Source organism: Methylorubrum podarium (genome assembly GCF_022179745.1).
Lineage (GTDB): Bacteria > Pseudomonadota > Alphaproteobacteria > Rhizobiales > Beijerinckiaceae > Methylobacterium > Methylobacterium podarium.
This window is the reverse complement of the sequence record NZ_BPRD01000039.1, coordinates 1-40,662: the sequence shown is the minus strand read 5'-3', so window position 1 is coordinate 40,662 and position 40,662 is coordinate 1. Positions and strand designations below refer to the sequence as shown.

39 protein-coding genes are annotated in these 40,662 nt (G+C 70.4%); 21 read left to right on the top strand and 18 right to left on the bottom strand.

All coding sequences use genetic code 11. The features are described from left to right. The 9 genes from MFF42_RS02035 to MFF42_RS01995 form a co-directional block, all read right to left on the bottom strand. A partial coding sequence (locus MFF42_RS02035) for an RrF2 family transcriptional regulator (RefSeq protein ID WP_306423466.1) occupies positions 1-208 on the bottom strand: 208 nt, incomplete at its 3' end. A 205-nt stretch (positions 209-413) separates the two neighbouring features. After that, on the bottom strand, positions 414-1,718 hold the full coding sequence (gene glyA, locus MFF42_RS02030) for a serine hydroxymethyltransferase (protein WP_238254258.1): 1,305 nt from the start codon (positions 1,716-1,718) through the stop codon (positions 414-416). Between the two features lie 364 nt (positions 1,719-2,082). Next, positions 2,083-2,568, bottom strand: coding sequence for a F0F1 ATP synthase subunit B family protein (locus tag MFF42_RS02025; RefSeq protein ID WP_238254270.1), 486 nt, complete (start codon positions 2,566-2,568; stop codon positions 2,083-2,085). Between the two features lie 96 nt (positions 2,569-2,664). After that, positions 2,665-3,270, bottom strand: coding sequence for a F0F1 ATP synthase subunit B family protein (locus MFF42_RS02020; RefSeq protein ID WP_238254257.1), 606 nt, complete (start codon positions 3,268-3,270; stop codon positions 2,665-2,667). Between the two features lie 112 nt (positions 3,271-3,382). Next, a complete protein-coding gene (locus MFF42_RS02015; protein WP_012455237.1) occupies positions 3,383-3,610 on the bottom strand; it encodes a F0F1 ATP synthase subunit C in 228 nt (75 codons plus the stop codon). A 60-nt stretch (positions 3,611-3,670) separates the two neighbouring features. Next, entirely contained in the window at positions 3,671-4,426 is a 756-nt protein-coding gene (locus MFF42_RS02010; protein ID WP_238254256.1) for a F0F1 ATP synthase subunit A, read from the bottom strand. A gap of 136 nt (positions 4,427-4,562) precedes the next feature. Continuing rightward, a complete protein-coding gene (locus MFF42_RS02005) occupies positions 4,563-4,916 on the bottom strand; it encodes an AtpZ/AtpI family protein (RefSeq protein WP_238254255.1) in 354 nt (117 codons plus the stop codon). A gap of 163 nt (positions 4,917-5,079) precedes the next feature. Further along, complete coding sequence (locus MFF42_RS02000) at positions 5,080-5,733, bottom strand: DsbA family protein (protein WP_238254254.1); 654 nt, start codon at positions 5,731-5,733, stop codon at positions 5,080-5,082. Between the two features lie 182 nt (positions 5,734-5,915). Continuing rightward, on the bottom strand, positions 5,916-6,392 hold the full coding sequence (locus MFF42_RS01995; protein ID WP_238254253.1) for a DUF721 domain-containing protein: 477 nt from the start codon (positions 6,390-6,392) through the stop codon (positions 5,916-5,918). A 179-nt stretch (positions 6,393-6,571) separates the two neighbouring features. On the opposite strand from MFF42_RS01995, the gene mutY reads away from it, so the two are divergent. Further along, entirely contained in the window at positions 6,572-7,786 is a 1,215-nt protein-coding gene (gene mutY, locus MFF42_RS01990) for an A/G-specific adenine glycosylase (protein ID WP_238254252.1), read from the top strand. A gap of 61 nt (positions 7,787-7,847) precedes the next feature. Here the strand turns inward: mutY and MFF42_RS01985 are convergent, their stop codons facing one another. After that, positions 7,848-9,044, bottom strand: coding sequence for a site-specific DNA-methyltransferase (locus MFF42_RS01985; RefSeq protein ID WP_283206845.1), 1,197 nt, complete (start codon positions 9,042-9,044; stop codon positions 7,848-7,850). Positions 9,045-9,474: 430 nt separating this feature from the next. Between MFF42_RS01985 and MFF42_RS01980 the strand changes: the two genes are divergently transcribed. From MFF42_RS01980 to MFF42_RS01955, 6 genes are all read left to right on the top strand, one after another. After that, entirely contained in the window at positions 9,475-9,822 is a 348-nt protein-coding gene (locus MFF42_RS01980; protein ID WP_238254251.1) for a septal ring lytic transglycosylase RlpA family protein, read from the top strand. 158 nt (positions 9,823-9,980) lie between these two features. Next, entirely contained in the window at positions 9,981-10,298 is a 318-nt protein-coding gene (locus tag MFF42_RS01975) for a polyhydroxyalkanoic acid system family protein (RefSeq protein WP_238254250.1), read from the top strand. 75 nt (positions 10,299-10,373) lie between these two features. Further along, complete coding sequence (locus tag MFF42_RS01970; protein WP_238254249.1) at positions 10,374-10,616, top strand: hypothetical protein; 243 nt, start codon at positions 10,374-10,376, stop codon at positions 10,614-10,616. A 244-nt stretch (positions 10,617-10,860) separates the two neighbouring features. Next, positions 10,861-12,684, top strand: a complete 1,824-nt coding sequence (locus MFF42_RS01965; protein WP_238254248.1) for an ABC-F family ATP-binding cassette domain-containing protein — start codon at positions 10,861-10,863, stop codon at positions 12,682-12,684. A gap of 357 nt (positions 12,685-13,041) precedes the next feature. Further along, positions 13,042-14,697 carry a porin gene (locus tag MFF42_RS01960; RefSeq protein WP_238254247.1) on the top strand — a complete coding sequence of 552 codons (1,656 nt, stop codon included), beginning with the start codon at positions 13,042-13,044 and terminating at the stop codon, positions 14,695-14,697. Between the two features lie 203 nt (positions 14,698-14,900). Beyond that, the gene (locus MFF42_RS01955) at positions 14,901-16,895 is read left to right on the top strand and encodes an OmpA family protein (RefSeq protein WP_238254246.1); all 1,995 of its coding nucleotides are present in this window, start codon (positions 14,901-14,903) and stop codon (positions 16,893-16,895) included. Positions 16,896-16,995: 100 nt separating this feature from the next. On the opposite strand, the gene MFF42_RS01950 is transcribed toward MFF42_RS01955, so the two are convergent. After that, complete coding sequence (locus MFF42_RS01950) at positions 16,996-18,231, bottom strand: adenylate/guanylate cyclase domain-containing protein (protein ID WP_238254245.1); 1,236 nt, start codon at positions 18,229-18,231, stop codon at positions 16,996-16,998. Between the two features lie 140 nt (positions 18,232-18,371). On the opposite strand from MFF42_RS01950, the gene MFF42_RS01945 reads away from it, so the two are divergent. Continuing rightward, positions 18,372-18,977, top strand: a complete 606-nt coding sequence (locus MFF42_RS01945) for an HD domain-containing protein (RefSeq protein WP_238254244.1) — start codon at positions 18,372-18,374, stop codon at positions 18,975-18,977. Here the strand turns inward: MFF42_RS01945 and MFF42_RS01940 are convergent. After that, positions 18,967-21,279 carry a lytic transglycosylase domain-containing protein gene (locus tag MFF42_RS01940; protein WP_238254265.1) on the bottom strand — a complete coding sequence of 771 codons (2,313 nt, stop codon included), beginning with the start codon at positions 21,277-21,279 and terminating at the stop codon, positions 18,967-18,969. The two genes, MFF42_RS01945 and MFF42_RS01940, sit on opposite strands and share 11 nt — an antisense overlap. 201 nt (positions 21,280-21,480) lie before the next feature. Between MFF42_RS01940 and dapA the strand changes: the two genes are divergently transcribed. After that, positions 21,481-22,371: a 4-hydroxy-tetrahydrodipicolinate synthase gene (gene dapA, locus MFF42_RS01935; protein WP_238254243.1), complete on the top strand. Its 891-nt coding sequence runs from the start codon at positions 21,481-21,483 to the stop codon at positions 22,369-22,371. A gap of 127 nt (positions 22,372-22,498) precedes the next feature. Further along, positions 22,499-22,972, top strand: a complete 474-nt coding sequence (smpB, locus tag MFF42_RS01930; RefSeq protein ID WP_238254242.1) for an SsrA-binding protein SmpB — start codon at positions 22,499-22,501, stop codon at positions 22,970-22,972. A gap of 200 nt (positions 22,973-23,172) precedes the next feature. On the opposite strand, the gene MFF42_RS01925 is transcribed toward smpB, so the two are convergent. The 4 genes from MFF42_RS01925 to rpoZ all read right to left on the bottom strand — a co-directional run bounded on the left by MFF42_RS01925 (position 23,173) and on the right by rpoZ (position 28,013). After that, a complete protein-coding gene (locus tag MFF42_RS01925) occupies positions 23,173-23,832 on the bottom strand; it encodes a LabA-like NYN domain-containing protein (RefSeq protein WP_238254263.1) in 660 nt (219 codons plus the stop codon). A gap of 524 nt (positions 23,833-24,356) precedes the next feature. Then, positions 24,357-24,947: an orotate phosphoribosyltransferase gene (gene pyrE, locus MFF42_RS01920; protein ID WP_238254240.1), complete on the bottom strand. Its 591-nt coding sequence runs from the start codon at positions 24,945-24,947 to the stop codon at positions 24,357-24,359. A 182-nt stretch (positions 24,948-25,129) separates the two neighbouring features. Continuing rightward, positions 25,130-27,361 (bottom strand): RelA/SpoT family protein, encoded by a 2,232-nt coding sequence (locus MFF42_RS01915; protein ID WP_238254237.1) that lies wholly within the window; start codon positions 27,359-27,361, stop codon positions 25,130-25,132. Positions 27,362-27,602: 241 nt separating this feature from the next. Continuing rightward, positions 27,603-28,013 carry a DNA-directed RNA polymerase subunit omega gene (gene rpoZ / locus MFF42_RS01910; protein WP_012455261.1) on the bottom strand — a complete coding sequence of 137 codons (411 nt, stop codon included), beginning with the start codon at positions 28,011-28,013 and terminating at the stop codon, positions 27,603-27,605. 203 nt (positions 28,014-28,216) lie between these two features. Here rpoZ and MFF42_RS01905 point away from each other — a divergent pair, with 203 nt between their 5' ends. The 4 genes from MFF42_RS01905 to MFF42_RS01890 all read left to right on the top strand — a co-directional run bounded on the left by MFF42_RS01905 (position 28,217) and on the right by MFF42_RS01890 (position 31,036). After that, on the top strand, positions 28,217-28,783 hold the full coding sequence (locus MFF42_RS01905; protein ID WP_238254235.1) for a NifU family protein: 567 nt from the start codon (positions 28,217-28,219) through the stop codon (positions 28,781-28,783). Positions 28,784-28,933: 150 nt separating this feature from the next. Continuing rightward, positions 28,934-29,614, top strand: a complete 681-nt coding sequence (tsaB, locus tag MFF42_RS01900) for a tRNA (adenosine(37)-N6)-threonylcarbamoyltransferase complex dimerization subunit type 1 TsaB (protein ID WP_238254233.1) — start codon at positions 28,934-28,936, stop codon at positions 29,612-29,614. Then, complete coding sequence (locus MFF42_RS01895; protein WP_238254221.1) at positions 29,611-30,132, top strand: GNAT family N-acetyltransferase; 522 nt, start codon at positions 29,611-29,613, stop codon at positions 30,130-30,132. Before tsaB ends, MFF42_RS01895 begins: the two co-directional genes overlap by 4 nt. A gap of 25 nt (positions 30,133-30,157) precedes the next feature. After that, the gene (locus MFF42_RS01890) at positions 30,158-31,036 is read left to right on the top strand and encodes a lysophospholipid acyltransferase family protein (protein WP_238254214.1); all 879 of its coding nucleotides are present in this window, start codon (positions 30,158-30,160) and stop codon (positions 31,034-31,036) included. A 4-nt stretch (positions 31,037-31,040) separates the two neighbouring features. Here the strand turns inward: MFF42_RS01890 and MFF42_RS01885 are convergent, their stop codons facing one another. After that, positions 31,041-31,481 carry an MEKHLA domain-containing protein gene (locus MFF42_RS01885; RefSeq protein WP_238254212.1) on the bottom strand — a complete coding sequence of 147 codons (441 nt, stop codon included), beginning with the start codon at positions 31,479-31,481 and terminating at the stop codon, positions 31,041-31,043. A 129-nt stretch (positions 31,482-31,610) separates the two neighbouring features. Between MFF42_RS01885 and miaB the strand changes: the two genes are divergently transcribed. The 6 genes from miaB to MFF42_RS01855 all read left to right on the top strand — a co-directional run bounded on the left by miaB (position 31,611) and on the right by MFF42_RS01855 (position 38,371). Then, a complete protein-coding gene (gene miaB / locus MFF42_RS01880) occupies positions 31,611-32,951 on the top strand; it encodes a tRNA (N6-isopentenyl adenosine(37)-C2)-methylthiotransferase MiaB (RefSeq protein WP_238254210.1) in 1,341 nt (446 codons plus the stop codon). 36 nt (positions 32,952-32,987) lie between these two features. Then, the gene (locus MFF42_RS01875; RefSeq protein WP_238254193.1) at positions 32,988-34,094 is read left to right on the top strand and encodes a PhoH family protein; all 1,107 of its coding nucleotides are present in this window, start codon (positions 32,988-32,990) and stop codon (positions 34,092-34,094) included. Between the two features lie 17 nt (positions 34,095-34,111). Then, positions 34,112-34,597 (top strand): rRNA maturation RNase YbeY, encoded by a 486-nt coding sequence (ybeY, locus tag MFF42_RS01870; protein ID WP_238254191.1) that lies wholly within the window; start codon positions 34,112-34,114, stop codon positions 34,595-34,597. Positions 34,598-34,633: 36 nt separating this feature from the next. Beyond that, a complete protein-coding gene (locus tag MFF42_RS01865) occupies positions 34,634-35,806 on the top strand; it encodes a hemolysin family protein (RefSeq protein ID WP_238254183.1) in 1,173 nt (390 codons plus the stop codon). A gap of 18 nt (positions 35,807-35,824) precedes the next feature. Next, a complete protein-coding gene (gene lnt, locus MFF42_RS01860; protein ID WP_238254180.1) occupies positions 35,825-37,528 on the top strand; it encodes an apolipoprotein N-acyltransferase in 1,704 nt (567 codons plus the stop codon). A 186-nt stretch (positions 37,529-37,714) separates the two neighbouring features. Then, the gene (locus tag MFF42_RS01855; protein ID WP_238254174.1) at positions 37,715-38,371 is read left to right on the top strand and encodes a BA14K family protein; all 657 of its coding nucleotides are present in this window, start codon (positions 37,715-37,717) and stop codon (positions 38,369-38,371) included. Positions 38,372-38,470: 99 nt separating this feature from the next. On the opposite strand, the gene MFF42_RS01850 is transcribed toward MFF42_RS01855, so the two are convergent. Beyond that, a complete protein-coding gene (locus MFF42_RS01850; protein WP_238254164.1) occupies positions 38,471-40,060 on the bottom strand; it encodes a catalase in 1,590 nt (529 codons plus the stop codon). 146 nt (positions 40,061-40,206) lie between these two features. Between MFF42_RS01850 and MFF42_RS01845 the strand changes: the two genes are divergently transcribed. Continuing rightward, positions 40,207-40,662 (top strand): LysR family transcriptional regulator (locus tag MFF42_RS01845; protein WP_238254162.1); only part of this gene is annotated, 456 nt, incomplete at its 3' end.

Here is a 40,662-nt window from a genome sequence, read left to right as displayed (position 1 = left end):
CGAGACGCACGCCGCCGGAGCGGCCCTGCCGCGCCTCGACCACGCCGGCCCGGACCAGCGCCTGGGCGATCTTCTGGAGGTGGTGCACCGAGATGCCGAAGCGCTGGGCGACGGCCGGAGTCGCGACCCAGGCTCCCGGCTCGACCAACGTCAGGTGCATCAGCAGACGAAGACCGTAATCCGTATGAAGCGAGAGATGCAGGAGCACCCTCCCGAGCCGCACCGCGCAACCTTCAGGCGAAGGCTGTTTCTGTACACATCATTTCAAGGTTGGACTGACGTGTACACACCTGGGAGCGACAAAACTTGCATGGATTAACTTCGCGCCCGTCCCGAAACGAAGGCGACCGCGGATCGGGGGATCCGCGGTCGCCTGGGGCCCGCAGCGCGGGCCGGATGAGTCGCGCTCGATCTTAGTTGTAGATCGGGAAGCGATCGGTCAGGGCGTGGACCTTCTCCTTCACCGCCGCCTCGACCGCCGCATCGCCGCCCTCGCCCTTCTCGGCGAGGCCGTCGAGCACCTCGACGATCATCGAGCCGACCTGCTTGAACTCGGCGACGCCGAAGCCGCGGGTCGTGCTGGCCGGGGTGCCGAGACGGATGCCCGAGGTGATCGTCGGCTTCTGCGGGTCGAACGGCACGCCGTTCTTGTTGCAGGTGATGTCGGCCCGCGACAGCGCCGCCTCGGCGGCCTTGCCGGTCAGGCCCTTCTTCTGCAGGTCGACCAGCATCAGGTGGTTGTCGGTGCCGCCCGAGGTGATGTCGTAGCCGCCCGAGATGATGGTGTCGGCGAGCGCCCGGGCGTTGTCGATGACCTGCTTGGCGTAGATCTTGAACTCGGGCTTCAGCGCCTCGCCGAAGGCCACCGCCTTGGCGGCGATGACGTGCATCAGCGGACCGCCCTGGAGGCCGGGGAAGATCGCCGAGTTGAACTTCTTGGCGAGCGCCTCGTCGTTCGTCAGGATCATGCCGCCGCGCGGACCGCGCAGGGTCTTGTGGGTCGTCGTGGTGGCCACGTGGGCGTGCGGGAACGGAGACGGGTGCAGGCCCGCGGCGACGAGGCCGGCGAAGTGGGCCATGTCGACGAAGAAGAAGGCGCCGACCGAATCGGCGATCTCACGGAACTTGGCGAAGTCCCAGTGACGCGGGTAGCCCGAGCCGCCGGCGATGATCACCTTCGGCTTGTGCTCCTGCGCGAGACGCTCGACCTGCTCCATGTCGATGCGCTGGTCCTCGCGGCGCACGGTGTAGGAGACCGGCTTGAACCACTTGCCCGAGACGTTCGGGGGCGCGCCGTGGGTGAGGTGGCCGCCCGCGGCGAGGTCGAGGCCGAGGAAGGTGTCGCCGGGCTGCATCAGGGCCATGAACACGCCCTGGTTCGCCTGGGAGCCGGAATTCGGCTGTACGTTGGCGAAGCCGCAGCCGAACAGCCGCTTGGCGCGGTCGATGGCGAGCTCCTCGGCGATGTCCACGAACTGGCAGCCGCCGTAGTAGCGCCGGCCCGGATAGCCCTCGGCGTACTTGTTCGTCAGCACCGAGCCCTGCGCTTCGAGCACGGCGCGCGAGACGATGTTCTCGGAGGCGATCAGCTCGATCTCGTGCTGCTGCCGGCCGAGCTCCTGCGCGATGGCGCGGGCGATCTCGGGATCCGTCTCGGCAAGATGAGACGAGAAGAAGGTGTCGAGGGTGTTGGTGTCGGACGCAGTTCCGGCGCTCATGAGCGTAGCCTCTTTACGTTGTTTACGGGCAAACCCACCCGTTTCCCGTCGGCGTTCACGGGGGTGTTTTTCAGGCACTATTCGTACACGTCGCGGCACGACAGGCCAAGCACAGGTGATTTTTCGCCTGTCTTCAAAATTTTTGAAGGGAGTAGATCCCCGCTGTGGCACTGCAACGCAGCCGAACGGTCCCGCACACGAAAACACCCGGCAAAGCCGGGTGTCTCGGGGCCGACCAGTCGGGTGCTTCGCCGGCCCTGCCACCCGTCCGGTGACCGTAGCCTTAGCCCTCGTCGCGGCTTGTCGATTTGCGTCGCGTCCTTGCCGAAAGGCGGCAGGCGCCCCGCGGCGATGGGATCAGACGTCAGGCCTGGAGACGGCTCTTCACATCGCCGAGGCTGGCGCGGACGAGATCCTGTGCCGCCGCGCCCTGCAGACGCTCGCGCAGCAGGGTCTCCGACACCTTGACGGCGGCGTCGGCGGCGGCGGCGCGAACCTGAGCGGAGGCCTGGGCCTCGGCCTGGGCGATCTTCGCCTCGGCCGCCTTGGTCCGGCGCGCGACGAAATCGTTGAGGCGGGCATGGCCCTCGGCGGCGATGCGCTCGGCATCCTCGCGGGCGCCGGCGACGATCGCCTCGGCCTCGCGCTCGGCCTCGGCGCGGCGGCGCTTGTAGTCGTCGAGCACGGCTGCGGCCTCTTCGCGCAGGCGACGGGCCTCGTCGAGCTCGTGGCGCACGCGCTTGGCGCGGCTGTCGAGCCCCTTGGTCATCATCGAGAAGCCGCCGACCCGCCAGACGATGACCAGGAACGCCACGAAGGCGACGGCGACCCAGAATTCCGCGGTCAACAACATGTCGGTCTCAAACCCTTGGTCGGCCTTACGCCCGGCGGACCGGAGCGGGGTCGGTTCGGATGGGGAGGGGCCGGCACGGGGCCGGCCCTCGGGTCAGTGGACGGCGGGCGTCGCGTCGAGGGCGCGGTTCAGGCTTGCCTGATCGGGCGCCTGGCCGGTCAGCCGCTCGACGATGGCCGAGGCGGTCTCGCCGGCGATCGTGCGGACGTTGCCCATGGCTTCCGTCGTGCGGGCGCGGAGGGTCGCCTCGGAGGCGGCGAGCCGCTGGTTCAGCTCGGCCTCGAGCGTCTTGCGCTTGGCGTCGGCCTCGGCGGAGAGGCTGTTGCGGGTGTCCTGGGCGATGGCCTGCGCCTTCGCCTGGGCCTCGCGCAGGGACTTTTCGTAGGCGGCGCCGGCGGCGTCGGCCTCGGTCTTCATGCGCTGGGCCTCGTTCAGATCGGACGAGAGCCGGCCGGCGCGTTCGCCGAGGATCGCCTCGATGCGCGGCAGCGCGACCTTGGACATGAGGTAGTAGAGCAGGCCGAAGGCCAGCGCGAGCCAGATCAGCTGCGCGAGGAAGGTGTGGCTCTCGAAGGGCGGGAAGGCACCGCCGTGGCCGCCGGACGGCTGCTCCGTATGGGTATGGGGGCTCCCGGGCGGAACGATCTGCGTGTCCGCGGTCGGAGAGGGGGTCGTGAGGGGATTCTTCTGCTCGGCCATGGCCCTGTCCGGTGACGTCGGAAGGCCGGCTCCGCGGGCGGAGCGGCCGGATCAACGAGCGAGGGCGTGCGAGGCGGGCTTCGCGCCGGCTCGCACGCCCTCGAAAGGCACGTCAGACGGCGAAGAGGAGCAGCAGCGCGACGAGCAGCGAGAAGATGCCGAGCGCCTCGGTGAGCGCGAAGCCCAGGAGGAGGTTGGTGCGCTGGCTGTCGGCGGCCGACGGGTTGCGCAGCGCGCCCGAGTAGAACTGGCCGAACAGGTTGCCGAGGCCGATGCTGGCGCCCGCCATGCCGAGGCAGGCGAGGCCGGCGCCGATGTACTTCGCAGCGACGGGATCCATGAAACACTCCTGAAGTTCGAACGGGGTTCGGTGTGGGCGGAAGGGTCCGGCCGGAAAGGATCAGTGGCCGGGGTGGAGGGCGTCGGCGAGGTAGACCGCCGTCAGCGTCGCGAACACGTAGGCTTGGAGGGCCGCGACGAGGAACTCGAGGGCCGTCAGCGCGATGGTCAGCGCGAGCGGCAGGGGCGAGAGCACGCCCCAGGCGCCGGCGACCAGCAGCTGGACCACGAAGAAGGCGAAGATCTTCAGGGCGATGTGGCCGGCCAGGATGTTGGCGAAGAGACGGACCGAGAGGCTGATCGGCCGCGACAGGAACGACACGATCTCGATCGGCACCATGATGAGAAGCAGCGGCTTCGGCACGCCCGACGGCACGAACACGCCGAGGAAGTGGGTGCCGTGCTTGGCGACGCCGTAGATCACCACGGTCAGGATCACGACCAGCGCGAGGCCGAAGGTGACGATGAGGTGGCTCGTCACCGCGAAGGCGTAGGGGATCATCCCGAGCAGGTTCAGAATGAGCACGAACATGAAGAGGGAGAAAACGAGCGGCAGGAGGCGCTTGCCGTCGGCGCCGGTCGCCTGGTGCACCGTGTCGGCGATGAACTCGTAGAGCGTCTCGGCCAGCGCCTGGAGGCGGCCCGGGACGACGGAGCGCCCGGAGGTCGCCACGATGGTCAGCAACGCGATGATGCCCACCGCGGCGAACATGTAGAGAGCCGATTGCGTGAACGCGAGCTGCTGGTTGCCGATGTGACCCAGCGAGACGAGCGGCTGCAGCTCGAACTGGTGGATCGGGTCGATACTGACCGCCATGTGCCCGCTTCCGCCCCTTTTGTGTGTCGCGCGCGGGAACCCGGCGGCTCCCGTCTGTCGCGCGTCGCCCTTACACGATGCCGGGCGAGTCTCAAGACCCCTGAGGCGGCTTGGAGACCCTTACCGACGATCTTTCTCAGTTTTTCTTCCCGCTGAAGCCGCTGACCCGCATGACGTTGTAGATCCCCGTCACGAAGCCCAGCATCAGCAGCACGATCATGCCCCACGGCTTGGTGCCGAGGAGATGATCGAAGATGTATCCGAGGATTCCTCCGGCGATCACGCCCGCGATGAACTCGGTCGAGAGCCGCATGGCCTGACCGATCGGGGCTCCCCCGCCGGATGTGCCGGTGCGCGCAAGCTTGTCGGGAGCGGCTTTGGGCCGCTTGCCCTCGAGCTGCGTCTCGAGACGCTTGAGCCTCGCGGAGAGATCGCCGTCAGCGGGAGCCTTTTCCGGCCCGCCCCCATTGCCTGCCGGGTCGCCGCTCACAGGCGACCCCACACGTCGTCGGGAGCGGAGGGAAACGAACTGCCCCCTCGGCGCGGCGCACCATAGTTTCGCCAACCTTGAGTGTCAAGGCGACCGGCGCACCAATCAAGTTGTTGATAAAACAACATATTTCTTCGTTTTTCCACGGCTGTCCGGCGCCGGATCAGGCCCCCAGCATCGGCTTGATGATCTTCTCCATCTCCTCGATCGAGAGGGCGCCGGCGTGCTTCTCGCCGTTGATGAAGAAGGTCGGGGTCGATTCGACCTTGAGGGTTTCGAGGCCGCGGGTCTTCACCGCGTTGATGGCGCCATAGGTCTTCTGGTCCTTGAGGCAGGCCTCGAACTTCTCCTTGGAGAAACCGGCCTGGCGCAGGAGCTGCTCCATGGCGTCGACGGGCGATTGCGGCTTGCGCACGAAGGCCCAGCTCTGCTGCTGGTCGAACAGCAGGTCGGTGATCGGATAGTACTTCGCGTCGCCGTCGCAGCGCGCCAGCATGAAGGCGGCGGTGGCGAGCGGGTCGAGGGGGAATTCGCGCAGGGTGAAGCGCACCTTGCCGGTGTCGATGTAGCGCTCCTTCAGCACCGGCCAGGTCGTGGCGTGGAAGTGGGCGCAGTGCGAGCAGGTCATCGAGGCGTACTCGATGATCGTCACCTTTGCGTCCGGCGGTCCGAGCCAGACGTCGCCGAGCGGGCCGGGCTGCATCAGGGCGGCCGTGTCGGCCGATTGCGCCAGCGCCTCGAGGGTCAGGCGGGGCAGCAGGGCGGCGGTGCCGAGGGCAAGGCCGGTCAGTTTCAGGGCGTCGCGCCGGGTGATCATGGCAGGGGCGGGCTCCGTTCGCGGGCCGCGCTCGGCCCGATACCGCGCTATAGGACGGAACGGCTCCGTCCGGCCGAGGGACGCGTCGCCGCACGGCCTGTCCGCAGCCGCTTATCACGCTGCGCCGCCGCCCGCACGTCCCTCCGTTCGGGAGTTGTTCGGGAGTTGCGAAGCGCGCCGCGCTAGCGCCGCGCCACCACGGCGATGCCGAGCCGGTCGAGGGCATCGCGCAGGCGATCCTCCTCGATGCGCGCCACCGCCAGCGCCACCTCGCCGCGCCGGGCGGGATCCAGGACCTTCTGCGGCGCGCGGCGCGAGGCCCGGTGCAGGCGATCCTGGCGCAGGACGATCTTGCCGACACAGGCCCAGCCGTAATGGGCGTTGACGCGCTGGATCACGATCGGCGCGAGGTGCTGGAGTTCGAGGGCGAAGGCGCCCTCCACCCGCACCACGAGGGTGCCGGGCTCCGGCCGCCCCTCCGCGTCGCGGCGGGCGCGGCGCGGCCATTCGAGCTTGACCGGCTGGCAGGCCCCGGCGAGGCGCGCGCCGACGATGTCCGGCCACACGGCGAGGATGTCGGAGGAGGCGAAGCCCTGCGCGGCGAAGGCCGGGCCGATGCAGCCCTCGATCAGTTCGCTGAGCGGTTTGACGCGCGCCATCGGCACTCCGGAACACGAGGGCGGCACGGTGAGCGCGTCCCTCTCGGCAAACTACCCGAATTGCGGCCTGCGGGGGAGTCGGGACCGGGCGTGATCGCGCGACGACACGGCCGCGCGACTTTTTCGCGAAGAGCCCGCAGACGCTTTTTCCGCCCTCGCGCTCCCGCTATGGACGGGCCATGCCCGCCGCCTCGGCCGCCGATCTCCTTGCCTGGTACGACCGCCACCGCCGAGCGCTGCCCTGGCGGGCGCTGCCGGGCGAGACCCCCGACCCCTATCGGGTCTGGCTCTCGGAGGTGATGCTGCAGCAGACCACCGTCGCGGCGGTGAAGCCCTATTTCGAAAAATTCCTGACGCTGTTTCCCAGCGTCGCGGCACTCGCCGCCGCGCCGGAGGAGGCGGTGATGTCGGCCTGGGCCGGGCTCGGCTACTATTCCCGCGCGCGCAACCTGCATGCCTGCGCCCGGGCGGTCGCTGCCGCGGGCGGCTTCCCCGACACCGAGGAGGGCCTGCGCAAGCTGCCCGGCATCGGCGCCTACACGGCCGGTGCCATCGCCGCCATCGCCTTCGACCGGCCGGCCGCGGCCGTCGACGGCAATGTCGAGCGGGTGATGAGCCGCCTCCACGCGATCGAGACGCCGCTGCCTGCGGCCCGCGCGCAGATCCGCCTGTTCACGCAAGCGCTCGTGCCGGAGCGGCGGCCGGGCGATTTCGCGCAGGCGCTGATGGATCTCGGCGCGACCCTGTGTACCCCGAAGCGCCCCGCCTGCGCCCTCTGCCCGTGGATGCGGCCCTGCCGCGCCCGCGCCGAGGGTCTGCAGGAGACCTTTCCGAGGAAGGTGAAGAAGGAGAAGGGCATTTTGCGCAAGGGCGCGGCCTTCGTCGCCCTGCGGGCCGGCGACGAGGCGGTCCTGCTCCGCACGCGGCCGGCGGAGGGCCTGCTCGGCGCCATGGCCGAACCGCCGACGAGCGCGTGGCTGCCCGATTACGATCCGGCCAAGGGCCTGCTCGACGCGCCGCTCGATGCCCGCTGGAAGCGCCTGCCGGGCGTGGTGAAGCACGGCTTCACCCACTTCCCGCTGGAACTCACGGTGTTCCTCGCCCGCGTCGCCGCGGAGACCGAGCCGCCCGAGGGGATGCGCTTCACGCCCCGCGCCGCGCTCGACACCGAGCCGCTGCCCGGCGCCATGAAGAAGGTGCTCGCCCACGCGCTCAGCGGTCCGGTGCCGCTCGCGGCCCCCGTTCCGAGGCTACCCCCCGAACCCGATCTCGCCACGCCGCCCGAGCCCGAGCCGCCACCGCGGCGCGGGCCGATCCCGAAGCCCGCCTCGTCGCGGCCCTCGGATCTGGCGCGGATCGTCAAGAAGGCGCCGAAGCCGGTCCGGACACGGTGAGATGCAGAGATCTGCCCTGCACCCGTGAAAGGACTCGTCCTTTCGAAACCTCGGACGGGCGTTACGCCCCGGCCTGGCCCCGCATCGTGCTGCGGAAATCGTCGATGCAGACGAGGCGTCCCTGGCGTTCCACGTGCCAGAAGGTCCAGCCGTTGCAGGCGGGCAGGCCCTGCACCAGGGCGCCGACCTTGTGGATCGAGCCCATCGCCGGGCCGACGCTGAGCTGGCCGTCCGGCCGCACCGTCGCGCGGAAGCGTCGGCGCTCGTCGGTCAGGGTCTCGCCGGCGCGGACATGCCCGGCCTCGACCACGCTGAGGAAGGGAATCCGCGGCTCGGCCCGCTTCGGGGTGGCCAGCGCCAGCGAGGCCGCGGACAGGGTCTCGATCCCCGCGATCCGGGCCCGTGCGGCCGCGGCGTAGGTCGGGTCGCGCTCGCAGCCGATGAAGCGGCGTCCGAGCCGCTTCGCGACGGCTCCGGTCGTGCCGGTGCCGAAGAACGGGTCGAGCACCACGTCGCCGGGATTGGTCGCCGCCAGCAGCGTGCGGGCGAGCAGGGCCTCCGGCTTCTGGGTCGGGTGGACCTTGCGGCCCGCCTCGTCCTTCAGCCGCTCCTCGCCGGTGCAGAGCGGGATGAACCAGTCGGAGCGCATCTGAAGGTCTTCGTTGCCGGCCTTCAGGGCGTCGTAGTGGAAGGTGTACTTGGCCTGGGCCGAGCGCGAGGCCCAGATCAGGGTCTCGTGCGCGTTGGTGAAGCGCTTGCCGCGGAAGTTCGGCATCGGGTTGGCCTTGCGCCAGACGATGTCGTTCAGGATCCAGTAACCGAGATCCTGCAACGCGCTGCCGACCCGGAAGATGTTGTGGTAGGAACCGATCACCCACAGGGTGGCGTTCGGCTTCATCACGCGGCGCGCGGCCTTCAGCCAGGCGCGGGTGAAGTCGTCGTAGGCTTCGAAGCTGGAGAACTTGTCCCAGTCGTCGTCGACGGCGTCGACCACGCTCTGGTCGGGACGGGTCAGGCCCGCCTCGCCGAGCTGGAGATTGTAGGGCGGGTCGGCGAAGACGCAGTCGACGCTTTCGGCCGGCAGACGGTCCATGGCGGCGATGCAGTCGCCGATCAGGATCTCGTCGAGGGGAAAAGTGTTGGGGAGACGCTGAACGGAGGGTGCAAGACCCATCCGCGGCGCCGACGCGATCCGCCCGGTACGCGAGACCTGATTCCGGGCGGTGACGCCGACGACCGCGGTACGCGGGGAAGCCATGGCAAACACCGGTTACGCGACTGACACCGGGACCATGCGGCGATCACGGTAAAGGTCGGGTTTGCCGACGCCGTAAATCTGCGTCTCGATATGGGGCGGCAATTTTTGCCGCCCTTTTTCATGCGCTGGATGCAACGCTGTGCGACCGCACGGACAACCCCGCGCGAAGCTTTGTCGAGGCTTTTCCCGTCCCGCGCGGCGCGGCGCCGAATGCTTGCGCGGCAAGTGTTGCGACTATCGCGGCATCGCGCCCCGAACACGAGCCAAGTAATCAATTCTTAACGCGACATGAACCCATGGGATCGCGGCCGATAGTCTGATTCTCGTCCGATACCGCGGCGCAAAATCCTCGTCTTATTTTGGCCGAGATCGGGCTCATTTTCCGCGGCGCTCAACGCACATCGCAAACAACAAGGGAATGCGATCCTCGATGAAGGTTTCCAACCGGACCGTTGCCGTCTGCCTCGCCACCGTCGTCGGCGCCCTCGCGACGCTGCCCGCCCAGGCCCAGAGCGGCCAGGCCTCCTGGTACGGAAGCGGCCGGAAGACGGCGAATGGCGAGCGTTTCAACCCCAACGGATACACCGCCGCCCACCGCAGCCTGCCCTTCGGCACCCGCGTTCGCGTCACGAACCGCGCCAACGGCCGCTCCATCGTCGTGCGCATCAACGATCGCGGCCCGTTCGTCGGCGGCCGGGTGATCGATCTGGCCCGCGGCTCGGCCCGCGCCATCGGCATGTCGGGCACCAGCTACGTCTCGCTCAACGTCGTGCGCTGAGGCGCCCGGACGGCGAACCGTCCTCTCTCCGGGACCGGCGCACCGTCGCCGAGCGTTGCCGGGGAACCGACCCGTTCCCATAATTGTCTCACCCGATGCCGTGCGTCCCGGATCGTCCGATCCGGGTCCGCGCCCTGAGGAGAGGAGAGGGGATCGAGATGGCGAAGCCGATGGTGGTCGAGATTCCGCACGAACTCGGCCGCGACGAGGCCCGGCGGCGCATCGACGAGGGCACCGCCCGCGTGCGCGAGGCGCTCGGCAAGAGCGGCATCGCCATCAACACCCTGAACTGGACCGGTGACCGCCTCGACTACTCGGTCACCGCGCTGACCCAGACCGTGGACGGCCAGATCGATGTCGGCCCGGACGTCGTGCGCGTCGAGGTCCGGATGCCGCTGCTGCTCTCGATGTTCGCGCAGAAGATCCAGAAGATCGTCGGCAAGGAAGGCAACAAGCTGCTCCTGCCCAAGAAGTAGCGGGAACCCCTCCGCCCACACCCCGTTGGCCCGGACGACGGCGCGACGGACGGGCCGTCAGCGAGGTGCGTTCGAATGGCCAATCCCGGATCGATCCCGGAAACCCCCACGCCCGGCCCCGAGGTTCCGAGCCCCGGTCCGGAGACGCCCGGCCCCGCTACGCCCGACACGCCGCGGATCCCCGAGCCGGGTCCCGGGCCCGAGATTCCCGGCGGGACGCCCGCGGAAGCGCCGGGAACCATGCCGACCGAGATCCCGGTCGAGAGCCCCGGCCTTCCCGACTCGACCCCGACTGGTCCGGCCAACCCGACGGCCTAGAGCATCGTCCCGAAAGGTGGTTGCCGGCTTTCGGGAAAAGACGATGCAAGATCGGAGACCTCGCGCATCGTCCTGGATTCGAAGGCCAGGACGATGCGCGAGGGCCCACTTCCGGCGAGGCTGCCGGCCTGCGGGCGAAGAGAATGGCGACCTGAGGCGCGCGCTTCGCTCGGGATAGGATCTCCGGGAGCGCGCGGAATCCGCTTCCGTTGTTCCGGGCTGCGGCTGCTGCCATAAGCCCGCCATGGCCGCTCCCCCGCTTCTCACTCTTCAGGACGTCGCACTCACCTTCGGCGGCACGCCGCTGATCGAGCGGGCCGAGCTGACGATCGCGCCGGGCGAGCGCGCCTGCCTGGTCGGCCGCAACGGCTCGGGCAAGTCGACCCTGATGCGCATCGCCGCCGGTCTGGTCGAGCCGGATCGTGCCGTGCGGTTCGTCCAGCCCGGCACCACGATCCGCTACCTCGCGCAGGAGCCGGATTTTTCAGGGTTCGAGACGACCCTCGCCTTCGCCGAGGCCGGCCTCGCACCGGGCGACGACGCGCACCGCGCCCGCTACCTGCTGGAGAGCCTCGGCCTGAGCGGCAGCGAGGATCCGCGGCGATTGTCGGGCGGCGAGGCGCGCCGGACCGCGCTCGCCCAGGCGCTGGCGCCCGAGCCCGACATCCTGCTCCTGGACGAGCCGACCAACCACCTCGACCTGCCGGCCATCGAGTGGCTGGAATCCGAGCTGAAGCGGACCCGCTCGGCCCTCGTCCTGATCAGCCACGACCGCCGCTTCCTCTCCGCCCTGTCGCGGGCGACCGTCTGGCTCGACCGCGGCGTGACCCGGCGGATCGAGCAGGGCTTTTCCAGCTTCGAGGCGTGGCGCGACGCCTTCTTCGAGGAGGAGGAGCGGGACAAGCACAAGCTCGACCGCAAGATCGCCGATGAGGAGCACTGGCTGCGCTACGGCGTCACCGCCCGACGCAAGCGCAATGTGCGCCGCCTCGCCGACCTGCAGAACCTGCGCAAGGAGAGCCGTGAGCATCGCCGCCCGGTGGGGCAGGCGGTTCTGACCGCGAGCGAGGGCGAGGCCTCGGGCACGCTGATCGCGGAGGCGCGTCAGGTCTCGAAATCCTACGGCGAGCGCCGGATCGTCCACGACCTGTCCCTGCGGGTGCTGCGCGGCGACCGACTCGGCATCGTCGGCCCCAACGGGGCGGGCAAGACCACGCTGATCAACCTGCTCACCGGCGCGCTGGCGCCCGATTCGGGCGAGATGCGCCTCGGCACCGGCCTCAACATGGTCCATCTCGATCAGGCCCGCGCCGTGCTGGAGCCGACCGCCACGGTGACCGAGGTTCTGACCGGCGGGCGCGGCGACAGCGTCACGGTGGGCGGGCGCAGCCGTCACGTGATCGGCTACCTCAAGGACTTCCTGTTCGCGCCCGAGCAGGCGCGCACCCCGGTGAGCGTGCTCTCCGGCGGCGAGCGCAACCGGCTGCTGATCGCGAGGGCGCTCGCCCAGCCCTCCAACCTGCTCGTGCTCGACGAGCCCACCAACGACCTCGACCTCGAAACCCTCGACCTGCTGCAGGAGATGCTCGGCGACTATGCCGGCACCCTGATTCTCGTCAGCCACGACCGCGACTTCCTCGACCGGGTCGCCGGCACCGTTCTCGTCAGCGAGGGGGAGGGGCGCTGGGTCGAGTATGCCGGCGGCTACACCGACATGCTCGGCCAGCGCGGGCGCGGCGTCGAGGCGCGCAGCGACGGGCGGGACAAGGCCGTCCGCGAGCGCCCCGAACCGAGGGAGAAGGCGCCGCGGGCGGAGGCGGCGCCGGCGCGGGCGAAGCTCGGCTTCAAGGAGCAGCACGAGCTGAAGACCCTGCCGGGCCGCATGGCCGAGCTGGAGGCGGGAATCGCCAAGCTGCGCGAGGTGCTGTCCGATCCCGGCCTGTACGGCCGCGATCCCGGCCGCTTCCAGAAGGCGACGGCGATGCTCGGTGCCGCCGAATCCGAGCTCGCCGCCGCCGAGGAGCGCTGGCTGACCCTAGAGATGCAGCGCGAGTCGCAGAGCGGCTGAGAGCCCCGGCCCGGTGATCAGTTCCGCCGGGCCGCGCCCGAGATGATCCTTCGCCCTCACCTTGCGACCGGGGAAAACTTTACGGTTGGGCGTGGATTAAGTTGCGATGCTGCAACAGATCGCAGCGAAGCCACTTTGTGACACCTCCAAGACGCCCATCCCTGTTGCCCGTACGGTCACGCTCGACCATGGTGCCGCTGCGGACGGGATAACCCCGCTGCGGTTTGGCCGATGCCCGAGGGGGACTGCCAAGCTCCAAGGGAAACAAGGACTGGCGGGGATGGCCACCCAACGGTGGGCGCCCAGCGTCAACAGAAGTCCGATCCCGTGGGTCTCGAAACTTCTGGAGGGTTTATCATGAAGCTCGTCAAGAGCCTTCTCCTTGGATCGGCAGCGGGGCTGACCATCGTGGGTGGGGCTCAGGCCGCCGACCTGCCGGTGAAGAAGGCCGCTCCGATCGAGTACGTCCGGGTCTGCTCCGCCTACGGCGCCGGCTTCTTCTACATCCCCGGCACCGACACCTGCCTGCGTGTCTCCGGCCGCGCCCGCGCCGAGTACGGCTACATCGGCAGCGATAACCGCCGGGTCACCGGTGGCGGCGATCTCTCCGGCTTCATCGGCCTCGCCCGCTTCAACTTCGACGCCCGCACCCAGACCGGCTACGGCACCCTGCGCGCGTTCCTCCGTCTCGATGCGGCGAGCCGCACGGGTCACACCAAGACCTCCTCCGGCACGAACCTGCGCGGCGGCTACGCCTTCTCCGGCACCGGCCAGGACGCCTTCGGCCGCATCCAGAACTTCATCAACGTCGACAAGGCGTTCATCCAGTTCGCCGGCCTGACCGCCGGTCGCGCCTCCTCGTTCTACGACTTCTACGCCGCCGACTACGAGATCATCGGCTCGTCGCTCGGCTCCAACATGCCGTCGACCAACCTGCTCGCCTACACCCAGAAGTTCGGCGACGGGTTCACCGCGACGATCTCGATGGAAGATCCGAACTACCGCAAGAACCCGATCTTCTCGAACGCCGTCCCGGCGGCGGCGGCGGGCGCGGGCACGGGTGCCCTTTCGCAGGTCCTCACCACCGCTCCGACCCCGATCATCCTCGGCACCGACGCCCTCGGCAACGCCACCGCGGTCGCCTTCATCGACGCCGTTCAGCGCTCGCGCCTGCCCGACTTCGTCGGCTCGCTGCGCTACGACGCTCCGTGGGGTTCGGCTCAGCTCTCCGCCGCCGTGCGCGAGATCAACACCGGCGGCTACATCGCCTCGCTCGGCGTCCCCGGCACCGGCGCCACGCAGCAGGCCAACGCTCAGACCCTTCTCGCGGCTCGCGGCCTCGGCGCCGGCGTACAGACCGAGTACGGCTGGGCGGTTCAGGGCGGCGTGAAGTTCAACCTGCCCTTCATCGCTCCGGGCGACGGCCTCTACCTCCAGGGTTCGTACGGTGAGGGTACGTCCTTCTACACCGGCATCAACCGCTTCACCGCCGGCTACCTCAGCAACGCGTCGGTCTACGCCGGCAACCCGTTCAACCAGTACCTCGCCGACGCGGTGGTGAACCCGCTGACCGGCCGGATCGAGCTGTCCAGCAGCTTCACGGTGGTCGGTTCGTACCTCCACTACTGGTCGCCCGAGTGGCGTTCGGCCTTCTACGCCAGCTACGGTGAGATGTGGTTCCCGGCGGGTGCCCGTCAGGCCACCAGCCAGGCGAACGCTCTGATCAACAGCCCCTCGACCGTCGCGCCGCCGTCCTACATCACGAACGGCCTCGGCTACAGCCTGAGCGCGTCGCTGCGCGACACCTACCAGGTCGTCACCGGCGCGAGCCTGATCTGGTCGCCGGTCAAGGATCTCGATATCGGCGTCGAGGGCCAGTACATCAAGACGGGCGTCAAGAGCGGCCGCGTCTCCGACGGCGACAAGGGCGGCTTCGTGAACAACGTTCCGACCCGCACCGTCAGCAGCGAGGACGTGTTCCAGGCCCGCTTCCGCGTGCAGCGCGACTTCTAAGTCGGACTTGCGGCAGGCCGCGCGCCTGCCGCTCGACAGCATCGGCCCCCTGTCTCAGGGGGCCGAACGGAAAGAACCTCCAGACCCCGGCTTCGCGGCCGGGGTTTTTTCATGGCCTGAGCGCGGCGGCGCGCGGCCTTCAAAGCGCCCCGATGACCGTGTCATCTGGCCGCCCTCGCCGGCTGCCGAGGAGGTCGAGCCCCGTGTCCACGCCGTCGCTCCCACCGTCATCGCCGCCCGCAACGCCGTCCCGGTCGCGCCTGGTCCGCGCCGGCTGGCTCGCCGGCCTTCCCGCGCTCCTCCTGATCGCCGCGGCCGCCGCCTATCTCGGTCTGTCGCGCGTCACCGCACATCTGGAACAGCAGGCATCGGAGATCGCCGCCAGTACCGGGGAGGGGCAGCCCGAGCCCTGGCTGCGCGTCACGGTGTCGGGCCGCGATCTCACCGCCGCGGGCGAGGCGCCGGAAGCCGCCCAGCGCGAGGCGGTCGTCGCCCGGCTCTCCGCGATCGAGGGTGTCCGCCGCTTCACCGACCGGACCGGCGTCATCGAGGAAGTCTCCCCCTTCGTCTGGTCGGTGGAGCGTCCCGCGGCCGGCCGGGTCGAGGCCAACGGCAGCCGCCCGGCCGAGGTCGGCGCCTTCGAGCTGGCGCAGCGCCTGAAGCCGGCTTTGCCGCGCGACGCGACCCTGAGCGACCACGCCCGGGCCGCGCGGGGCGCACCGCGCGACTTCCCCGACGCGGCGGCCTTCGCCGTGGAGCGGCTACAGGATCTCACCACAGGCGCCGTCGCCACGCTCAACGACACCGTCATCTCGATCCGCGGCGAGGCGGCGAGCGTCGCCGCCTACGACGCCCTGCGCACGGCGCTGGCGAGCCCGCCGCAGGGCTACACCCTGGGCACGGTCGAGATCACGCCGCCGGTCGTCGCGGATTTCCGCTTCGGCGTCGCCCGACGGACGGACGGCAGCCTGGAACTGACCGGCCACGTCGCCTCGGAGAGCGCCCGCGAGGAGATCCGTGCCGCCGCCGCGCAGGCCGCGGAGGGGGCGGCGATCGACGACCGTCTGCGCGATGCCCGCGGCCTGCCGCAGGGCGTCGACGGGCCGGCCCTGGCCCGCTTCGTCTTCCGGCTCGCCGGTCTGCTGCACGAGGGACGCGTCGCCTTCGAGGGCGCGTCCGTCTCGGTCGAGGGCAACGCGCTCGATGCCGGTGCGATCACCGAGGTGGAGACGCTGATGCGCGACGCCCGCCCCGCCGAGGTCGCCGCGGGCCGTGTCGCGCTCACCGCCCGCCCCATCGTCCCCTACGTCCTGCGCATCCGCCGCAACGCCGACAGCGTGACGGTGAGCGGCCATCTGCCGGATCAGGCGAGCCGCGAGGCGCTGCTGGCCCGGCTCAATCCGCGCTTCTTCCGCGAATCGATCCAGGACCGCACGCGGCTGGCCGACGGGGCCCCGGCCGGTCTGGCCGCGGCCCTGGCGGCGGCGATCGATCCGCTCTCGACGCTGGCGAGCGGCGAGCTGACGATCACGGGCACCGAGCTCCGCCTGACCGGCACGAGCCTCTATCCCGAGAGCGCCGCCCGCCTCGGCCGGACAGTACCGCGGGCGATGCCCCCCGGCTGGAACGCCACGGTCTCCGTCGCGTCGGACGAGACGCCGGCGGCGACGGCCGAATCGGGCGCCTGCGGACAGCGCCTCGCCGCGCGCACCGCCGGGCATCCCCTGCGCTTCGCACCGGGCAGCACGGCGCTCGCGCCCGAATTCTATCCGGTTCTCGACGCGGTGGCGGCCCTGGCCCGCGCCTGTCCGGGCGAGCGGATCGAGGTCGTCGGCCATCTCGACCCGGCCGGAGCGAAGCCCGAGGCGCAGGCCGATCCGGTCGCCGACGAGGCGGCGAAGGAGGCGGCGCCCAAGCCCGCCAAACCGGAGACGAAGAAGGACGCGAAATCCGGCAAGGCCAGCAAGGGCAAGGCGGAAACGAAGGAGGCGGCCGAGCCCGAATCGAAGCCTGAGCCGAAGCCCGAAAAGACCGAGGCCGAGCGGGCCGAGGCCGGCGCCGACCTCGCGCGGGCGCGGGCGCTCGCGGTGGTGGACTACCTCCAGAAGGCCGGCGTGCCGCTGGAGCGCGCCGCCGCGCCGACGGGGGTCGCACCGCTCTCCGACCGGCAGGGAATCGGTCTCAACCTGCGCTCGTGACCCCGCGCGTCGCCGCGCTCCGACCGGTCTGGCGGCGCTGCGGACGGTGCCCGGAGCTGACCTCGTGGGCCGCGCTCCGGGCGGGCTCGGACGCGCCGTTTCAGGCCGTCCGCTCTGAGCGCTCGGCCGCTTCCCCTGCCAGCCCCCAGATCCGCTGCTTGCGTCCGACGCCGCGCAGGGCGAACTCGCCGACCGGGACGAGGGCCGTCCCGCAGCGCCGGGCGAAGGCATCCGAGAGCAGCAGCGGGCGCTCCAGTTCATCGCAGAGCCGCTCGATCCGGCTCGCCTCGTTGACGGCGCGCCCGATCACCGTGAAGTCGAGGCGCCGGTCGGTGCCGACATTGCCGGAGACGACGCGCCCGTAGTGAAGCACGATGTCCGCCTCGAGCGGCGGCAGGCCGTCCCGGCGGCGGGTGGCGTTCAGGCGGTCGTTGCGTGCCAGCGCCTCCTGCGCCGCGTCGAGCGCGCCGGCGCAGGCCGGGCAGGCGAGGGCGTCCGGCTCGGCCACGGGGAAGACGGCGAGGAAGCCGTCGCCCAGGAACTTCGAGATCTCGCCGCCGTGGCGCTGCACCGGCTCGCCCAGCGCGTCGAAATGCTCGTCGAGCCAGCCGACGACCTTCAGGGGATCGTCGCGGTCCGCCACCGCGGTGAAGCCGCGCAGATCCGCGAGCAGGATCGCGGCGTGGACGACCGTGCTCTGCCCGCGCCGCATCTCGCCCGCGAGCACCCGCGCGCCGGTCGCCGGCCCGAGATAGGTGCCGAGCATCTCGCGTATGGTATGCGACAGGCTGAGCTTGGCCGTGACCAGGGCGATCACCGGCACGAGCCCGGCGGCCACCGCCTGCTCCGCCTCGGTGAAGCCGCCGGGGCGGTCGGTGGCGAACGAGATGCAGACGCCCTCCATGGCGCTGCCGGGGGCGAAGGCGGCGGCGTGGAGCAGATAATCCGTGGCACCCGCCTGCCTCAGTTGCCCCAGAAGCGGGAGGTCGGGGCAGCCGTTCGATTGGTCGAGGCGCCAGCGAACGAAGGCGAGGTCGTTCGCCCGCAGCCAGCCGACGGGACTGCGGAAGAACGTATCCTCGCCCTCCGGCCCGTGCGCGGTGGGGAAGAACGCCATGCCCTGCCCGGGCCGCCACGCGAGGCTCACTCCGCGGAAGACGGGGTCGATGACCGGCACCGCCAGGCTGAGACGCCAGAGGGGAAGGCCGACCGCGACCAGCGCTTCGCAGAATTCCGCGATGATGGCCTCTCCGTCGTCCGACTCCGTCGCCCGCGCAATGAGGCGGGCTTCGATGCCGCGGAGGGCAGAGTCGGAGATCGGGTCCGTCGTGGCCATGGCGAAGCGACACTAGCGGCGACGGCGCCGCGATCCAAAAACATCGTGCGTCGATGCCTGTGGGAAATCGATCGTCGATCCGCCTTGCCCGGACGGGCGGAAGCCTTCAACCGTGCCGCCACGATGCCGGGGACCGCGACATGGACCACGTGAACGACGAGGCCTTGGCCCTCGATCGCCGATTCGCCTTCCTCGCCGAGATCGACGGGCTCAAGGCCGTGCTGCGCCAGAACCGGACCATCGGCGAGCGTCGGCGCGAGAACTCGGCCGAGCATTCGTGGCATCTGGCGATGTTCGCCCTCGTGCTCGGCGATCTCGCGCCCGGCCTCGATATGGGCCGCGTCGTCGCGATGCTGCTCGTGCACGACATCGTCGAGGTCGATGCGGGCGACGTGCCGATCCACGGCAGCTACGACGCCGCCGCCCAGGCCCTGGTCGAGGCGGAAGCGGCGGAGCGGATCTTCGGGTTGCTGCCCGAGGCGCAGAAGGTTCGCTACCTGGCGCTGTGGCGGGAATTCGAGGCGGTCGAGACGGCGGAGGCCCGCTTCGCCAAGGCGCTCGACCGGCTCCAGCCGCTCCTGCTCAACACGCTGACGGACGGCGGCACCTGGGCCGAGAACGGCCTGACCGAGGCCCAGGTCCTGGCGCGCTACCGGCCGGTGATCGAGCGCGGCGTGCCGGGTCTCTGGCCCTTCGTGGAGGCGCTGGTGCGCCGCCACTACCGGGGCGGAACAGCTACGGCGTGACCGGCTGCGCCTCCGCGCTCACGGCGGTGCGGGCGCCGCGGGCGAGGTCGCGCTCGATCATCAGCGCGCTCTTGCCGTCGAGGCGGTTGCGGTAGACCTGCAGGTTCTCCATCACCCGCTGCACGTAGTTGCGCGTCTCGGTGAAGGGGATGCGCTCGACCCAGTCGATCGGATCGATGTCGGGCCGGCGCGGGTCGCCGTAGGCATCGACCCATTTCTTCACGTTGCCGCCGCCCGCGTTGTAGGAGGCGAAGGCGAGGATGTAGGAGCCCTTCCAGTCCTCCATCAACTCGCCGAGATGGGCCTGCCCCAGCCGCGCGTTGTAGGCGGGATCGCTGGTGAGGCGGTCGGTTTCGTAGGAGGTCGAGACCCGCTTGGCGGTGCGCTGGGCGGTCGCCGGCATCATCTGCATCAGGCCGCGGGCGCCGACGCCGGACTGGGCGCGGGGATCGAACTGGCTCTCCTGCCGGGCGATGGCGAAGACCATGGCGCGCTCGACCTGCGGCACGGCGGTGAAGGTCTCGTAAGCGGGGATGCCGATGGTCGGGTAGGCGTGGGTGTCGAGGGCGAGGCCGCGCTGCGTGGCGAGCTTGCCGATGGAGACCAGCGCCCGCGCGTCGCGCGCCTCCACCGCGGTCTCGCCGAGGGCGTTGACCTGCGCCTCCTCGGTGAGCGAGCGGGCGGCGTCGATGTAGAGCGGCAGCGCCAGTTCCTTCATCTGGGCGGCGGCGAGGAGCTTGAGACCGCGCACGAACAGCCGGTCGTCGAAGGCGGTCCGCGCCGTCGGGCTCAGCTCGGCGGCGCGGCGCAGGGGCAGGCTGTGCTGGCCGAGGCGGGCGCGGGCGAGCTGCCCGTAATAGGCGATCGGCTGGAGCGCGGCGCGCTCATAGAAACCCTTCGCCTCGGCGGTCCTGCCCGCCGCCTCCGCCGCGCGGCCCTGCCAGTAGGCGGCGCGCGCGAGCGAGATCGGCGTCTCGGCCACGCTCGCGGCCTGCGCGAAGTGCCGCTCGGCGGCGGCCGGGTCGGCCATGAAGCGCAGCGCGATCCAGCCGGCATGGAACTCGGCCTCGATCCGCTTCTCGGAAGTGCGGGCGGAATGCGCCGCGGCCACGGCGTAGGCGGTCTTGGGATCGCCCGCATCCATCAGCTTGCGGGCGACGATCCGGCGCTCGACCCACCACGTGTCGCCGTCGGCGAGCACCTCCGGATTGGTGGGGGCGGAGAGCAGCACCTTGGCCGCCTCCGCCGGCTTGTCGGCCCGGCGGAAATACTGGGTGCGCGAGAGCAGGTAGGACGAGTCGTTGCGCAGGGAGGGCGGCACCGAGGCGAGCGCGGCCGCCGCGCCGGCCTTGCCCTGCACCGCCCGGCGGGCGCGCACGAGGCTGGCATAGGAGCCGCCGGCATAGTCGGCGGCGCGGGCGGCTGTCGTCCAATCCTCCTTCAGGAGGGCGCGCTCCATCCGGTAGCGGTGGTCGATCACGGTGAGCACGCCGGGGAAGGCCTCGGTGACCTTGGCCTCGAGGCTGCGCCCGAAACTCTCCTCGCGCCACAGGTCGTGCACGAGGTCGGCGGCGTCCGCGTCGAGCCCGTCGGCGCGCAACGCCAGCGCCAGGGCGAACTTGCCCGGCGCGCTCGTCGGCCGGGCACTGGCGAAGAAGGCGCGCACGACGGCCGGGCTCTTCTTCTCCGTGAGCAGCCGCTCCTCGGCCCGGCGGCGCAGCAGCGGCCCCGCCGGCCAGTCGGGGTTGGCGCGGGCGAAGCCGACGACGCGCTCGAAGCTGATGCCGGCGCCGGCGCGAATCGCCACCCATTCCAGCAGCGCCCGCGCTGCCGGATCGGTGAACCCCGCGGCGAGACGGTCGCCGTCGGTGACCTTGCCCTTTCGGTAGAGGTCGATCGCCTCGCGCAGTTGTCCGAGATCGGTCTCGCCGGAGGCGACCGGGCGGGCCGGGTCCGGCACCTCGGGGGAGGGGGCGGCCGGCGAGACCGCCGCGTCGGGCAGCGGGAAGGCGACCGCGCCATCCGATTCGGTGGAGGCGTAAGAGGAGACCGCGGCGGGCAGCGGCTTGTCGGTCGCGGCTTCGCCGGCGCTCGGATCGAGGCGCAGCGCGTCCGCCGCGACGGGATCGGAGGCGGGGCCGTCGCCGATCTGCGCCGCGGGCGCGGTGGCGTCGCTCACGGGCGCGGCGGGCGCCGAGGCCGGCTGCGGGTTGCGCACCTCGATGGCGACGGCGCGCTGCGGCAGCACGGCGGTGCCGGACAGCACGAGCCCGAGGAGGAGGGAGCGGGCGGGGAACGCCAAGGTCATCAGACACCCCGACACGGAGGCCAAGCCTTAAGCTGGGCTCCGGTGCGTTAAGATGGCATTAACTGCGCAAGCGAAGCGTTTGCGCGCGGGCTGGTGAGGGCCTATGTCTCGCGCGTCCCGAGCGCGGTCCGTCCGCGGCCGCAGCCGCCGGGACGTGCCGGAAGACAGGCAAGAAGAACGGCCGGGAACGCCAGGATGACCGATACGCATGCCCGCCTTCGCGGCTCGATGACCGCGCTCGCGACCCCCTTCCGCGACGGCGAGTTCGACGAGTCGGCCTTCCGGAAATTCGTGAACTGGCAGATCGAGCAGGGCACCCACGCCCTGGTGCCGACCGGCACCACCGGCGAGAGCCCGACGCTGAGCCATGCCGAGCACGACCGCGTGGTCGAGGTCTGCGTCGCCGAGGCCGCGGGCCGGGTGCCCGTGATCGCGGGCGCCGGCTCGAACGCGACGCGAGAGGCCGTGGCGCGGGCCCGTCATGCGGAAAGCGTCGGCGCGGATGCGGTGCTCACCGTCACGCCCTACTACAACAAACCGACGCAGGAGGGCATGTACGCCCACTTCAAGGCGGTGAACGACGCCGTCGGCATCCCGATCATCATCTACAACATCCCCGGCCGGTCCGTGGTCGACATGAGCGTCGACACCATGAAGCGGCTGTTCGAGCTGAAGAACATTGCCGGCGTGAAGGACGCCACGGCCAAGATCGACCGTGTCAGCCTCCAGCGGCAGGCCATGGGAGAAGATTTCATCCAGCTTTCTGGCGAAGATGCGACGGCGCTCGGCTTCAACGCCCATGGCGGCCGCGGCTGCATCTCGGTGGTGTCGAACGTCGCGCCGCGGCTCTGCGCCGACCTTCAGGAAGCGTCGCTCGCGGGCGACTACGCCAAGGCCCTGGCGATCCAGGACCGGCTGATGCCGCTGCACGTGCAGATGTTCTACGAGTCGAACCCGGTGCCGGCGAAATACGCGCTCTCGCGCCTCGGGCTGATGTCGGAGGAGGTGCGCCTGCCGCTGGTGCCGGCGACGGAGGGCTGCCGCCGGGCGGTCGATGCGGCGCTAGCCCATGCCGGCCTGATCTGATCGGCCTGATCGGCGCCGTTCGCGGGCCTGATCTCACTCGAAGGACGAGGGGTCGCCGACGGCCCCTCGTTTCCCCATATTCCGGGGCCGTCCTCCGCCCGGCGCGCAAGAAGCTCAACCAGAAGAGATGGCACCGAAACCCGAACCCGGCCGGCGCGTCGTCGCCGACAACCGCTCCGCCCGCTTCCACTACGCGATTGAGGACACGTTCGAGGCCGGCATCGCGCTGACCGGCACCGAGGTGAAATCCCTGCGCGGCGGCAAGGCGACGATCGGCGAGTCTTATGCCGGCCCCTCCGGCAACGACCTGATGCTGTTCAACGCCTACATCCCGGAATATCTGGAGGCGAACCGCTTCAACCACGACACCAAGCGGCCCCGCCGCCTGCTGCTGCACCGCCGCCAGATCAACAAGCTGATCGGCGCGACCCAGCGCCAGGGCTACACGGTGATCCCGCTGAAGATCTACTTCAACGACAAGGGCCGGGCGAAGGTCGAGCTGGGGCTCGGCAAGGGCAAGCAGCTCCACGACAAGCGCGAGACCGTCAAGGAGCGCGACTGGCAGCGCGACAAGGCCCGTTTGCTGCGCGACAAGGGCTGAAGCAATTTCGCTCCGTCTCGGCCGACGGTTCGCCGTCGGGGCACGCCGATCCTTCCGCCGTCATCGCGAGCGGAGGCGAAGCGATCAGCAGTGCAACCTCTTATCGGTGAGGCTGAGCGCTGAATTCCTTCGGTCCGACCTCGCGGTGACGGCGAGACGATGATCCCTCCGTCACCACGACCTGAGCAGCGATGCGCCGCTCAGCCTTCCGATTCCTCGTCGGATGGACCGGGTCGGATGCCGTAGCGGCTTTCCAGACCCGGATTGGCACGGGGCGCGCCGCGTTCGGCGAAGTCGCGGCGGGGGCCGTCGCCCGCGGCGCGGGCCGGGCGGTCGCCCGGGTCGCGGCCGATCCGGCCCGCGAGCTGGGCGAGATCGACGAACTCGTCCGCCTGACGACGCAGGTCGTCGGCGATCATCGCCGGCTGGGTCTGGATCGTCGAGACGACGGAGACGCGGACGCCGCGGCGCTGGATCGCCTCCACCAATGAGCGAAAATCGCCGTCGCCCGAGAACAGGACCATGTGGTCGATGTGGGGAGCGAGTTCGAGCGCGTCGATCGCGAGCTCGATATCCATGTTGCCCTTGATCTTGCGGCGGCCGGCCGAGTCGGTGAACTCCTTCACCGGCTTGGTGACGACGCGGTAGCCGTTGTAATCGAGCCAATCGATCAGCGGGCGGATCGAAGAATATTCCTGATCCTCGATCATCGCCGTGTAATAGAAAGCACGAATGAGATTGTCGCGGCTCTGAAAATCTTTGAGCAGACGCTTATAATCGATGTCAAAACCGAGCGCCTTCGTCGTGGCATAGAGATTTGCGCCATCAATGAAAATCGCGGTGCGTTGTTTATCACTCATTGATCGATCCGTGTTCTGGAGCTGAAAGTCATTTCGTTGAAAATCTGGGCATGAACTCAGTATATGAAAACGCAAGACTGATGCACGAACAAGGTCCGGCACCCTCACATTCTCGACAGGCGATCGCCTTCGAGTGCCGAGCCGGGCTTTCTGCTAGAACAAGCCGTCGCAGGGCCGACAAGTCACGGTGGCGGAGAGTTGCAGCGCTCGCAACAGCGCGACCGACGCCGAACCAAGCCACCACCGTCGTGGCGGAGGGTGCAAGCTCTGTCAAGCGCCAGAAAGAGTTAACATGCCCTCCATGGCGAGGGCCCCAAGTTTTTGCCTCACAACTCAGAGATTATCAGTGGTTGCATTCTCTTGAGCGGCAATTGCAGGACGTCGTGTGAAACGGATCAGATGAAACTCAACCATACTTGAAGTTGCCCGCAGGCCCGAGCCGGCGCCGATGATCTTGGTGGAACCTTTGGCGGCGCTCGAAGCCACGCGTGAAGTTCGGTCGCACGGCGCTGCCGCGCCTCGGCTCAGGGTGCCGGGATCGCTCGGCTGCCCGGCTTGACCGCGGGAATAGCCGCGAGATCCGGCGGGAGGGCGTCGGGGGCGTAGGTCGGGATATCAAGGGTGACGAGGGAGACGAGCGGGAGTCCGATCTCGCCGCGTCCGCCGGACCGGTCAATCAAGCAGGCCGCGCCGACCACCTCTCCGGCCTCGTCCTTCAGGGAGGCAAGGCATTCGCGGGCGGAGAGCCCGGTCGTCACGATGTCCTCGACGATGACGGCACGGGCCCCGGCGGGGATCGAGAAGCCGCGGCGCAGGGTGAAGGGGCCGCCCGGATCGCGCTCGACGAAAATCGCCCTGGCGCCGAGATGGCGGGCGGTCTCGTAGCCGGGAATGATGCCGCCGATGGCCGGCGAGACAACGATGTCGATCCGGCCGAACTGCTTGGCGACGACCTCGGCGAGCGCCCGGCACAGCCGCTCGGTGCGCGCGGGGTCGGAGAAGATCGTCATCTTCTGCAGGAAGGTCGGCGAGCGGAGCCCGGAACTGAGGATGAAGTGTCCCTGCAGCAGGGCACCCGCGGAACGGAACTCTTCGAGAACTTCTTCCGGTGTCATGACAGTCGGCTCGCCTGCGCGTGTTCCGCCGCTTGTTGCAGCGACGCGCACGGGGCGCAAGCGGCGCGCAGACGGGTCATACCAAATCCGATGGATCCCTTCGGGATGGCGGATTTGGACTTCGCTCAGGCGCCGCGCTGGCTTGCTGATCCGGTCCCCGCTTTGACCAAGCGGAAACCGGATCAGCCGTTCACCCGCTCGACGCGGCTCACCGAGCGCTTGCCGCGCAGGTCGGCGACGATGGCGGTGAGATGCTTCAGGTCCGGCACCGAGAGATCGATCGAGATGTCCGTGAAGTCCTGCGTGCGCCGCTTCATCGAGACGTTGTCGATGTTGCCGTCGTGCTCGGCGATCACCTGGGCGATCTGTGCAAGCGTGCCGGGTTCGTTGATCGATTCGAGCGCGAGTTTGGCGGGGAAGCGCTCCTGCGAGCCCTCCACGTCCCAGCGCACGTCGAGCCAGCGCTCGGGCTCGTTGTCGAAGGCGGCGAGCGCCGCCGACTGGATCGGGTAGATCGTCACCCCGACGCCGGGGGTGAGGATGCCGACGATGCGGTCTCCCGGCAGGGCGCCCCCGTTCGGGGCGAAGCTCACCGGCAGGTCGCCCGCCAAGCCGCGGATCGGGATGCTGCCCGGCGCCGCGGCGCCGTCGGCCTCGCCGGAAAAGGTCAGCCGCATGGTCTGATCCTTGGAGCGGGTGAGCCGCCCCGCCGCCCCGCTGGCCGCCGGACCGCCGCTCACGCCGGTGCGGCGCTCGTCCTTGAAGTCGGGATAGACCGCCTTCACCACGTCTCCCGAAAACATCTCTCCGCGACCGACGGCGGCGAAGACGTCTTCCGTGGAGGCGCGGGCGAGCCGGGGCAGGGCGCCGCGCAGCTTCTCCTCGGAGAAGCTCTTGCCCGCCCGCTCGAAGGCCCGATCGAGGATCTGGCGGCCCAGCCCCGCATATTGCCGCCGCACGGCGGTGCGGGTCGCCCGGCGGATCGCGGCGCGGGCCTTGCCGGTGACGACGAGCGATTCCCAGGCCGCCGGCGGAGAGGCGCCGTCGGAGCGGGCGATCTCGACCTCGTCGCCGTTGGCGAGTTCGTGCAGCAGGGGCGCGAGCCGCCCGTTGATCTTGGCGCCGACCGCGGTGTTGCCGACATCGGTGTGGACGGCGTAGGCGAAGTCGATCGGCGTCGCGCCCCGCGGCAGGGCGATGAGGCGGCCCTTGGGCGTGAAGCAGAACACCTGGTCCTGGAACAGCTCGAGCTTGGTGTGTTCGAGGAATTCCTCCGGCGAGTCGCCCTCGGCCAGGAGCTCGATGGTGCGGCGCAGCCACTGGTAGGCGCCGCTCTCGGTGGCGAGCCGCGGATGCACCTCGCCCTCGGCGCCCTCCTTGCCCGCCTCCTTGTAGTGGGCGTGGGCGGCAATGCCGTACTCGGCGATCTCGTCCATCTCGGCGGTGCGGATCTGAAGCTCGACGCGCTGGCGCTTCGGCCCGATCACCGTGGTGTGGATCGAGCGGTAGTCGTTCTGCTTCGGCGTCGAGACGTAGTCCTTGTAGCGGCCCGGCACCATCGGCCAGCTCGTGTGGACCACGCCGAGCGCGGCGTAGCAATCGGCCACGGTGCCGACGATCACCCGGAAGCCGACGATGTCGGAGAGCTGCTCGAAGGCGACCGACTTGCGCTCCATCTTCGACCAGATCGAGAACGGCTTCTTGAGGCGCCCCTTCACCTGGGCGGTGATGCCGCGCGCCGCGAGCCGGGCGGTGAGGTCGTGCTCGATGCTCTCGATGACGCTGCCGGACTTGGCCGAGAGGTCTTCGAGCCGCTTGGTGATGGTGGCGTAGATCTCGGGCTTGAGGGTGCGGAAGGAGAGGTCTTCCAGCTCGTCGCGCAACTCCTGCATGCCCATGCGGCCGGCGAGCGGGGCGTAGATGTCGAGGGTCTCCTCGGCGATCCGCGCCCGCTTGTCGTCGCGCATGAAGTGAAGCGTGCGCATGTTGTGCAGGCGGTCGGCGAGCTTGACGAGCAGCACCCGCACGTCCTCGGCCACCGCCAGGAGCAATTTGCGGAAATTCTCGCCCTGCACCGCCCGCTTCGAGACGAGATCGAGGCGCTTGAGCTTGGTCAGCCCGTCCACCAGCGCGCCGATCTCCGGCCCGAAGATCTCGCGGATCTCGTCGAGGGTGGCGGCGGTGTCCTCCACCGTGTCGTGCAGGACCGCGGCGACGATGGTGGCGTCGTCGAGGCGCAGGTCGGTGAGGATCGCGGCGACTTCGAGGGGATGGGCGAAGAACGGGTCGCCCGAGGCGCGCTTCTGCGTGCCGTGCGCCCGCATGGCGTAGACGTAGGCGCGGTTCAGAAGCGCCTCGTTCGCGGCCGGATTGTAGCGCTTGACCCGCTCCACGAGTTCGTACTGGCGCATCATCCGCCGAAGGATCCTGCTCTCACTGTGTCGGAAGCCCGGCCGGACGCGGCCGCGGTCGATCGCCCACCACCTTCCAGCATCGGCCGCCGTTTCGCCAGACCCACGGCGTCGCGGGAGGTGCGCAGCCGTTCCCACTTTCCCGAATGGGTGGCTGGACGAATGGGGCCGCCAGACGAGAACGCCCGCCGCTCGGGGAACGAGGGCGGGCGTGAAACGCTGAAGGCGATGCGCGAGGAGGCGCTTACTCGCCCTCGTCGTCGGTCTCGGTCGGCGGCGCGAGGTTCTCGAGGCCGCGCAGAAGATCTTCCTCGCTCATGCGGTCGAACTGCACGTCCTTGTCGTCGGAGGACGACTGGGGCGCGACCGCCGCGGCGGCGGGCGAGCTCGACAGGAGCGGCACGGTCTCGGCCTCCGGCTCGTCCACCTCGACGTATTTCTGCATCGAGTGGATGAGCTGTTCTTTCAGATCCTCGGCCGTGATGGTCTCGTCGCCGATCTCGCGCAGGGCCACGACCGGGTTCTTGTCGCGGTCGCGCTCGACGGTCAGAGGGGCCCCGGCGGCGAGCAGGCGCGCGCGGTGGCTGGCGAGCAGGACCAGCTCGAAGCGGTTCTCGACCTTCTCGATGCAGTCTTCGACGGTGACGCGAGCCATGCGAGGCGGCTCCTTCCTCAGGCGCGGATACGAACGATGTGCGTGATGAACGGGCTTCCTACACCGGATGCCGCCGCGCAACAAGACACGTCACCGGTTGAGAATCCGCCTCTCCCGGTCCACATGGAAAGCGGCGCCGGCTGATCCCGGCGCCGCTCCCGGCCGGCCTTGAACCGGCGCCAGCGGACCCGAGGAATCTTCTCATGTTCATCCAGACCGAAGCCACGCCGAACCCCGCCACGCTCAAGTTCCTGCCCGGACGCGTGGTGCTGCCCGAGGGAACCTTCGAGGCCCGCGACGCCGCGGGCGCCGAGCGCTCGCCGCTCGCCACCGCCCTGTTCGCGGTGCCGGGCGTCTCCGGCGTCTATTTCGGGCACGACTTCATCTCGGTCACCAAGGCCGACGGCGTGAACGAGTGGCCGCAGGTGAAGCCCGCCGTGCTCGGCGCGATCATGGATCACTTCCAGTCCGGCCGCCCGGTCCTCGCCGAGGGCACGGCGCTCGCGGAGGACGAGACGGAGGAGTTCTACGACGAGGGCGACCACGACACGGTGGCCACCATCAAGGACCTGCTCGAGACCCGCGTGCGCCCGGCGGTGGCGGGCGATGGCGGCGACATCACCTTCCGCGGCTACCGCGACGGCATCGTCTATCTCGAGATGAAGGGCGCCTGCTCCGGCTGCCCGTCCTCCACCGCGACCCTGCGGCAGGGCGTGCAGAACCTGTTCCGGCACTTCCTCCCTTCCGTGCGGGAAGTCCAGGCGATCTGATCCGCCGCCTCCTCGCGGCGGGCACCGGTGCAACACCGGCGCGCTTCCTTGGGGAGGCCGGCCCCCGATGCCCTGACGGGGGCGATCGTTTCGTCGTAAACTGAACCCGATGGCGGGCGCCTGTGGCCCGCCGCCGGATGGATTGAACGTTTGCGGATCCTTGCCATTGATACGGCGCTTGAAGCCTGCGCCGCCTGCGTGGCCACCGACGACAGCGACGACCTGCTCGCCGAGGAGTCGATGCCGCTCGTGCGCGGCCATGCCGAGGCGCTGCTGCCGCTGATCGAGCGGGTGGCGGCCCGGGTCGAGGGCGGGTTCGAGGGGCTCGACCGGGTCGCGGTGACGGTCGGGCCGGGCAGCTATACGGGCCTGCGCGTCGGCCTCTCCGCCGCCCGCGCCATCGGGCTCGCGGCCGGCATTCCCGTCGTCGGCGTGACCACCCTGTCCGCCCTGCTCGCGCCCCAGCTCGCCCTCAACGGCGAGGATACGGTGGTCGCCGCGATCGATGCCCGCCACGGCGCCGTCTATCTCCAGGCCATGAGCGTGACGGAGGGCACGGTGATCCCGCCCCGGCATGTCGCCATCGGGGAGGCGGTGAGCCTGCTCGGCGGACGACGGGCGATCCTCACCGGATCCGGCGCGCCCGCCCTCGCCGCGGCGGCGGGCGCGGCCGGGCTCACCGTCGAGGTGGCCGAGACGGGGGCGCCGCAGATCGCCTGGGTCGCCTCGCTCGGGCTCGTGGCCGATCCGGACCAGGCGCTGCCGCGCCCCCTCTACCTGCGCGGGCCGGACGCCCAGCCGCAGGATCATGCGAGGCTCGCAAGGGCATGACGCGCACCGTCTCTCCGTTCTGGCCGCTCGACTGGTGGTCCGCGTGGTGGGACACCTGGGGCTCCGTGCCCTACGTCGCGCCCCTGCGGGATGCCGGCCAGGCGGGCGACCTGGAGAAGCTGCACGCCACCGCCTTCGCCCGTCCCTGGGCCGCCCACGAATTCGAGCGGATGCTGTGCGAGCGCTCGATCGAGGCGCACGCTCTGCGCCGCGGCAACGCGCTGCTGGGCTTCGTGCTGTCGCGCAAGGCCGTGGACGAGGCGGAAATCCTCACCATCGTGCTTGCGCCCTCCGCCCGCGGCGGCGGCCACAGCCGGCGGCTCTTGAGCGAGCACCTGACGGCCCTGGCCTTCGCCGGCATCCGCAAGGTCCATCTCGAAGTGGACGAGGGCAACACGCCGGCCCTGAAGCTCTACGCCCGCCACGGCTTCCTCAAGGTCGGCGAGCGCAAGGGCTATTACCCGCTGCCCGACGGCAGCCGGGCGACCGCGCTGACCATGAGCGCGTCGCTGTCGTGAGGCCTCGCGCGAGCGCAGCCGCCCGATGACGCGGGCCGGCATCGGCCTCCGCCTGCTCGTCCAGGCCCTGGCCTTCCTGATCGTGATCGGGCCGCACTGGCTCAGCCTGCGCTTCGGCCGCGGGCGGCTCGCCGCGCATATCCCGGTGCTGTTCCACCGCCTGTTCCTGCGCCTGTTCTCGGTGCGGGTGACGCAGACGGGCACGCCGCCGCCGCCGGGCGAGCCGGCCCTGGTGCTCGCCAATCACGTCTCCTGGCTCGACATCGTCGCCCTCGGCTCGCTGCGCCCGCTCTCCTTCGTGGCGAAGTCGGAGATCGAGGGCTGGCCGCTGATCGGCCCGCTGGCCAAGCTCCAGCGCACCGTCTTCATCGAGCGGGCCAAGCGCGCGGCGACCGCCAGCGTCAACGCCACGGTCGGCGAGCGCCTCGTGAACGGCGACCTGATCGTGCTGTTCGCCGAGGGCACCACCGGCGACGGCTTGCGGCTGCTGCCGTTCCGCTCCTCCCTGGTCGGCGCGGCGCGTGCCGCGCTCTCCGCCGAAGCCGGCGGGCTCGCCCGGATCCGGCTCCAGCCGCTCGCCCTGGCCTATCCGCGCCGCAACGGCCTGCCCGTGACCCGCGCCGAGCGGCCGGAGATCGCGTGGTACGGCGACATGGAGCTCGCCCCCCATCTCGCCCTGTTCGCCGAGCGCGGCCCGATCGACGTCCACGTGGATTGGGGCGCACCGATCGCCTTCGATGCCGCCACCGACCGCAAGCTCGCCACCGCCCAGGCCGAGGCGGCGGTGCGCCGGGGCCTGCGCGAGATCCGCCTCGGCGGGCCCGGCGTCCGTCCGGTGCCGGCTCTGCCGGAGGCGGCCGGGGAGGGCGCCGACGTCTCGGCGCCCGGCATCGCCGCGGTGTGAGCGCTCAAGCCGGCAGCGGAAAGGTCGCCGCCTGCCCGCGGACGATCCCGCCCCCGTCGATCAGCTGCCAGACGATCCCCTCGGCGACAGCAAAACGCCGCCCGTCCTTGGCGACCCGGATGCCGGCATAGCCCGAGACGAATCCGTCGCGGGCGACCGCGTCGAGCAGGCGCTGTCGTTCGGCCCGCTCCGGCGCCTCCGCCGAGAGCCGCGAAGGCATGCAGACGAACTCCTCCAGAGTGTAGCCGAACGCCCGCTGCGCCGCCCGGTTGGCGTAGACGAAGAGCGGGTCGGCGCCGGTGTCGTGGGCGAGCACGGCGAAGGGCGCCTGCCCGTAGAGCCAATCCGGCCCGAGATCCGGCTCCGGCAGCAGCGGGCGGCCGACGAGGCGCAGGAAGCTGCCGGTCAGCAGGGCGAAGAAGGCGGGGTCGTCGGCAGGGTTCACGGGCGGGACTCTTCGGCTGGGCGAGGGGGCGAGCAAGAGAATCGTGTCGGCGCTCGAACCGTGATAGAGGGCCTGTCGAGCAGAAAGTCCCCCGAAATTCGCCGCCCGTCGGCGGCAGGGTTCCCGATCTTGAAGAAAGCCTACGTCAAGTCCTACGGCTGCCAGATGAACGCCTACGACGCCGGCCGCATGGCCGACGTGCTGGCGGCCGAGGGCTACAGCGCGACGGACTCGGTCGAGGAGGCCGACGTCGTCGTCCTCAACACCTGCCACATCCGCGAGAAGGCCGCCGAGAAGGTCTATTCGGAGCTCGGACGCCTGCGCGTGCTGAAGGGCGAGCGCGCCGAGGGCGGGCAGGACACCCGCATCGTGGTCGCGGGCTGCGTCGCGCAGGCGGAAGGGCGCGAGATTCTCGCGCGCGCCCCGGCGGTCGACGTCGTCGTCGGCCCGCAGAGCTATCACCGCCTGCCGGATCTCCTGCGCCAATCACGGGAGAGCCGCGTCGTCGACACCGAGTTTCCGGTCGAGGACAAGTTCGATCACCTGCCCGCCCGGCGCAACCGCGGCGTCACCGGCTTCCTCACGGTGCAGGAGGGCTGCGACAAGTTCTGCGCCTTCTGCGTCGTGCCCTATACCCGCGGCGCGGAGGTCTCGCGCTCGGTCGCGGCGGTGGTGGACGAGGCGCGCCGCCTCGTCGAGGGCGGGGTGCGCGAGATCACGCTGATCGGCCAGAACGTCAACGCCTATCACGGCGACGGGCCGGACGGGGCGGCCTCGACCCTGGGGCAGCTCATGGACGCGCTGGCCTCGGTTCCGGGGCTCCTGCGCCTGCGCTACACGACGAGCCACCCCAACGACTTCGCGGACGACCTCATCGTCGCGCACGAAAGGAACCCGCTGGTAATGCCCTACCTGCACCTGCCGGTGCAATCGGGCTCGGACCGCATCCTCCACGCCATGAACCGGCGCCACACCGGCGACGCCTACCGCCGGCTGATCGAGCGCATCCGCAATGCGCGGCCCGACATCGCCCTGTCCTCGGACTTCATCGTCGGCTTCCCCGGCGAGACCGACGCCGACTTCGCCGAGACCATGCGGCTCGTCGCCGATATCGGCTTCGCGGCGGCCTTCTCGTTCAAGTACAGCCCGCGGGCCGGCACCCCGGCGGCGGAGCGCGCGGACGCGGTTCCGGAAGCGGTGAAGACCGAGCGTCTGGCCGCCCTGCAGCAGCTCCTCGACGCGCAGCGCCACGCCTTCAACGCGGCCGCGGTCGGCACGGTCGCCGAGATCCTGGTCGAGAAGACCGGCCGGCATCCGGGACAGGTCGCGGGCAAGACGCCGCATCTCCAGGCGGTGCAGTTCGACGCGCCGCCCTCGACCATCGGCACCCTGGTCCCGGTGCGGATCACGCGGGCGGGCTCCAACAGCCTGTTCGGCGAGGCGCTGGAGGGTGCGGCCGCCGCCGCGTGACCTATATGAGGCATCCCATCATGCCGGATCTCTCGCGTGCCGATTGACGTTGCGTCCGCCCGTGGCCCCGCCGGCCGCAACAACCGACCATCCCCGGGGCGTCCGGGCCTCTCCGAAGCGGTCGAAGTTTCGCTGACCTTCGACGACAACCGGCTCGCGAGCCTCGTCTTCGGCCAGTACGACCAGAACGTCGCCCATATCGAGCGGCGGCTCGGCATCACCGGCACCGCGCTCGGCAACCACCTCGTGGTCAAGGGCACGCCCGAGGCCGCGGAGAAGGCCCGGCGCGTGTTCGAGCGGCTCTACGCCCGCGTGCAGAAGGGCGGCACCACCCTGACGCTCGGCGACGTGGACGGGGTGATCCAGGAGGTGACCGTCCAGGGCAACCTGTTTCCCTCCGCCGAAATCACGGCCGACAACGGCCGCGAGCAGTTCGAGCAGATCGCGACCCGCAAGCGCGGCGCCGTGCGCGCCCGCAACGCGGCGCAGAGCGACTACATCAAGCTCCTGCGCGCCAACGAACTCGTCTTCGCCGAAGGCCCCGCCGGCACCGGCAAGACCTGGCTCGCCGTCGGCCACGCGGTCTCGCTGCTGGAGCAGGGCCACGCCGAGCGCCTGATCCTGTCGCGGCCCGCTGTCGAGGCCGGCGAGCGGCTCGGCTTCCTGCCCGGCGACATGCGCGAGAAGGTCGATCCGTACCTGCGCCCGATCTACGATGCGCTCTACGACTTCATGGAGGCCCGCCACGTCGACCGCGGCCTGCAGACCGGCATCATCGAGATCGCGCCGCTCGCCTTCATGCGCGGGCGCACGCTGACCAACGCCGTGGTCCTGCTTGATGAAGCACAGAACACCACCTCGATGCAGATGAAGATGTTCCTGACGCGACTGGGCGAGAATTCGCGCATGATCATCACCGGCGATCCGAGCCAGATCGACCTGCCGCCGGGCCAGAAGTCGGGCCTCGTCGAGGCGGTCAACGTGCTCGACGGCGTCGAGGGCATCGGCCGGGTGCGCTTCCGCGACGTGGACGTGGTGCGCCACGACCTCGTGCGCCGCATCGTCACCGCCTACGAGGCCGCCGCCCACGGCGAGGCCGAGGCCGACCGCAACCCGAACCCGCGGCGCCGGCCGCTGGCCTGACCCCTCGCGCGACCGACATGAGCGACAACGAGATCGACATCGCCGTCGAGGATCCGCGCTGGGAACAGGCGGTCCCCGATCTGGAGGCCTTCGCGCTGCGGGCCGTCGAGGCGGGATTGGCCATTCTGCCCGATTCGGCCTCCGGTCCGGTCGAGGTGAGCGTCCTGCTGGCGGACGACGCCGCCGTCCAGACCCTCAACCGGACATGGCGGAACAAGGATAAGCCCACCAACGTGCTGTCGTTTCCGGCCGCGGGCGGGCCGCTGCAGCCCGGCATGGCGCGGCCGCTCGGCGACGTGGTTCTTGCGTATGACACGCTCGTGCGCGAGAGTGCGGAGCAGTCGAAGCCGTTCGAGCACCATTTCGCCCACCTCCTCGTCCATGGCACCCTTCACCTTCTCGGACAGGACCATGAGACCGGCGAGGCAGAGGCCGACGCCATGGAGGCGCTCGAGGTCGCCGCGCTCCGGACTCTCGGCATCCCGAATCCTTACGACGACTGACAACCGGCACTCCCGCCGCATCCAACCTAGAGACCCATGACCAACGACCGAAGTCGCGGCGCGGCCCTGGCCGCGCCAGCCGCGGACGCCGAACCGCCCCCACGCGAGGCGTGGTACGATCGTCTGCTGAACGTCTTCCACCTGCGTCCGCGCGAGTCCCTGCGCACCGATATCGAGGAGGCCCTGGCCGAGCCCGACACGGGCGAGGACGCCTTCTCTCCCCTCGAGCGGGCCATGCTCAAGAACGTGCTCGGCCTGCACAAGGTGCGGGTCGACGACGTGATGCTGCCCCGCGCCGACATCGTGGCGGTGTCCAGCGACACCAGCCTCGGCGACCTGCTGAAGCTGTTCCGCACCGCCGGGCACTCGCGCCTGCCGGTCTACGGCGAGACCCTCGACGACCCCCGCGGCATGGTCCACATCCGCGACTTCGTGGAATACCTCGCCACCCGCGCCGAGGCCGCGCCGCGCCGCCCGGTGCCCCATGCCGTGACCGAGGATTCCGAGGCCAAGCCCACGCCGCGCCCGCGCCGGACCGCCTCCGCCCGCGGCGCCCTGCGCAGCCTCGATCTCGGCAAGGTCGATCTCACGGCGACCCTCGCCTCGATCCGCATCCAGCGGCCGGTGCTGTTCGTGCCCCCCTCCATGCCGGCCATCGACCTGCTGGTGCGGATGCAGGCGACGCGCACCCACATGGCCCTCGTCATCGACGAGTACGGCGGCACCGACGGGCTGATCTCGATCGAGGATCTGATCGAGATGGTGGTCGGCGACATCGAGGACGAGCACGACGTGGCCGAGGGCCAGCTCGTCAACCGCATGGAGGGCGAGACGGAGGCCTACATCGCCGACGCCCGCGCCGGCCTCGCCGAGGTGTCGGAGGCCACCGGCCTCGATCTCGTCACCGCGGTCGGGGACCTCGCGGCGGAGATCGACACGATCGGCGGCCTGATCGTGACGCTCGCCGGCCGGGTGCCGGTGCGCGGCGAGCGGATCCCCGGTCCCGACGACATCGAGTTCGAGGTGCTCGACGCCGATCCCCGGCGGGTGAAGCGGATCAAGCTCCAGCGCGCGCCGGCCAAGATCGGCACCGTGGTGCCGCTCGCCCTGCCGCCGCCGCGCCCGGCGCCGCAGGCGCCCGAGATGGACGCCACCGGGACGGAGGCGGCCGAAGCGGACAGAGCCCAGGTCGCCGAATCCGGCCGGTAAGGGACGAGGCGACAAGGCATGACCGCTCCGCTCGGCCGCGCGCCCGGCGCCGGGATGCGCCCGGCCGCGGGGCGGATCGGCCCCCTCGAGGCCATCGCCCACCGTATCATCCTGAGCCATGGCTGGACGCGGTGGGTCATCGCCGCCGCGGCCGGCGCCTGCGGCGCGCTCGCCATGCCGCCCTACGGGCTGTTCCCGGCGCTCGTCGTCTCGCTCGCGGTCGCCGTCTGGCTGATCGACGGCGCGGCGATCGGCGGCTCGGGCCGGCGCACGGTCCGGGCCTGCGCCGGGATCGGCTGGGCCTGGGGCTTCGGCTACTTCACCGCCGGCCTGTGGTGGCTCGGCACCGCCTTCCTCGTGGAGGCGGACCAGTTCGCCTGGGCGCTCCCCCTCGGCGTGCTCGGCCTGCCGGCTCTGCTCGCCCTGTTCTCCGCCGCGGGCTTCGCCGCCGCCCGCCTCGTCTGGTCGCGGGGGGCGGGCCGCATCGCGGCGCTCGCCTTCGGGCTCGCCGCCGCCGAGTGGCTGCGCGGGCACGTGCTGACGGGATTTCCGTGGAACACCCTCGGCATGGCGCTGGGGGGAAACCTCTGGACCATGCAGGCGGCCTCGCTCGTCGGCCTCTACGGCCTGACCCTGCTCGCCGTGCTCATCGCCGCCGCCCCCGCGACGCTCGCCACCGGCGCGACGCCGCGGGGACGGTTCGGGCCGACGCTGGCGGCGCTCGTCGCGCTCGCGGGGCTGGCCGCCTACGGGGCGTGGCGCGTGCCCGCCGCGCCGGATCCCACGGTGGCCGGCGTGCGCCTGCGGCTGATCCAGCCCAACATCCCGCAGGACGACAAGTTCGGCTCCGCCAACCGCGAGCGGATCGTCGACAAGTATCTCGAACTCAGCGACCGCGCGCTCTCGCCCGACCGGACCGGCATCGCCGACGTCACCCACCTGATCTGGCCGGAATCGGCCTTTCCCTTCCTGATCCAGCGCGATCCGGACGCGCTCGCGCGGATCGGCGCCGCGCTCCCCGAGGGCAAGCAGCTCATCACCGGCGCCGCGCGGGTGCGCGAACTGCCCAACGGCGAGCGGCTGACCCGCGAGAACGCCGTGTTCTTCAACTCGATCCTGACGATCGGGGCGGGTGGGCGGTTCGGCGACATCTACGACAAGGTCCACCTCGTCCCCTTCGGCGAGTACCTGCCGGGTCCCCTCGATGCGCTGCTGCGGTCGGCGGGCCTGCGCCAGTTCATCTCCGTCCCCGGCGGCTTCACCGCGGGCGACCGCGCGGGTCAGCGCATCCTCAACGTGCCGGGCCTGCCGCCGGTCGCCGCCACGATCTGCTACGAGGCGATCTTCCCCGGCGCGATCCTGCCCCCCGATCCGGCCGAGGGTACGCCGGCCGTGCCGGGCCTGATCCTGAACCTCACCAACGACACGTGGTTCGGCGACACGCCGGGACCGCGCCAGCACCTCGCCCAGGCCCGCCTGCGGGCGGTGGAGGAGGGGCTGCCGCTGGTCCGCGACGCCAATTCCGGCATCTCGGCGGTGGTCGACGCCCATGGCCGGGTCGTCGCGAGCCTTCCCCTCGGGAGCGAGGGCGTGCTCGACGCGGACCTTCCCGTCCGGCTCCCCGGCCGCACTCTCTACGCCGCCTTCGGCGATGGGCCGTTCGCCTTGGGGCTGATCCTCTGCCTTCTCGTCGCGCTCGCGGCCCGGCGCCGCCGGGCGTAGCCGACATCCGCGCCGCGGGACCGTCCCGCGCAGTCGTCACGCGAAGACGATCCGAGACGAGCGCGCGACATTCGGTCAATCGCTGTCTCGGGATCGACTGTCATCTTCCGGCGTTCGGAGAATAACGGGCCATTCTGCCGGTGGAGACCGGTGCGGGCCATTCTCTCGAACTGCAAGGGAATGACGATGAAGCGGATAATCGTGGCCTCTGCCGCCCTCGTGGGTGCGCTGGCCTACCTCCCGGCCGGCGCCGACGCGCGGCCGATCGGCGTCGGCGGCTCCGGCGGCCTCGGCGGCGGCAATTTCCGCAGCGCCCTCGGAGCGGGTGGCGTGGCCGGGTTCGGTAATCCGGGCTTCCGCGGCGGCGGCTTCGCCGGCCGTGGCGGCATCGGCGGCGGCGGGTTCGCGGGCCGGCCCGGCATCGGCGGTGGCGGCTTCGCCGGCCGTCCCGGCTTCGGCGGCGGCGTTCGCCCGGGCTATGGCGGCGGGATCGCCGGCGTGCGGCCCGGCTTCGGCAACCGCGGCTGGTACGGCGGCAACCGCTGGCGGAACGCCGGCTACTATCGCCGCGGCTACGGCTACGGCGGCCTGGGTCTCGGCGTCGGCCTCGGCCTCGCCGCCGGTGGTCTCTACGGCGCCTATGGCTATCCGGGCTACGGGTATGGCTACGACGACGGCTACTACGCGCCGGCCGGCTACTACGGCACCGAGACGGTCACGACGGGTGTCGCGCCCGGCGGCGACGACGACGCGGTGGCCGAGTGCGCTCGCCGTTTCAAGACCTACGACCCGCAGACCCAGACCTACATCGCCAAGCGCGGCGTGCGCCGCTCCTGCCCGTAAGGCTGGGAAGGGAGGCGCCGCAAGCGGCGCTTCCTCCAAAGCAAAAACCCCGCCCGACCTGACGGTCGGGCGGGGTTTTATTTTAGCTGACCGCCTGCCTTACTCGGCGGCGACCTTGTGCGGGGCGTTGCCGCCCTCGGTGTAGGTCTCGGGCGTCAGGCGCTTGTGCGGGGCGGCTCGGCCCGGCAGCGGCGGCAGGGCCTTGGCCTTCTCCAGATCGATCCCGGCGCCCTCGGCGACGCGGCGGCCGTAATCCTCGTCGGCGTGCCAGAAGTGCCAGACCATCCGCAGCTGGATGGGCTCCGGGCACTGCTTCATGTCGGCCACGAGGTTGGCGATCAGGTCCTCGCGCTCCCAGTCCTCGAAAGTCCGGTAGCGGTGGCCCGCCTGGGCGTAGTCGTCCTCGGTGCGCGAGGTCTGGTAGCGACCGAGGTTGCCCTCGACCGGCTGGTGGTACTCCTTGCGCTTCGGCGCCTCGGCGAGGCCCTCGCCGAGCGTCGAGGGCTCGTAGTTGATGTGCTTGTTGGCGCCCGTCCCGTCGACGCCGTAGGTCATCGCGCCGTCGCGCTGGTTCGAGTAGACCTTCACGCCGGGCTGCGGCGCGTTGATCGGCAGCTGGAGGTAGTTCGCGCCGACGCGGTAGCGCTGCGTGTCGGAGTAGGACAGGGTCCGGCCCTGCAGCATCTTGTCGTCCGAGAAGTCGATGCCGTCCACCAGCACGCCGGTGCCGAAGGCCGACTGCTCGACCTCCGCGAAGAAGTTGTCCGGCACGCGGTCGAGCACCATGCGGCCGACCGGCAGCAGCGGGAACTGGTCCTCGGGCCAGCGCTTCGTGTCGTCCAGCGGATCGAACGAGAGGTGGTCGTTCGGGCCGTCGGGCATGATCTGAACGCAGAACTCCCACTCGGGGAAATTGCCGGCCTGGATGTTGTCGTAGAGGTCACGCGTGGCGTGGCCGACATCCTTGGCCTGGATCTCGGAGGCTTGGCTCGAGGTCAGGTTCCGCACGCCCTGCTTGGGCTGCCAGTGGAACTTGCAGAGCACCGCCTCGCCCTGGTCGTTGACCAGCTTGTAGGTGTTGACGCCCGAGCCTTCCATCTCGCGGTAGTTGGCCGGGATGCCCCAGGGCGACTTCAGCCACGTCACCATGTGGATCGACTCGGGGTGCTGCGACACGAAGTCGAAGAAGCGCCACGCCTCCTGGCGGTTCGTCACCGGGTCCGGCTTGAACGCGTGGATCATGTCGGGGAACTTGATCGCGTCGCGGATGAAGAAGACCTTGAGGTTGTTGCCCACGAGGTCCCAGTTGCCCTCGACGGTCTTGAACTTGACGGCGAAGCCGCGCGGGTCGCGCTCGGTCTCCGGGCTCTCCTTGGCGCCGGCGACCGTCGAGAAGCGGACGAACATCGGCGTCTTCACGCCGGTCTCGTTGAGCACGCGGGCGCGGGTGTACTTGGAGGCCGGCTCGTCGCCGATCTTGCCGTAGGCCTCGAACCAGCCGTGGGCGCCGGCGCCGCGGGCGTGCACGACGCGCTCGGGGATGCGCTCGCGGTCGAAGTGGGTGATCTTCTCGATGAACTGGTAGTTCTCGAGCGTCGCCGGTCCGCGCTCGCCGACCGTGCGCAGGCTCTGGTTGTCCCGGACCGGATGGCCCTGGCGGGTCGTCAGAATCGGACGGTTCTCGCTCATGCGTCACTCTCTCCTTGGGAGGCAGGGCTTCAGGGTGGATCGCCCGGGGCGGTCGCACAGCCTGGAACCATTCTGTTTCGACGGTATGACCCAGGCATGACCCATTGGCAAATGCATCGTCACAAACGTTGTGATAGATGCAGCCTATGAACCTCTCCGGTCTGTCCCTGCGCGATCTCGAATATGTCGTGGCCGTCGCCGACGAGGGGCATTTCGGCCGGGCCGCCGAGCGCTGCAACGTGAGCCAGCCGACGCTCTCCGTGCAGGTTCGTAAACTGGAGAACGCGCTCGGGCTGACCTTGTTCGAGCGATCCAACCGTCGCGTGTTGTTGACCGTGGCCGGGCAGGGCATCGTCCGGCAGGCCCGCGTGGTGCTCGGCGAGGCGCAGCGCCTGCTGGCGCTCGCCGTCGAGGGGCGCGGCTCGCCGCTCACCGGCCGGCTCGTGCTGGCCGCGATCCAGACGCTGGGCCCCTACTATTTCCCCCTCGTGCTGCGCCTGCTGCGCCAGGAATTCCCCCTGCTGACGCTGGCGCTCAGCGAGGCGCGCACCGCCGAGATCCTCGACGGATTGCGCGACGGGCGCATCGACGCGGCCCTGGTC

Coding starts and splice junctions, on each gene's coding strand:
- MFF42_RS02000 (WP_238254254.1), bottom strand. CDS start 5,733: ATGATCACCCGGCGCGACGCCCTGAAACTGACCGGCCTTGCCCTCGGC.
- ybeY (WP_238254191.1), top strand. CDS start 34,112: ATGAGCGACAACGAGATCGACATCGCCGTCGAGGATCCGCGCTGGGAA.
- MFF42_RS01985 (WP_283206845.1), bottom strand. CDS start 9,044: ATGGCTTCCCCGCGTACCGCGGTCGTCGGCGTCACCGCCCGGAATCAG.
- MFF42_RS01980 (WP_238254251.1), top strand. CDS start 9,475: ATGAAGGTTTCCAACCGGACCGTTGCCGTCTGCCTCGCCACCGTCGTC.
- MFF42_RS01895 (WP_238254221.1), top strand. CDS start 29,611: ATGACGCGCACCGTCTCTCCGTTCTGGCCGCTCGACTGGTGGTCCGCG.
- MFF42_RS01970 (WP_238254249.1), top strand. CDS start 10,374: ATGGCCAATCCCGGATCGATCCCGGAAACCCCCACGCCCGGCCCCGAG.
- MFF42_RS01960 (WP_238254247.1), top strand. CDS start 13,042: ATGAAGCTCGTCAAGAGCCTTCTCCTTGGATCGGCAGCGGGGCTGACC.
- MFF42_RS01915 (WP_238254237.1), bottom strand. CDS start 27,361: ATGATGCGCCAGTACGAACTCGTGGAGCGGGTCAAGCGCTACAATCCG.
- MFF42_RS01975 (WP_238254250.1), top strand. CDS start 9,981: ATGGCGAAGCCGATGGTGGTCGAGATTCCGCACGAACTCGGCCGCGAC.
- MFF42_RS02015 (WP_012455237.1), bottom strand. CDS start 3,610: ATGGATCCCGTCGCTGCGAAGTACATCGGCGCCGGCCTCGCCTGCCTC.
- glyA (WP_238254258.1), bottom strand. CDS start 1,718: ATGAGCGCCGGAACTGCGTCCGACACCAACACCCTCGACACCTTCTTC.
- MFF42_RS01855 (WP_238254174.1), top strand. CDS start 37,715: ATGAAGCGGATAATCGTGGCCTCTGCCGCCCTCGTGGGTGCGCTGGCC.
- MFF42_RS01965 (WP_238254248.1), top strand. CDS start 10,861: ATGGCCGCTCCCCCGCTTCTCACTCTTCAGGACGTCGCACTCACCTTC.
- MFF42_RS01995 (WP_238254253.1), bottom strand. CDS start 6,392: ATGGCGCGCGTCAAACCGCTCAGCGAACTGATCGAGGGCTGCATCGGC.
- mutY (WP_238254252.1), top strand. CDS start 6,572: ATGCCCGCCGCCTCGGCCGCCGATCTCCTTGCCTGGTACGACCGCCAC.
- MFF42_RS01850 (WP_238254164.1), bottom strand. CDS start 40,060: ATGAGCGAGAACCGTCCGATTCTGACGACCCGCCAGGGCCATCCGGTC.
- MFF42_RS01945 (WP_238254244.1), top strand. CDS start 18,372: ATGGACCACGTGAACGACGAGGCCTTGGCCCTCGATCGCCGATTCGCC.
- MFF42_RS01890 (WP_238254214.1), top strand. CDS start 30,158: ATGACGCGGGCCGGCATCGGCCTCCGCCTGCTCGTCCAGGCCCTGGCC.
- MFF42_RS02010 (WP_238254256.1), bottom strand. CDS start 4,426: ATGGCGGTCAGTATCGACCCGATCCACCAGTTCGAGCTGCAGCCGCTC.
- smpB (WP_238254242.1), top strand. CDS start 22,499: ATGGCACCGAAACCCGAACCCGGCCGGCGCGTCGTCGCCGACAACCGC.
- dapA (WP_238254243.1), top strand. CDS start 21,481: ATGACCGATACGCATGCCCGCCTTCGCGGCTCGATGACCGCGCTCGCG.
- MFF42_RS01950 (WP_238254245.1), bottom strand. CDS start 18,231: ATGGCCACGACGGACCCGATCTCCGACTCTGCCCTCCGCGGCATCGAA.
- pyrE (WP_238254240.1), bottom strand. CDS start 24,947: ATGACACCGGAAGAAGTTCTCGAAGAGTTCCGTTCCGCGGGTGCCCTG.
- MFF42_RS01865 (WP_238254183.1), top strand. CDS start 34,634: ATGACCAACGACCGAAGTCGCGGCGCGGCCCTGGCCGCGCCAGCCGCG.
- MFF42_RS01905 (WP_238254235.1), top strand. CDS start 28,217: ATGTTCATCCAGACCGAAGCCACGCCGAACCCCGCCACGCTCAAGTTC.
- lnt (WP_238254180.1), top strand. CDS start 35,825: ATGACCGCTCCGCTCGGCCGCGCGCCCGGCGCCGGGATGCGCCCGGCC.
- MFF42_RS01925 (WP_238254263.1), bottom strand. CDS start 23,832: ATGAGTGATAAACAACGCACCGCGATTTTCATTGATGGCGCAAATCTC.
- rpoZ (WP_012455261.1), bottom strand. CDS start 28,013: ATGGCTCGCGTCACCGTCGAAGACTGCATCGAGAAGGTCGAGAACCGC.
- MFF42_RS02020 (WP_238254257.1), bottom strand. CDS start 3,270: ATGGCCGAGCAGAAGAATCCCCTCACGACCCCCTCTCCGACCGCGGAC.